Origin of the sequence: Arsenicicoccus sp. UBA7492 (assembly GCF_002479615.1) — a bacterium.
GTDB classification, from domain to species: Bacteria; Actinomycetota; Actinomycetes; order Actinomycetales; family Dermatophilaceae; genus Arsenicicoccus; species Arsenicicoccus bolidensis.
In genome coordinates this window covers 109,948-163,330 of record NZ_DLOE01000057.1, presented here as the reverse complement: position 1 = coordinate 163,330, position 53,383 = coordinate 109,948, and the positions used below count along the sequence as shown (strand labels likewise).

The 53,383-nt window shown below is 71.9% G+C and carries 45 protein-coding genes and 1 riboswitch; of the genes, 28 read left to right on the top strand and 17 right to left on the bottom strand.

Going from position 1 to position 53,383, the window contains the following annotated elements; all coding sequences use genetic code 11:
* Positions 1 to 56: 56 nt before the first annotated feature.
* Both B4E97_RS17300 and B4E97_RS17295 read right to left on the bottom strand, forming a co-directional pair.
* A complete protein-coding gene (locus tag B4E97_RS17300) occupies positions 57 to 596 on the bottom strand; it encodes a DUF4916 domain-containing protein (protein WP_029211180.1) in 540 nt (179 codons plus the stop codon).
* Entirely contained in the window at positions 593 to 2,041 is a 1,449-nt protein-coding gene (locus tag B4E97_RS17295) for an FAD-binding oxidoreductase (protein WP_286960951.1), read from the bottom strand. The genes B4E97_RS17300 and B4E97_RS17295 overlap by 4 nt, the downstream gene beginning before the upstream one ends.
* Positions 2,042 to 2,103: 62 nt before the next feature.
* Between B4E97_RS17295 and B4E97_RS17290 the strand changes: the two genes are divergently transcribed.
* From B4E97_RS17290 to B4E97_RS17280, 3 genes are all read left to right on the top strand, one after another.
* Positions 2,104 to 3,333, top strand: coding sequence for an acetyl-CoA hydrolase/transferase family protein (locus B4E97_RS17290; RefSeq protein WP_286960950.1), 1,230 nt, complete (start codon positions 2,104 to 2,106; stop codon positions 3,331 to 3,333).
* A gap of 140 nt (positions 3,334 to 3,473) precedes the next feature.
* Positions 3,474 to 4,832 (top strand): FAD-binding oxidoreductase, encoded by a 1,359-nt coding sequence (locus tag B4E97_RS17285; protein ID WP_286960949.1) that lies wholly within the window; start codon positions 3,474 to 3,476, stop codon positions 4,830 to 4,832.
* A gap of 5 nt (positions 4,833 to 4,837) precedes the next feature.
* Positions 4,838 to 6,118, top strand: a complete 1,281-nt coding sequence (locus tag B4E97_RS17280) for an SAM-dependent methyltransferase (protein ID WP_286960948.1) — start codon at positions 4,838 to 4,840, stop codon at positions 6,116 to 6,118.
* A gap of 216 nt (positions 6,119 to 6,334) precedes the next feature.
* Here the strand turns inward: B4E97_RS17280 and B4E97_RS17275 are convergent, their stop codons facing one another.
* On the bottom strand, positions 6,335 to 6,469 hold the full coding sequence (locus B4E97_RS17275) for a hypothetical protein (protein WP_286960947.1): 135 nt from the start codon (positions 6,467 to 6,469) through the stop codon (positions 6,335 to 6,337).
* Between the two features lie 418 nt (positions 6,470 to 6,887).
* On the opposite strand from B4E97_RS17275, the gene ileS reads away from it, so the two are divergent.
* From ileS to ndk, 4 genes are all read left to right on the top strand, one after another.
* Positions 6,888 to 10,217 carry an isoleucine--tRNA ligase gene (gene ileS, locus B4E97_RS17270; protein ID WP_286960945.1) on the top strand — a complete coding sequence of 1,110 codons (3,330 nt, stop codon included), beginning with the start codon at positions 6,888 to 6,890 and terminating at the stop codon, positions 10,215 to 10,217.
* Between the two features lie 92 nt (positions 10,218 to 10,309).
* On the top strand, positions 10,310 to 11,752 hold the full coding sequence (locus tag B4E97_RS17265) for a bifunctional folylpolyglutamate synthase/dihydrofolate synthase (protein ID WP_051274061.1): 1,443 nt from the start codon (positions 10,310 to 10,312) through the stop codon (positions 11,750 to 11,752).
* Positions 11,749 to 12,162, top strand: a complete 414-nt coding sequence (locus B4E97_RS17260) for a DUF4233 domain-containing protein (RefSeq protein WP_029211185.1) — start codon at positions 11,749 to 11,751, stop codon at positions 12,160 to 12,162. The genes B4E97_RS17265 and B4E97_RS17260 overlap by 4 nt, the downstream gene beginning before the upstream one ends.
* A gap of 286 nt (positions 12,163 to 12,448) precedes the next feature.
* Positions 12,449 to 12,886: a nucleoside-diphosphate kinase gene (gene ndk / locus B4E97_RS17255; RefSeq protein ID WP_286956347.1), complete on the top strand. Its 438-nt coding sequence runs from the start codon at positions 12,449 to 12,451 to the stop codon at positions 12,884 to 12,886.
* A gap of 7 nt (positions 12,887 to 12,893) precedes the next feature.
* On the opposite strand, the gene B4E97_RS17250 is transcribed toward ndk, so the two are convergent.
* The 3 genes from B4E97_RS17250 to B4E97_RS17240 all read right to left on the bottom strand — a co-directional run bounded on the left by B4E97_RS17250 (position 12,894) and on the right by B4E97_RS17240 (position 16,003).
* Positions 12,894 to 13,469, bottom strand: coding sequence for a MarR family winged helix-turn-helix transcriptional regulator (locus B4E97_RS17250; protein WP_286956344.1), 576 nt, complete (start codon positions 13,467 to 13,469; stop codon positions 12,894 to 12,896).
* A gap of 64 nt (positions 13,470 to 13,533) precedes the next feature.
* A complete protein-coding gene (locus B4E97_RS17245) occupies positions 13,534 to 13,725 on the bottom strand; it encodes a YbdD/YjiX family protein (protein ID WP_019284212.1) in 192 nt (63 codons plus the stop codon).
* 13 nt (positions 13,726 to 13,738) lie between these two features.
* A complete protein-coding gene (locus B4E97_RS17240; protein WP_029211188.1) occupies positions 13,739 to 16,003 on the bottom strand; it encodes a carbon starvation CstA family protein in 2,265 nt (754 codons plus the stop codon).
* A gap of 206 nt (positions 16,004 to 16,209) precedes the next feature.
* Between B4E97_RS17240 and lpdA the strand changes: the two genes are divergently transcribed.
* Positions 16,210 to 17,607 carry a dihydrolipoyl dehydrogenase gene (gene lpdA / locus B4E97_RS17235; protein WP_286960944.1) on the top strand — a complete coding sequence of 466 codons (1,398 nt, stop codon included), beginning with the start codon at positions 16,210 to 16,212 and terminating at the stop codon, positions 17,605 to 17,607.
* A 100-nt stretch (positions 17,608 to 17,707) separates the two neighbouring features.
* On the opposite strand, the gene B4E97_RS17230 is transcribed toward lpdA, so the two are convergent.
* On the bottom strand, positions 17,708 to 20,098 hold the full coding sequence (locus tag B4E97_RS17230; RefSeq protein WP_286956335.1) for a putative bifunctional diguanylate cyclase/phosphodiesterase: 2,391 nt from the start codon (positions 20,096 to 20,098) through the stop codon (positions 17,708 to 17,710).
* A 318-nt stretch (positions 20,099 to 20,416) separates the two neighbouring features.
* On the opposite strand from B4E97_RS17230, the gene rpsO reads away from it, so the two are divergent.
* The 4 genes from rpsO to B4E97_RS17210 all read left to right on the top strand — a co-directional run bounded on the left by rpsO (position 20,417) and on the right by B4E97_RS17210 (position 25,028).
* Positions 20,417 to 20,686, top strand: coding sequence for a 30S ribosomal protein S15 (gene rpsO, locus B4E97_RS17225; protein ID WP_019284216.1), 270 nt, complete (start codon positions 20,417 to 20,419; stop codon positions 20,684 to 20,686).
* Between the two features lie 192 nt (positions 20,687 to 20,878).
* The gene (locus B4E97_RS17220) at positions 20,879 to 23,410 is read left to right on the top strand and encodes a polyribonucleotide nucleotidyltransferase (protein ID WP_286960943.1); all 2,532 of its coding nucleotides are present in this window, start codon (positions 20,879 to 20,881) and stop codon (positions 23,408 to 23,410) included.
* 134 nt (positions 23,411 to 23,544) lie between these two features.
* The gene (locus B4E97_RS19210) at positions 23,545 to 23,937 is read left to right on the top strand and encodes a DUF3072 domain-containing protein (RefSeq protein WP_084412607.1); all 393 of its coding nucleotides are present in this window, start codon (positions 23,545 to 23,547) and stop codon (positions 23,935 to 23,937) included.
* A gap of 86 nt (positions 23,938 to 24,023) precedes the next feature.
* Positions 24,024 to 25,028 carry a YihY/virulence factor BrkB family protein gene (locus B4E97_RS17210; protein WP_286955855.1) on the top strand — a complete coding sequence of 335 codons (1,005 nt, stop codon included), beginning with the start codon at positions 24,024 to 24,026 and terminating at the stop codon, positions 25,026 to 25,028.
* Positions 25,029 to 25,152: 124 nt separating this feature from the next.
* On the opposite strand, the gene B4E97_RS17205 is transcribed toward B4E97_RS17210, so the two are convergent.
* Positions 25,153 to 27,963, bottom strand: a complete 2,811-nt coding sequence (locus B4E97_RS17205; RefSeq protein WP_029211194.1) for an FAD-binding and (Fe-S)-binding domain-containing protein — start codon at positions 27,961 to 27,963, stop codon at positions 25,153 to 25,155.
* 141 nt (positions 27,964 to 28,104) lie between these two features.
* Here B4E97_RS17205 and dapB point away from each other — a divergent pair, with 141 nt between their 5' ends.
* Positions 28,105 to 28,854: a 4-hydroxy-tetrahydrodipicolinate reductase gene (gene dapB, locus B4E97_RS17200; protein ID WP_029211195.1), complete on the top strand. Its 750-nt coding sequence runs from the start codon at positions 28,105 to 28,107 to the stop codon at positions 28,852 to 28,854.
* A gap of 169 nt (positions 28,855 to 29,023) precedes the next feature.
* On the opposite strand, the gene B4E97_RS17195 is transcribed toward dapB, so the two are convergent.
* The 5 genes from B4E97_RS17195 to B4E97_RS17175 form a co-directional block, all read right to left on the bottom strand.
* Positions 29,024 to 30,508: a M20/M25/M40 family metallo-hydrolase gene (locus B4E97_RS17195; RefSeq protein WP_286955857.1), complete on the bottom strand. Its 1,485-nt coding sequence runs from the start codon at positions 30,506 to 30,508 to the stop codon at positions 29,024 to 29,026.
* Positions 30,509 to 30,727: 219 nt separating this feature from the next.
* On the bottom strand, positions 30,728 to 31,372 hold the full coding sequence (locus tag B4E97_RS17190) for a LutC/YkgG family protein (RefSeq protein ID WP_029211197.1): 645 nt from the start codon (positions 31,370 to 31,372) through the stop codon (positions 30,728 to 30,730).
* Entirely contained in the window at positions 31,369 to 33,012 is a 1,644-nt protein-coding gene (locus B4E97_RS17185; RefSeq protein WP_029211198.1) for a lactate utilization protein B, read from the bottom strand. The genes B4E97_RS17190 and B4E97_RS17185 overlap by 4 nt, the downstream gene beginning before the upstream one ends.
* Positions 33,009 to 33,782, bottom strand: a complete 774-nt coding sequence (locus B4E97_RS17180; protein WP_239261743.1) for a (Fe-S)-binding protein — start codon at positions 33,780 to 33,782, stop codon at positions 33,009 to 33,011. The genes B4E97_RS17185 and B4E97_RS17180 overlap by 4 nt, the downstream gene beginning before the upstream one ends.
* 83 nt (positions 33,783 to 33,865) lie before the next feature.
* A complete protein-coding gene (locus tag B4E97_RS17175) occupies positions 33,866 to 35,551 on the bottom strand; it encodes an L-lactate permease (RefSeq protein WP_286960942.1) in 1,686 nt (561 codons plus the stop codon).
* A gap of 143 nt (positions 35,552 to 35,694) precedes the next feature.
* On the opposite strand from B4E97_RS17175, the gene B4E97_RS17170 reads away from it, so the two are divergent.
* Positions 35,695 to 36,429, top strand: coding sequence for a FadR/GntR family transcriptional regulator (locus B4E97_RS17170; RefSeq protein WP_239261745.1), 735 nt, complete (start codon positions 35,695 to 35,697; stop codon positions 36,427 to 36,429).
* Positions 36,430 to 36,512: 83 nt separating this feature from the next.
* Here the strand turns inward: B4E97_RS17170 and B4E97_RS17165 are convergent, their stop codons facing one another.
* Positions 36,513 to 37,166, bottom strand: a complete 654-nt coding sequence (locus B4E97_RS17165) for a GNAT family N-acetyltransferase (protein ID WP_286955861.1) — start codon at positions 37,164 to 37,166, stop codon at positions 36,513 to 36,515.
* Between the two features lie 115 nt (positions 37,167 to 37,281).
* Here B4E97_RS17165 and paaA point away from each other — a divergent pair, with 115 nt between their 5' ends.
* Genes paaA through B4E97_RS17135 form a run of 6 tightly spaced genes read left to right on the top strand, consistent with a single transcriptional unit; the run spans position 37,282 to position 41,902 of the window.
* Positions 37,282 to 38,334 carry a 1,2-phenylacetyl-CoA epoxidase subunit PaaA gene (paaA, locus tag B4E97_RS17160; protein WP_286955862.1) on the top strand — a complete coding sequence of 351 codons (1,053 nt, stop codon included), beginning with the start codon at positions 37,282 to 37,284 and terminating at the stop codon, positions 38,332 to 38,334.
* Positions 38,331 to 38,618 (top strand): 1,2-phenylacetyl-CoA epoxidase subunit PaaB, encoded by a 288-nt coding sequence (paaB, locus tag B4E97_RS17155; RefSeq protein ID WP_286955864.1) that lies wholly within the window; start codon positions 38,331 to 38,333, stop codon positions 38,616 to 38,618. The genes paaA and paaB overlap by 4 nt, the downstream gene beginning before the upstream one ends.
* Positions 38,615 to 39,418, top strand: a complete 804-nt coding sequence (gene paaC, locus B4E97_RS17150; RefSeq protein ID WP_286955866.1) for a 1,2-phenylacetyl-CoA epoxidase subunit PaaC — start codon at positions 38,615 to 38,617, stop codon at positions 39,416 to 39,418. Before paaB ends, paaC begins: the two co-directional genes overlap by 4 nt.
* Positions 39,419 to 39,423: 5 nt before the next feature.
* A complete protein-coding gene (paaD, locus tag B4E97_RS17145; protein ID WP_286960957.1) occupies positions 39,424 to 39,948 on the top strand; it encodes a 1,2-phenylacetyl-CoA epoxidase subunit PaaD in 525 nt (174 codons plus the stop codon).
* A complete protein-coding gene (paaE, locus tag B4E97_RS17140) occupies positions 39,948 to 41,069 on the top strand; it encodes a 1,2-phenylacetyl-CoA epoxidase subunit PaaE (RefSeq protein ID WP_019284234.1) in 1,122 nt (373 codons plus the stop codon). The genes paaD and paaE overlap by 1 nt, the downstream gene beginning before the upstream one ends.
* On the top strand, positions 41,066 to 41,902 hold the full coding sequence (locus B4E97_RS17135) for a hypothetical protein (protein ID WP_286960940.1): 837 nt from the start codon (positions 41,066 to 41,068) through the stop codon (positions 41,900 to 41,902). Before paaE ends, B4E97_RS17135 begins: the two co-directional genes overlap by 4 nt.
* A gap of 7 nt (positions 41,903 to 41,909) precedes the next feature.
* Here B4E97_RS17135 and B4E97_RS17130 read toward each other — a convergent pair whose 3' ends face one another.
* Entirely contained in the window at positions 41,910 to 42,584 is a 675-nt protein-coding gene (locus B4E97_RS17130) for a GNAT family N-acetyltransferase (RefSeq protein ID WP_029211207.1), read from the bottom strand.
* 92 nt (positions 42,585 to 42,676) lie between these two features.
* A riboswitch (cobalamin riboswitch) is annotated at positions 42,677 to 42,753 on the top strand.
* Positions 42,754 to 42,809: 56 nt separating this feature from the next.
* Between B4E97_RS17130 and B4E97_RS17125 the strand changes: the two genes are divergently transcribed.
* From B4E97_RS17125 to B4E97_RS17110, 4 genes are read left to right on the top strand one after another with little or no spacing between them, the layout of a single operon-like run.
* A complete protein-coding gene (locus tag B4E97_RS17125) occupies positions 42,810 to 43,571 on the top strand; it encodes an energy-coupling factor ABC transporter permease (RefSeq protein ID WP_019284238.1) in 762 nt (253 codons plus the stop codon).
* A gap of 2 nt (positions 43,572 to 43,573) precedes the next feature.
* Positions 43,574 to 43,888: an energy-coupling factor ABC transporter substrate-binding protein gene (locus B4E97_RS17120; protein WP_029211209.1), complete on the top strand. Its 315-nt coding sequence runs from the start codon at positions 43,574 to 43,576 to the stop codon at positions 43,886 to 43,888.
* 1 nt (position 43,889) lies between these two features.
* Positions 43,890 to 44,693 (top strand): cobalt ECF transporter T component CbiQ, encoded by an 804-nt coding sequence (gene cbiQ, locus B4E97_RS17115; protein WP_029211210.1) that lies wholly within the window; start codon positions 43,890 to 43,892, stop codon positions 44,691 to 44,693.
* Positions 44,690 to 45,574: an energy-coupling factor ABC transporter ATP-binding protein gene (locus B4E97_RS17110; protein ID WP_286960938.1), complete on the top strand. Its 885-nt coding sequence runs from the start codon at positions 44,690 to 44,692 to the stop codon at positions 45,572 to 45,574. Before cbiQ ends, B4E97_RS17110 begins: the two co-directional genes overlap by 4 nt.
* A gap of 216 nt (positions 45,575 to 45,790) precedes the next feature.
* On the opposite strand, the gene B4E97_RS17105 is transcribed toward B4E97_RS17110, so the two are convergent.
* Both B4E97_RS17105 and B4E97_RS17100 read right to left on the bottom strand, forming a co-directional pair.
* On the bottom strand, positions 45,791 to 46,747 hold the full coding sequence (locus tag B4E97_RS17105; protein WP_286960936.1) for an aminoglycoside phosphotransferase family protein: 957 nt from the start codon (positions 46,745 to 46,747) through the stop codon (positions 45,791 to 45,793).
* On the bottom strand, positions 46,744 to 47,871 hold the full coding sequence (locus B4E97_RS17100) for a DUF4439 domain-containing protein (RefSeq protein ID WP_286960935.1): 1,128 nt from the start codon (positions 47,869 to 47,871) through the stop codon (positions 46,744 to 46,746). Before B4E97_RS17100 ends, B4E97_RS17105 begins: the two co-directional genes overlap by 4 nt.
* Positions 47,872 to 48,067: 196 nt before the next feature.
* On the opposite strand from B4E97_RS17100, the gene rimP reads away from it, so the two are divergent.
* The 4 genes from rimP to infB all read left to right on the top strand — a co-directional run bounded on the left by rimP (position 48,068) and on the right by infB (position 53,251).
* Positions 48,068 to 48,592, top strand: a complete 525-nt coding sequence (gene rimP, locus B4E97_RS17095) for a ribosome maturation factor RimP (protein WP_019284245.1) — start codon at positions 48,068 to 48,070, stop codon at positions 48,590 to 48,592.
* Positions 48,592 to 49,635 (top strand): transcription termination factor NusA, encoded by a 1,044-nt coding sequence (gene nusA, locus B4E97_RS17090; protein WP_029211215.1) that lies wholly within the window; start codon positions 48,592 to 48,594, stop codon positions 49,633 to 49,635. The genes rimP and nusA overlap by 1 nt, the downstream gene beginning before the upstream one ends.
* A 73-nt stretch (positions 49,636 to 49,708) precedes the next feature.
* Positions 49,709 to 50,026 carry a YlxR family protein gene (locus B4E97_RS17085; protein WP_286960933.1) on the top strand — a complete coding sequence of 106 codons (318 nt, stop codon included), beginning with the start codon at positions 49,709 to 49,711 and terminating at the stop codon, positions 50,024 to 50,026.
* 168 nt (positions 50,027 to 50,194) lie between these two features.
* The gene (infB, locus tag B4E97_RS17080; protein ID WP_029211217.1) at positions 50,195 to 53,251 is read left to right on the top strand and encodes a translation initiation factor IF-2; all 3,057 of its coding nucleotides are present in this window, start codon (positions 50,195 to 50,197) and stop codon (positions 53,249 to 53,251) included.
* Positions 53,252 to 53,383: the final 132 nt, after the last annotated feature.

The window sequence follows — 53,383 nt, the reverse complement described above, 5'->3', positions numbered from 1 at the left end:
AGACGAGGCTGGCAGCCAACGAACGAAGGCCGGTCGATGCCTTTACCGGGGGCGGGTCAGACGGCGAAACCGAGGTGGGCGAGGGCCTGCCGCAGCAGGGTCGCGTGGCCCCGACCCATCTCCTCGCCCACGGCGCGGCTGCACGCCTCGCGCGGGGTCAGCCAGGCCAGGTCCAGGGCATCCTGGGACGGCGCGCAGTCACCGGCCACGGGCACGACGTAGCCCAGCGCCACGGCGTGCTGCCGCGGGTCGTGGAACGGCGTGACCCCCGGGGTGGGGAAGTACTCCGAGACCGTGAACGGCTGGGGGCTGACCGGGATCCGCGGCATCGCGAGGGGCCCGAGGTCCTTCTCGATGTGCCGGATCAGCGCGTCGCGCAGCCGCTCGTGGTAGAGCACGCGTCCGCTCACCAGCTCGCGCGCCATCTCGCCGTTGCCGGACACCCGCAGCAGGGTGCCGACGTGGGTGACCTCGCCCCGGTCGTCGACGCGCACGGGCACGACGTCGACATAGAGGATGGGCAGCCGCTCCCGCGCCTGCTCGAGGGACTCGTGGCTGAGCCAGGCGGCCGAGGCGTCGACGTCCATGGGGTTCATGCCGACATTCCATCACGCGAGGGACGGTGCGGCGCGGGAGCGTTCATCGGCGTCGCGGGCCACAGGACGCGCCCGGGGTTCATGATCCCCAGCGGGTCGAAGAAGGCCTTGAGGCCACGCTGACGCTCGATCTCGGCGGTCCCGAGCTCGCGCTCCAGCCAGTCGCTCTTGAGGATGCCGACGCCGTGCTCGCCGGTGATGGTGCCGCCCAGGCGCAGGGCCTCGTCGACGAGGTCGGTGACCGCGTCGTGGGCGCGGCGCACCGCGTCGAGGTCGGCCGGGTCGAAGTAGACCGTCGGGTGCAGGTTGCCGTCGCCGCCGTGCCCCGCGGTGACGATGCGGGTGCCGTGGCGCTCGCCCACGGCATACCCCCGCTCGATGAACTCAGCGAGGTGCCGGACTGGCACGCACATGTCCTCCGTGAGGTTGTGGCCCAGGCCGTCCAGCGCGGGGGAGATGACCCGGCGCCCGGCCATCAGGGTGTCGGACTCCTCGCGTGATCCCGACACCGACACGGACGTGGCCCCGGCGTCCGCGCACACCGAGGCATAGCGGGCCGCGTCCTCGGCGGCGTGGCCCGGGCGGTCGGACTGGACGAGCAGCGCTGCCTGCACCCCCGCCGGGAAGCCGTAGTCGCCGCTGCCGACGTGCTCGCCATACGCCCGGATGGCCCCCACCGTGGGGCCGTCCATGATCTCGAGGAGGTTGGGTCGGTGGCGCTCGCGGCGCAGCGCCACGATGGCCTCGCACCCCTCCCGCAGCGTCGGGAAGGTCGCCAGCACGGTGGTCGGGTCGTCCGGCCGCGGGACGAGGCGCGCCCACACCCGGGTCACCACGCCGAGGCAGCCCTCGGACCCCACGAACAGCCCGGTCAGGTCCAGACCCGCCACCCCCTTGGCGGTCCGGTGGCCGGTGCGTATCACCTCGCCCCCGGGCAGGACCACCTCGAGAGCTCGTATGGCGTCGCTGGTGGCGCCGTACTTGAGGCAGCACAGCCCACCGGCGTTGGTCGCGACGTTGCCCCCGATCGTCGAGATCGCCACCGAGGCCGGGTCAGGGCCGTAGTGCAGGCCCACGCCCGACGCCGCGGCCTTGAGGTCGGAGGTGATGACGCCCGCCTGCACGAGCGCCAGTCCCTCCACCTCGTCGACGTCCTCGATGGTCGCCATCGCCTCGAGGTTGAGGGCCAGACCGCCCTCGAGCGGGACCGCTCCGCCCGCCAGTCCCGTGCGGGCGCCCTGCGGCACCACGGGGATCCGCTCGGCCGCCGCCCAGCGCAGCGCCTCGACCACGTCGCCGGTGTCGCGGGCCCGGACGAGCGTGAAGTCCCGCGGCTCGGGGATGCCCAGCGCCGCGTCGAGCGCGTGCGCCGACAGCGTGGCGGGATCGGTGAGGGCCGCCGCCTGCAGGGCGGGTGGGACGAGACGGTGGGCGGTAATCGTCATACGAGTGATCGTAGGCGGAGCCCGGGTGCCGACGTCCACAGGGGCTCGGGCAGGCTAGGACCATGAACGTCATCAGCACCGCTCAGATGAAGTCCCTGCTGGAGCGCGCACCGGAGAACCCCCGCGTCGTCGCCACCGGCAACCACGTGCCGCCCTGGGCGCTGCTGGGGGTCGTCGACGAGGCCCTGCCGACCTACCGCCTCAACATGCTCAACGCGCCGGCGGGCATCTCCACCCGCGAGGGCGTCCAGCACGAGTCCTGCTTCGTCGGGGTGGGGATGCGCAAGCTGCCGACCCTGCACTACACGCCGACGCGACTGTCCCTGGTGCCCATGCTGTTTCGCACGACCCTGGCGCCGGACATCGTCGCCGTGCACGTGAGCGCCCCCATCGGGGGCAAGGTCTCGCTCGGCGTCGAGGTCAACGTCATGGTGGCCGCGATCGAGGCGGTCAAGGAGCGTGGCGGCATCCTGGTCGCCCAGATCAACAAGCACATGCCCTACACCTACGGCGACGGCGAGTTCCCCGTCGAGATCTTCGACGCCTTCATCGAGGCCGACGCGTCGATCGCCGCGGTCCAGGCGCAGGCCAAGCCCGACGACGCGACCGCCCTCATCGGCGAGCTCGTGTCCGGGCGCGTCGGCAACGGCGCCACCCTCCAGCTCGGCATCGGCGCGGTGCCCGACGCGACCCTTCCGGGCCTCGCCCGCCGGCACGACCTCGGCATCTGGACCGAGATGTTCTCCGACGGCGTGCTGCTGCTCGACCGCGTGGGGGCGCTGGACGAGATGCGGCCCATCGTCGCGTCGTTCGCGTTCGGCAGCGAGGCGCTCTACCAGTGGTGCCACCTCAACAACCGGATCATCATGCGCCGCACCGAGATCACCAACGACCCGGGACAGATCGCCAAGCAGCCGCAGATGACCTCGATCAACACGGCGCTGCAGGTCGACCTGCTCTCGCAGGCCAACGCCTCGCGCATCAAGGCCCGGATCCACTCGGGCTTCGGCGGGCAGACGGACTTCATCGTGGGGGCGCTGCACGCCAAGGGCGGCCAGGCGATGATGGCGCTCCGCTCGTGGCACCCCAAGGCCGACGTGTCGACGATCGTGCCCATGCTGACCGAGCCGACCACGTCCTTCCAGCACTCCGCGGTGATCACCGAGCAGGGCGTGGCCGAGGTCTTCGGTCACCCGGAGAAGGTCCAGGCCCGCAACATCATCGAGCAGGCCGCGCACCCGCGGGTGCGTGATTCCCTGTGGGAGGCGGCGCAGGGGCTCGGCCTGGCCTGACCCCTGGACCGCCGGCGTCCGCGTCCGTGTCCGTGAACGAGTGTTCACCATGTGGTTAGGGCACCGTTTGTCGGCTACGAAGTCGTAACGTGCTGGGCATGGGGTCGTTGAACCACGTTCCGTCTCACCACCGTGTCGCGGTGGCCGGGCTGCAAGCCTCCCTGGCCGCCATGCCTCCGGGTGAGCAGGTCCGGCTGGCCAAGTCCACGTCCAACCTCTTCCGCCCCCGGGGCCGGGCCTCGCAGGGGCTCGACGTCTCGGGGCTGACCGAGGTCCTGCACGTCGACCCGGTGGCGCGCACGGCCGAGGTCCAGGGCATGTGCACCTACGAGCACCTCGTCGAGGCCACCGCCCCGCACGGGCTGATGCCGCTGGTGGTGCCGCAGCTGCGGACGATCACGGTCGGCGGAGCCGTCAGCGGGCTGGGCATCGAGGCCACGTCCTTCCGCAACGGGCTCCCGCACGAGTCCGTGCTCGAGCTGGACGTGCTGACCGGGACCGGCGAGGTCGTGACGGCTCGCCCGGACGGCGAGCACGCCGACCTCTTCGCGACCTTCCCCAACTCCTACGGCAGCCTCGGCTACGCCACGCGCCTCGTCATCGAGCTCCAGCCGCTCGGTCGTCAGGTGGCGCTGCGCCACGTGCACCTGGGTGGGGTGAGTGAGCTGACCCGGCTCGTGGAGCAGGTCACCGAGGCCCGGTCGTATGCCGGAGAGCCCGTCGACGCGATGGACGGCGTGGTGTTCGGGCCGGACGAGGCCGTGCTGACGCTCGCGCGCTTCGACGACGAGCGGACGGGCCCCACGAGCGACTACACCGGTCAGGACGTCTACTACCGCTCGGTGCAGCGCTACGACGAGGACCGGCTGACGGGCGTGGACTACCTCTGGCGCTGGGACACCGACTGGTTCTGGTGCTCAGGGGCCTTCGGGGCGCAGCACCCGCTGGTCCGTCGGGTGTGGCCGCGCCGGTGGCGACGCAGCGACGTCTACCACCGCATCGTCGGGCTGGAGAACCGCTATGGCGTCGCAGCGGCCCTCGACCGGCGGCGCGGTCTGCCCGACCGGGAGCGCGTCGTGCAGGACGTCGAGGTGCCCCTCGAGCGTCTCGAGGACTTCGTCTCGTGGTTCCTCGAGCACGTGCCCATGGTGCCGATCTGGGTGTGTCCCCTGCGGCTACGGGAGTCGGAGGGCCCCGGTGGCATCCGGACCGCTCGGACCTGGCCCCTCTATCCGCTCGAGCCTGGGCGCACCTACGTCAACGTCGGCTTCTGGGGCACGGTGCCCATCGAGCCGGGCCGCCGCGACGGCGACGTCAACCGGATGATCGAGGAGCGGGTCGGAGAGCTCGGCGGTCACAAGTCCCTGTACTCCGACGTCTACTACGACCGACAGACCTTCGACCGCCTGTACGACGGGGCGGCCTGGCGCGCGGTCCGCGACCGGTACGACCCGTCCGGCCGATTCCCGACGATGTACGACAAGGTGGGTGGTCGATGATGTCCATGACTGCACAGACTCCGCGGGTGGCTGACCTGGTGACGGTGGTGACCGAGGGGCCGCTGCCGTTCCGCCTGACGGCCTATGACGGGACCGACCTCGGTCCCCAGGACAGCGACCTCGCGGTGCACGTCGCCAGCGAGGAGGGGCTCCGCTACATCCTCTCGGCGCCCGGCGACCTCGGCCTCGCCCGCGCCTACCTCACCGACAACCTGGTGGTCCGGGGCGTCCAGGAGGGCGATCCCTACGAGATCTTCCGCCGGCTCAAGCGCGAGGTGCGGACGCGTCGGCCGGCGCCGAGCGAGCTGGCTGCGCTGCTGCGAGGATTCGGCCCGCGCATGGTCCTCCCTCCGCCGGCACCGCCGATGGAGGCGTTGCCGCGCTGGCGCCGGGCGGTCCGCTCGATCGACCCCCGTCGGCGCGCGGCTGCCTCCATCTCCTCGCACTACGACGTGTCCAACGCCTTCTACGAGCGGGTCCTCGGCCCGTCCATGGTCTACACGTGCGCGGTGTTCGACACCCCCGAGACGACGCTGGAGCAGGCGCAGGAGCGCAAGTTCGCCCTCGTCGCCGACAAGCTGGCGCTGCGGCCCGGCCAGCGGCTGCTCGACGTCGGCTGCGGCTGGGGAGGGATGGCGATGCACGCCGCCCGTGAGCACGGGGTGTCGGTGCTGGGGGTGACCCTGTCGCGCGAGCAGGCCACGTGGGGGCAGGAGGCCGTCGAGCGTGCGGGTCTGTCGGGGCAGGTCGAGATCCGGCACGCCGACTACCGCGACGTGACCGAGGGCGGCTTCGACGCGATCAGCTCGATCGGCCTGACCGAGCACGTGGGGGTGCGCAACTACGGGAAGTACTTCGCCTTCCTGCACGACCACCTCCGCGAGGGCGGGCGCCTGCTCAACCACTGCATCACCCGCGCCGACGGACGGGCGGACTTCCGGCCGGAGCCCTTCACGGACCGCTACGTCTTCCCGGACGGGGAGCTGGCCGCACCCGGGCGTCTCGTGAGCGAGTGCCACGACGCGGGGTTCGAGGTCCAGCACGACGAGAACCTCCGCATGCACTACGCCCTCACGCTGCAGCACTGGTGCGAGAACCTCGTCGACTCGTGGGACTTCTGCGTCGAGGATGCCGGGCTGGCGACGGCGCGCATCTGGGGCCTCTACATGGCCGGCTCGCGGATGGCGTTCGAGGCCAACTGGCTGCAGCTGCACCAGATCCTGGCGACCAAGGTCGGCGAGGACGGGGCCACGACCTACCCCCTGCGACCCGACTGGCGTCCCTGAGCCGTATGCCGTCCCCGCGTGCGGGCGGACTCGCACGCACCACCAGACGAAGGCCCAGGACGCCACGCCGCTGCTGGGCGTTGTGCAGGTGAGTCCGCCGCACCCTGACGTCACGCGTCGGTCGTCGCTCAGGACGGCGGGTGGAGAGGCGGTGGTTGCCGTCGGTGCGGCGGCGGCGTGAGCTCCAGCCGTCGTGCCCAGTCCGGCCACGCGAGGTCAGCACGCGCCGAGAGCGGGAGCTGCCACCCCGGACTGGGCCTGCGCGACGGCATACGCCTCGGAGACGGTCGCGAGGAGGTCCTCGATCGCGGCGGTCACCGCGGGCGTGCGCCAGAGCTCCTCCAGATCCATCTGCCACCACCTCCGGCCGCCCGCCACGTCCTCGTCGACGGACCAATCCTATTGCCACGCAACACGATCCGGTAGGTGCAGCCGGGTGACAGGGCTCGCACACAGTAGCGAAAAGGATGGATTCGAGGTGTGTCTGCGGTCTCCGATAGACTGGTCTCACAGACGTCTGAGCCGCTATCACCGGCGAGTCTCCGGAAGAACGGCGCCCCGCCACCAGCAGAGCGCCTACTAGACCCGGACGGGCGGGCCCGTCACAGCCTTCGACCAGAGCGGTCGGCCGCGTTCGTCATACGAGCCCGTATGACGAGATCCCGCGACCGGCAAGCGAGGTGGCACCGCGGGAGCGCCGCACGGCGCGATCGTCCTCGTGATCAGCACCGTCCAGATCACCGTGACTCGTCCCCAGGGAGCCCCACCCATGACCTATCCCCAGGTCTCCACCGATCCGCAGCTGCCCGCCGCACCGTCCGGCGTGGTCTCGAGCCCGCGCTTCCCGGAGATCGAGGAGCGCATCCTGCGCTACTGGGACCAGGACGGCACCTTCCAGGCGTCGGTGGCCAACCGCCCGGTGGGTGAGGACGGTGCCAACGAGTTCGTCTTCTACGACGGGCCGCCGTTCGCCAACGGCCTGCCGCACTACGGCCACCTGCTGACGGGCTACGTCAAGGACATCGTCCCGCGCTACCAGACGATGCGCGGCCGGCACGTCGAGCGGCGCTTCGGCTGGGACACGCACGGCCTGCCCGCCGAGCTCGAGGCCATGCGCCAGCTCGGCATCAAGACCAAGGAAGAGATCGTCGAGCTCGGCATCGACGCGTTCAACGCCAAGTGCCGCGAGTCTGTGCTCACCTTCACCGACGAGTGGCAGGACTACGTCACCCGCCAGGCCCGCTGGGTCGACTTCGACAACGACTACAAGACGCTCAACCCGGAGTACATGGAGAGCGTCATCTGGGCGTTCAAGACGCTCTTCGACAAGGGGCTCGTCTACGAGGGCTTCCGCGTCCTGCCCTACTGCTGGAACGACCAGACCCCGCTGTCCAACCACGAGCTGCGCATGGACGACGACGTCTACCAGGTGCGCCAGGACCCGGCCGTGACGGTGGGCCTGCGGATCGAGGGCGACGGCCCGGACGACGACCTCGACGGGGCGCTCGCGGTCGTCTGGACCACCACGCCGTGGACCCTGCCGTCCAACCTCGCGATCATGGTCGGCGGCGACATCGACTACGTCGTGGTCGAGTCGGACGTGCCGACCGGGCGCAGCGAGCGCTACGTCTTCGCCGAGGCCCGGCTGGCGTCATACGCCCGGGAGCTGACCGGCGACCCCAAGGGAGACGTCGCGTCGCTGGTCGTCAAGCGGCTCAAGGGGTCCGAGCTCGCCGGCCACCGCTACCAGCCGCCGTTCTCCTACTACCTCGGGCACGCCAACGCCTTCCGCATCGTCGAGGCGGAGTTCGTCACGACCACCGACGGCTCGGGGCTCGTGCACACCGCCGGCGCGTTCGGCGAGGACGACAAGGTCGTCACCGACCGCGAGGGCATCGAGGCGGTCATGCCCGTCGGCCCCGACGGCCAGTTCACCCACCCCGTCGTCGACTACGCCGGGATGCTCGTCTTCGACGCCAACCCGCACGTCATCGACCACCTCAAGGCCGCGACGCGCGGCGAGGGCGAGACCGGCTCGGTCACCGAGGGCACCGTCCTCGTGCGCCGCGAGACCTACGACCACTCCTACCCGCACTGCTGGCGCTGCCGGCAGCCCCTGATCTACAAGGGCGTGTCGAGCTGGTTCGTCGAGGTCACGAAGTTCAAGGACCGCATGCTCGAGCTCAACGAGCAGATCTCGTGGACCCCCGAGCACATCAAGCACGGTCAGTTCGGCAAGTGGCTGGAGAACGCCCGCGACTGGTCGATCACGCGTAACCGCTTCTGGGGCAGCCCCGTTCCCGTGTGGCGCTCCGACAACCCGGAGTACCCGCGCATCGACGTCTACGGGTCCTTCGAGGAGATCGAGCGCGACTTCGGGCGCGTCCCGCGCAACCACGAGGGCGACCCCGACCTGCACCGTCCCTTCGTGGACGAGCTGACCCGGCCCAACCCCGACGACCCCACGGGCCGCAGCACGATGCGCCGGGTCGAGGACGTCCTCGACGTGTGGTTCGACTCCGGGTCGATGAGCTTCGCCCAGGTGCACTATCCCTTCGAGAACGCCGAGTGGTTCGAGCACCACTTCCCGGGCGACTTCATCGTCGAGTACATCGGTCAGACCCGCGGCTGGTTCTACACGCTGCACGTACTGGCGACGGCGCTGTTCGACCGACCGGCGTTCTCCTCCTGCGTGTCCCACGGCATCGTGCTCGGCTCCGACGGCGCCAAGATGAGCAAGTCGCTGCGCAACTACCCCGACGTGTCGGAGGTGTTCGACCGGGACGGCGCCGACGCGATGCGCTGGTTCCTGATGTCCAGCCCGATCCTGCGCGGCGGCAACCTCATCGTCACCGAGAAGGGCATCCGCGACGGGGTCCGCCAGGTCCTCATCCCGCTGTGGAACACGTGGTACTTCTTCACGCTCTACGCCAACGCCTTCGACGGCGGGCGCGGCTACGAGGCGCGCTGGTCCACCGGCTCCACGGACCTGCTCGACCGCTACCTGCTGGCCAAGCTGCGGGAGTTCGTGGAGGCGATGCAACAGCAGATGGACGCGTATGACGTCGCGTCCGCCTGCGAGACCATGCGCGGCTTCCTGGACGTGCTGACGAACTGGTACGTCCGCCGCTCGCGGGAGCGCTTCTGGGACACCGGCGGGGCCGACCGCGAGGCGACCACGCAGGCGTTCGACACGCTCTACACCTGCCTCGAGGTCGTCACCCGCACCTGCGCGCCGCTGCTGCCGCTGGTCACCGAGGAGATCTGGCGCGGCCTCACCGGCGGCCGCTCGGTGCACCTGGCCGACTGGCCGGACGCCACGCAGCTGCCGAGCGACCACGAGCTGGTCGCGCGCATGGACCGCGCCCGGGACATCTGCTCGGTGGCGTCCTCGCTGCGCAAGGCCCAGAACCTCCGCGTCCGCCTGCCCCTCGCCGACCTCACCGTGGTCACCGAGGACGCCGCCGGTCTCGCCGCCTTCGCCGACATCGTCAAGGACGAGGTCAACGTCCGCGCGGTCACGCTGCGGGACGTGGGTGAGGTCAGCGAGGAGGACTTCGGCATCTCGCAGCGCCTCACGGTCAACGCGCGCGCGGCCGGTCCCCGGCTCGGCAAGGACGTGCAGCGCGCCATCAAGGGCTCGAAGTCCGGCGACTGGTCGGTCGTCGCCGACGGCGTCGTCACCGCCGGTGGGCTCGAGCTGCACGAGGGCGAGTTCACCCTCGAGACGGTGAGCGCCGGCGACGGCCCGGACCACCACGCGACCGCCATGCTGCCCGGCGGCGGCTTCGTGGTCCTCGACACCGAGGTCACCCCCGAGCTCGCCCGCGAGGGCGTGGCCCGCGACCTCGTCCGCGCCGTCCAGCAGGCCCGTCGCGACGCCGGCTTCGAGGTGTCCGACCGGATCTCGTTGACGGTCACCGGCGCCCAGGAGGTCTACGACGCGACGGTCCACCACCAGGACCTGCTCGTCGAGGAGACCCTGGCCAGCCAGTTCGGCTCCGCGCCCAACCTGCTCGCGATCGACGGTGACGGCGTCACCGAGGTCGAGGTCGGCGACGGCTACCACGCACGCATCCTGGTGAAGAGGCTCTCGTGAACAACCACCGCCATGACGATCACGACGACGCCGAGGGGATGGACGGCCACGACGCCGTCGACCTCTCGGGCAACGAGGACCTCAACGAGCTGATGGGTCTGGACCCGCTGGGCCCGGGCGAGCGCGCCGTGGCCCGCAGCGGTCGCCCCGACGCCGCGCAGCGCGACGCCGCCGAGCGGCTCGCGACGGCCAAGCGGATGCGCGAGATCGAGCGGGACATCCTCGGGCGCATCCCCGAGAACGACGTCACCCCCTCGCTCGACCGCATCCAGGCGGTCATGGAGCTGCTCGGCGACCCGCAGCGGACGTTCCCGGTGATCCACCTGACGGGCACCAACGGCAAGACGAGCACCACCCGGCTGATCGAGACGCTGCTGACCGAGCACGGCCTGACGACAGGGCGATTCACGTCGCCGCACCTGCACGACATACGGGAGCGGATCGCCATCGGCGGTCAGCCGATCAGCCCGGAGCGCTTCGTCGCGGCCTACGACGACGTCCTGCCGTTCGTCGAGATGGTCGACGGGCGCAGCGTCGCCGAGGGCGGCCGGCCCATGGGCTACTTCGAGGTCATCGTGGCCGTCGCGTATGCCGCCTTCGCCGACGCACCCGTGGATGTCGCGGTCGTCGAGGTGGGGCTCGGCGGCAGCTGGGACGCCACCAACGTCGCCGACGGTCAGGTCAGCGTCATCACCCCGATCGGCATCGACCACCAGAAGTTCCTCGGCGACACCCTGGAGGACATCGCCTCCGAGAAGTCCGGGATCATCAAGGCGGGCGCCATCACCATCAGCGCCGAGCAGGAGCCCGAGGTCGTCGAGGTCCTGGTCGAGCGGGCCGAGCAGGTCGGCGCCCAGATCGCCTGGGCCGGGCAGGAGCTCGAGGTCGTCGCTCGCGACCAGGCGGTCGGGGGCCAGCTCCTCACGATCAAGGGGCTGGCGGGGGAGTACCCCGACATCCTCCTTCCCCTCTACGGCGAGCACATGGCGGGCAACGCCGCGCTGGCGGTGGCGGCGGTCGAGGCCTTCATCGGTGGGGGCGAGCAGGCGCTGGACCCCGAGGTCGTCCGCGCGGCCTTCGCCCGGGCCAGCTCGCCCGGGCGCCTGGAGATCGTGCGTCGCAGCCCCACCGTCATCGTGGACGCCGCGCACAACCCCCAGGGGGCCCGGTCGTTGCGCCTCGCGCTCAGCGACTCGTTCGCCTTCACCCGCCTCGTCGGGGTCCTCGCGATCCTCGAGGACAAGGACGTGCTCGGCATCCTCGAGGAGCTGGAGCCGGCCTTCGACGAGGTCGTCGTCACGCGCTCGACGTCACCACGGGCCCTCTCGCCGAGGGCCCTCGGACGCCTGGCCCGCGAGATCTTCGGCGACGACCGGGTCACGGTCGTCGAGTCCCTGCCGGACGCGCTCGAGCAGGCCGCGGCGCTCGCCGAGGCCGACGCCATGGCCGGCGGAGCCGGAGCCGGGGTCGTGGTCACCGGCTCGGTGACCACTGCCGCCGAGACCCGCATGCTCCTGGGGGTGACGAGCGCATGAAGGGTCTGATGCTCCACGGCGTCCCGCGTGCCCTCACCCGACGTCTGCTCTCCGCGGTCATCGCGTCCGAGTCGGTCGTCGTCTTCTTCGGCGCGCTGGTCGCGATGTCGCTGGACCGCGCCGAGGGAGGATCGGGCACGACCTGGCTGGTCGCCGGCTCGATCCTGGCGGTGCTGTGCATCGTCGACGCCGGGATGCTGCGTCGCCCCTGGGGCGTGACCCTCGGCTGGTTCCTGCACCTGGCCACGCTCGTGTCGGCGCTCGTGGTCCCGATGATGTTCTGGGTGTTCGTGATCTTCTGCGGCCTGTGGGTCGTCGCCCTGGTGCAGGGCCGCAAGATCGACGACCTCGCGGACGAGGCACGTCTCCGGCACGACGCCGAGCGCAGCACCGGCACCTCCGCCACCTGAGCCCGTCCGCACGCGTGCGCGGCGATCTCCCGCGTGCATGGCGGGTTCTGGCGCGCGTGGGTGCCCCCAGCCTGTGTGGCGTGCTGCAGCGCGCCACCGACGCCGGACGCCGCCACCGACGCCGGATGCCGCCACCGACGCCGGACGCCGCCACCGAGCGCAGATCGCCGCCACCGATCGCAGATCGACCGGCCTTCGTCACACCCGCCTGGGGGACGAAGGCCGGTCGATGCCTCGGCCGCCGGCGGGGCGGACGGCGGGCTCGGGCGGTCGATAGGGTGTGGCCATGACTGAGACCACCACCGAGCGCACCCTCGTCCTCGTCAAGCCGGACGGGTTCGAGCGCGGACTCACCGGCGAGGTGCTGCGCCGCATCGAGGCCAAGGGCTACACGCTGGCCCAGCTGCAGATCCTCACGCCCGACCGCGAGCGCCTGGCGCAGCACTACGCCGAGCACGAGGGCAAGCCGTTCTACGAGCCGCTGCTGGAGTTCATGTCCTCCGGCTCCGTCACCGCTGCCGTCGTCGAGGGCGACCGCTGCATCGAGGGCTTCCGGTCGCTGGCCGGCGCCACCGACCCCACCAAGGCCGCGCCCGGCACGATCCGCGGCGACCTCGGGCGCGACTGGGGCCCGGGCGTGCAGAAGAACATCGTCCACGGCTCGGACTCCCCGGAGTCGGCCGAGCGCGAGATCGGCATCTGGTTCGCGGGGCAGGGCACCTGAGCGCGCTCTAGCCGGTCGACGACTCCGGGGCCATCGGGTCGCCCAGGTCGTCGATCCCCGCCATGAGCAGGTCGAGCAGCGCCGCCAGCTGGTGGCGCTGCTCCTGCGTGAGGACGGCGAGCACGTCAGACTCGACCAGGTCGGCGGCCTGGATGGTCTCGCGGAACTTCTCCCACCCGGCGCGGGACAGCGTGATCAGCACGCGCGAGCGGTTGTCCGGGTCGGGGTCGCGCGACACCAGCCCCTTGTCGACCATCTTGTCCAGGCGGTGGGTCATCGACGAGGGCGCCACCGACGTCTGCTCGGCGAGCTGGCTAGGCGTCAGCGTCTCGCCGCGCGCGGTGGCGAGACGGGTCAGGACGGCCCACTCGCCGGTCGTCAGGTCCACGTCGACGAGCTGGGCGTCATACCACCGGTCCAGCTGCTTGGCGAGGCGGTTGACCGCCGTGATGACCCGCTGGACCAGCTCGTCGCCACCGGCAGCGACATAGGCCTCGACGTCCGCGGTGTACTGCTCCGCGACCCGGCGCCGGCGCATGGCGGTGCGCCGGCCGGACGCGGACTCTCGTGCGCTCCCAGGCATCGGGCCAGTATGCCGGACGGCCCGCCACCCTCGCGGGTGACGGGCCGTCGGCCGGGGCCGCTGCTCAGCAGCAACGGCTGGTGGGGTTGCGCTCCTGGTCGGCGTACTTCTGCCGCCAGAAGTCCCGCTCCGTGGGGATCGGGGCACCGGGGTGGGTCCGACGCAGGTGGTCGACGTAGCGCTCGTAGGCGTCCGCGCCGGTCACGCCACGCCAGTACCACCGGGCGGTGCTGAGAGTCTTGCCGAGCGTCTGCACGTGATGCCCTCCGTCAGTGGTGGACACCCTGGGGTGAGGGGTCGAGGCCAGCGGCCTTCCACTCAGCGTAGACCGCCTTCTCCGCGGGGGTCGGCAGGAAGCCCTTGGGGGCGAAGATACGGGACGGGACGTCCTCCTCCTCGCTCGTGGGGAGACCGCCGGCGCGGAACGCCTTGATCGCGGTCCAGATGGTCGCGACGACGACCATGATCACGAGGACCGCGAATAGGACCGAGAGCACCTCCTGGACGACCGTGTTGCGGATGACGGCCTCCATGTCGCCGGCCGACTTCGCGGGGGCGACGACCTTGCCCGCCTCGTGGGCCTTGACGTACTTGTCGTGGTTGGCCCAGTAGCCGATGGCGGGGTTGCTGCTGAAGATCTTCTGGTACGACGCCGAGAGCGTCACCGTCAGCAGCCACACGAGCGGCAGGCCCGGGATCCAGGCCCAGCGGAACAGCCCCATCTTCATCACGACGGTGAAGACCAGGCACAGGGCGATGCAGGCGAGCAGCTGGTTGGCGATGCCGAAGAGCGGGAACAGCGTGTTGATGCCGCCGAGCGGGTCGGTGACGCCCATGACCAGGATCGAGCCCCAGCCGATGACGACGATCGCCGAGCAGACCCAGGCACCGACGCGCCAGGACGGGTCCTTGAACTTCCCCAGGCCGGGGATGTTGCCGATCGCGTCGGAGAACATGAAGCGGGCGACACGGGTGCCGGCGTCGATGGTCGTGAGGATGAACAGCGCCTCGAACATCACGGCGAAGTGGTACCAGAAGGCCTTCATGCCGGCGCCGCCGAAGAAGGACATGACCTGCGACATCCCGAAGGCCAGCGTCGGAGCGCCGCCCGTGCGAGAGACGATGGACTTCTCCTGGACGTCCGCCGCCGCCTGGGCGATCTTGCCGGCGGTGGCGGGCTCGAGCGCCCCGCCGCCGGGGGAGTGCAGCGGCAGGGTGTTGGCCCACGCCGCCGCGGTCTCGGGGGTGCCGCCGGTGACGCCCTTGGGCGCATTCATGACGAAGTACAGGTGCTGGTCGAGGATGCAGGCGGTGATGAGCGCCATGATCGCGACGAACGACTCGGTCAGCATGCCGCCGTAGCCGATGATCCGGGCCTGCGACTCCTTCTCGATCAGCTTGGGCGTCGTGCCGGAGCTGATGAGCGCGTGGAAGCCCGAGATGGACCCGCAGGCGATGGTGATGAACAGGAACGGGAACAGGTTGCCGGCGAAGGCCGGTCCGGTCCCGGTGTGGGCGAACTGCGTCACCGCGGGCATCTGGATCTGCGGGGCGGTGAAGACGATGCCGAGGGCGAGGACCCCGATGGTGCCGACCTTCATGAAGGTCGAGAGGTAGTCACGCGGCGCGAGGAGCAGCCACACCGGCAGCACGGAGGCCGCGAAGCCGTAGACGCAGAGCCACAGCGCGAGCGCCCGCGGGGACAGGGTGAACAGCGAGGCGCCCCAGGCGGAGTCGGCGACCCAGGACCCGGAGACGACGGCGAGCAGGAGCAGGGCCACGCCGATGACCGAGACCTCGTTGACCTTGCCAGGTCGCAGGAACCGCAGGTAGACGCCCATGAGGAGCGCGATCGGGATGGTCATGGCGATGGAGAACACGCCCCACGGCGACTCGGCGAGGGCACCGATGACCACGATGCCGAGGACGGCGATGAGGATGATCATGATGGAGAGCACGCCGAGGATGGCGGCCCAGCCGCCGATCGGGCCGAGCTCGTCGCGGGCCATCTGGCCGAGCGAGCGCCCCCGGCGACGGATGGAGATGTGCAGGACCATGTAGTCCTGGACGGCGCCGGCGAAGACGACGCCGAGGATGATCCACAGCGTGCCGGGCAGGTAGCCCATCTGCGAGGCCAGGACCGGCCCGACGAGCGGGCCGGCGCCGGCGATCGCGGCGAAGTGGTGGCCGAACAGCACCCGACGGTCGGTCGGCATGAAGTCCTTGCCGTTGCTCAGCTCCTCGGCCGGGGTGGCGCGGGTGTCGCGCGGCCGCAGGACCTTGTACTCGATCAGCCGGGCGTAGAACGTGAGGGCGATGACATAGCTGCCGACGGCCGCGAGCACGAACCAGACGGCGTTGACGTGCTCGCCGCGCACCAGGGCCAGCATGACCCAGCCGATGGCGGCAGCCAGGGCGATGAGGGCGAGGACGCCCTTCTTGACGGGCGACGGGCTGAACGGCTCCTCGACGGCCACGGGGGGCAGGTCGGGATCGTTCCGCACGGCGCGGACGCGGTCGTCGGTGACGGTCATCCGGGTTTCCTGTCTTTCTCGATGTGCTCCGGCTGCCCTGGAGGGTGGTCGGGGGAGTGATGGGCGGCGGACGCCCGCTCGTGACGCTAGCGACCTGGCACCCCGCAGAGGTAGGACCACGCGGGTCATCGAGCCCCAATGGTGGTGGATCGTTATGCACCGCGAGGCACGACGACGCCCTGCGCGGAATGGGTAGGGTAGGACCCATGGCTGACTTCGATGTGGTGGTCCTGGGTGCAGGCCCCGGTGGTTATGTCGCGGCGATCCGAGCGGCTCAGCTCGGCAAGAAGGTCGCGGTCGTCGAGAAGAAGTACTGGGGCGGTGTGTGCCTCAACGTCGGGTGCATCCCGTCCAAGGCGCTGCTCAAGAACGCCGAGCTGGCGCACACCCTGCAGCACGACAAGAAGAAGTACGGCATCGAGGGCGACGCCACGATGTCCTACGGCCCCACCCACGCGCGCAGCCGCCAGGTGTCCGCGGGCATCGTCAAGGGTGTCCACTTCCTGATGAAGAAGAACAAGATCACCGAGATCGACGGCTGGGGCACCCTGACCGGGCCGAGGTCGATGGACGTCAAGGCCGAGGACGGCTCCAGCAAGAGCATCAGCTTCGACAACCTGATCATCGCGGCCGGCGCGGTGACCCGCATGCTCCCCGGCGTCGAGGTCTCCAAGAACGTCGTGACCTACGAGGAGCAGATCCTCACCGACGAGCTCCCCGGCTCGATCATCATCGCCGGGTCCGGCGCCATCGGCGTCGAGTTCGCCTATGTCATGAAGAACTTCGGCGTCGACGTGACGATCGTGGAGTTCCTGGACCGCATGGTCCCGACCGAGGACGCGGACGTGTCCAAGGAGCTGCTCAAGCACTACAAGAAGCTCGGCGTCAAGGTCATGCTCGGCACCAAGGTCGAGTCCGTGGAGGACACCGGCTCCGGCGTCAAGGTCACGGTCAGCCCGGCCAAGGGCGGCGACCAGCAGGTCCTCGAGGCCGACAAGCTCCTGTCCGCCATCGGCTTCGCCCCGCGCACCGAGGGCTACGGCCTGGACGCCGTGGGCGTCACGCTCACCGAGCGCGGCGCGATCGAGGTCGACGACTACCTGCGCACCAACGTCGACGGCGTCTACGCCATCGGTGACGTCACCGCCAAGCTGATGCTCGCCCACGTCGCCGAGGCCCAGGGCATCGTCGCCGCCGAGACCATCGCCGGCGCCGAGACGATGCCGATCGACTACCGCTTCATCCCGCGAGCCACCTACTGCCACCCGCAGATCGGCTCCATGGGCCTGTCGGAGCAGCAGGCCAAGGACGCCGGCCACGAGGTCAAGACCGCGTCCTTCCCGTTCTCCGCCAACGGCAAGGCCATGGGCCTCGGCGACGCGGTCGGCTTCGTCAAGATCGTCGCCGACGCCAAGTACAACGAGATCCTCGGCGCCCACCTGATCGGCCCGGACGTCACCGAGCTCCTCCCGGCGCTCAACGTCGCCCAGACCTGGGACCTCACCGCCGACGAGGCATCGCGCGTGGTCTTCGCCCACCCGACGCTGGGCGAGGCGGTCAAGGAGGCCCTGCACGGCATCGCGGGTCACATGATCAACCTCTGACGGGTCGGCCCTCACGGGCCGGATGCCGTATGCCGGGAGGCGGGTCGCCCCATCGCGGGGACCCGCCTCCCGGCATACGGGCTGGGGCTCAGGCCCAGGCTCAGGCGCTGCGGCCGCCGCCGGCGTCGCGGGAGTGCTGGCCGGACGGCCGGACGGCGTCGACGAGGTGCTCGATGGGGACGGGACGGGCGAACAGGTAGCCCTGCATCGCCGAGCAGCCCAGGTCGAGCAGGACCTTGCGCTGCTGCTCCTGCTCCACCCCCTCGGCGAGGGGCTCGCGCCCGATCGAGCGGCAGAGCTGCACGATCGAGGCGATGAAGCGCCGGGCGCTCGCGTCGCTGCTGATGTCCGTGAGGAAGGACCGGTCCAGCTTGACGACCTCCACGGGGAGCTGGCGGAGGTACTCCAGGGAGGAGTAGCCCGTCCCGAAGTCGTCGAGCCAGAGCGAGACGCCCACCTCGCTCAGCGCGTTGCCGATGCACACGGAGGCCGCGAGGTCGAGGGTCGCGAAGGTCTCGGTCACCTCGAGGATGAGCAGCTCGGGCGGGAACCCGGTCTCCTCGAGGATCTGCCGGACGTCGTCGACGAAGGTGGGCTGGGCGATGTGGACCGTCGAGATGTTGACGGTCACCCGCAGCGGCCGGTCCGGGCGGTTCGCGCGGTTCCAGGCGTTGACCTGCAGGCAGGCGCGGCGCATCACCCACAGGCCGATCGTCGAGATGAGCCCGGACTCCTCGGCGTAGGGCACGAAGTCCCCGGGGCTCATCTGCATGACGCCGTCGCGCTCCCAGCGGAGCAGGGCCTCGACCGCGAAGGTCTCGCCGCTGGCCGCCTCCACGATCGGCTGGTAGTGCAGGGTGAACTCGCCGTGGTGCATGGCGGCGCGCAGCTCGGCGTCGAGGCGCAGCAGGCGGCGCGCCTCGAGCACGATCTCCTGGGTGGCCATGGTGACGGTGCCGCGGCCGGACTTCTTGGCGCGGGTCAGCGCCGCGTCGGCCGCGGACAGGGCGTTGGCGCGCGTGGTGGGCTGCGAGACGTGGTGCACCCCGATGGAGCAGGTCACGTTGAGCACGTTCTGGTCGAGGGTGAACGGCTCGGAGATGGCGTGCTGCAGCCCGTGGGCACGGCGCACGGCCTCGCCCGGCTCAGGGGCGTCGCACAGGATGACGAACTCGTCGCCGGCCATGCGGGCGAGGACGTCGTCGGGTCCGCAGTGCTCGGTGAGTCGTTGCGCCACGGCGCTGAGCAGGTGGTCCCCGACGACGTGACCGTAGGTGTCGTTGATGGCCTTGAAGGTGTCCAGGTCGAGCGACATGAGCGCCAGGGGGGCGCCCCGGCCTGCGGCCGGCAGGCGCTCGTCGAGCGCGTCCCACAACCGGTGACGGTTGCCCAGCCCGGTCAGGGCGTCCCGGGTGGCGCGCCTGCGCAGCTCACGCTCGAACTCGAGCGAGCGCATGACGTCCGCAGCCGTCTCCACGAGCGCGGCCGACGCCTGCCGGGTGGGTCCGGGCAGGACGGCGCGTCCCGGCGCGAGGGCGATGTACCGGTCGCCCGTGATGCGATAGGCCTCCTGTCCCCGGCTGGGCTGCTCGGTGACGGTCCACTCGTGGGTCTGCCACAGCGCCGCGAGCTCGTCGGCGAGGACCTGCGGGACGTCGTCCACCTCGCTCTGGCCGCGGAGCCGCTCGCTGGCGGTGTAGAGCTGCTCGGCGATCCAGCGCTGGTTGGCCGACCGCCCCTGGACGGACAGGTGCACGAGGACGATGGCGAGCAGGGCGTGGCCGAGCAGCGCCCCCAGCAAGGTGCCCTGGGCGCCGAGCGCGACAGAGCACGACGCGAGCCCGATGGCCATGAGCTGCGGCACGACCCGCGTGACGGAGCTGGTGAGCGTCGGGGCGTGCTCGCGCTTGCCGTCGAGGACGCAGCCGATCCAGACGGCGACCTCGCTGAGGACGTACTGCGCGAGGACGCCGGCCAGCGCGGCGAGCAGCACGTGCCAGGTCATCGCGAACGGTGCGGCGCCGCCGGCGAGGTGGTAGACGCCGGTCGCGGTGCCGCTGGAGACCGCGGCGATGCCGACGTTGAAGGTGGTGTCGAGCGCGGTGATGCGCCAGCGCAGGCAGGTCCACAGCGTGACCGCGCAGGTGGCGGAGACGTACCCCCAGTGCGGGGCGACCACGAGCAGGGGGGTGGTGAGCAGTGCCTCCGGCAGGTCCCCGACGAGCGTCCCGGGCACGCGGACGCCGCGCAGGATGAGCGTGACCACCACCACGAGGACGATCACGCACCCTGCGACGTAGGCGGTGGACGTGGGGAGCACCTGGCCGGGGAATCGCAGGGTGAGTGCGAAGGACGCCACCCCGAGGGCCGCCGCCACCACGGTGTAGGCGCGATAGGCCGGGGTGTTCGCCCAGGGGGGCGGCGGTGCGTGCCCGGTCGCCGAGCGGTCACCGACGGCGGTGTTCATCACCTCGGGGATCGCGCTGGTCATGGGTGGCCTGTCGGTGCGGGTCGGAACCGGACTGGTGGGGCTGGTGGGACACGTGCGGGGTCTTCCCGGCACATCCCGTTTCATCCCCCTGCGGGTCGAAAGTAACTATAGTCATCACCGAGCGTGCGCGGTGTGCTACACGCTGCAGGGAGACGGGCCCGTCCAGGGCGCCCGGGAGCGTCATACGGGACGACCGCCCGATTAGGGCCGCATGAGCACGGCTGGTAACGTGGGTCTCTGCCGTGGACCGGCCGCGGATCAAGAGCGCCCTCGGAATGAGCCCGGGGGCACCGCGCTGCTAGGAGAAGGAGTCGCTCCATGCCGTTGGAAGCAGACGTCAAGAAGACCATCATGACCGAGTACGCCACGCACGAGGGCGACACCGGCTCCCCCGAGGTGCAGATCGCGATGCTGACGCAGCGCATCAAGGACCTCACCGAGCACTCGCGGGCGCACAAGCACGACCACCACTCCCGTCGTGGTCTGCTGCTGCTCGTCGGCCGTCGCAAGCGCATGCTGCGCTACCTCGAGGCGACCGACATCGAGCGCTACCGTGCGCTGATCAAGCGTCTGGGTCTGCGTCGATAACTCTCGTCGTGCACCGGAGGGAGCGGCTCCTGAGTGATCAGGGGACCGCTCCCTCCGGCGTACCTGCGAGATGACAACTTCATAAGCCCGTATCGTGAGTGGCGGCGTCAGACGCCGCGCACGCACCGATCGAAGACACGCTGCCGCACAACGACGATGTGGTCAGCGACGAAGCGAAGACAAGGAGGACCCATGGAGGGTCCAGACATCACGTTCACCGAGGCCACGATCGACAACGGTCGGTTCGGTACCCGCACGATCCGGTTCGAGACCGGCCGCCTCGCCAAGCAGGCCGGCGGCTCCGTGACCGCCTACCTCGACGACGAGACCACCCTGCTGTCGACCACGGTCGCCGGCAAGTCCCCCAAGGACCAGTTCGACTTCTTCCCCCTCACGGTCGACGTCGAGGAGCGCATGTATGCCGCGGGCCGCATCCCCGGCTCGTTCTTCCGTCGCGAGGGCCGCCCCGGCACCGACGCGATCCTCACCTGCCGCCTGATCGACCGCCCCCTGCGCCCGACCTTCAAGAAGGGTCTGCGCAACGAGGTCCAGGTCGTCATCACGGTCCTGTCGATGCACCCCGACCACCAGTACGACGTGCTCGCCATCAACGCGGCGTCCGCGTCCACGCAGATCTCCGGCCTGCCCTTCTCCGGCCCGATCGGTGGCGTCCGCGTCTCGCTGATCGACGGCCAGTGGGTCGCGTTCCCCAACTTCTCCGACATCGAGCGCTCGGTGTTCGACATGGTCGTGGCCGGTCGCAAGGTCACCACCAAGGACGGCCAGGACGACGTCGCCATCATGATGGTCGAGGCCGAGTCCACCGACAACACCTGGGACCTCGTCAAGACCGAGGGCAAGCAGGCGCCGACCGAGGAGGTCGTCGCCGAGGGCCTCGAGGCCGCCAAGAAGTTCATCGACGTGCTGTGCACCGCGCAGGCCGAGCTGGCCGCGCAGGCCGCCAAGCCGGTCCAGGACTTCCCGATCTTCCTCGACTACGAGGACGACGCCTACTCGGCCGTCGCCGAGGCCGCCGAGGCCGAGCTCAAGGACCTGCTGGCCATCGCCGGCAAGCAGGAGCGCGAGGACAAGCTCGACGCGCTCAAGGACCGCCTCAAGGGCGAGCTGGGTGCCGAGCACCAGCCGCTGCACGGGCGTGAGAAGGAGATCTCCGCGGCCTACCGCGCCGTGCAGAAGAAGCTCGTCCGCGAGCGCATCCTGCGCGACAAGGTCCGCATCGACGGCCGTGGGCTCGCGGACATCCGCGCCCTGTCCGCCGAGGTCGAGGTCCTGCCCCGCGTGCACGGCTCCGCGATCTTCGAGCGCGGCGAGACCCAGATCATGGGCGTGACCACGCTCAACATGCTCCGCATGGAGCAGCAGATCGACTCGCTGTCGCCCGTCTCGCGCAAGCGCTACATGCACAACTACAACTTCCCGCCGTTCTCCACCGGCGAGACCGGCCGCGTGGGCTCGCCCAAGCGTCGCGAGATCGGCCACGGCGCCCTCGCCGAGCGCGCGCTCATGCCGGTGCTGCCGACCCGCGAGGAGTTCCCCTACGCGATCCGTCAGGTGTCCGAGGCCCTCGGCTCCAACGGCTCGACCTCGATGGGCTCGGTCTGCGCGTCCACCCTGTCGCTGCTCAACGCCGGTGTGCCGTTGCGCGCCGCCGTCGCGGGCATCGCGATGGGCCTGGTCTCCGCCGAGATCGACGGCGAGACGCAGTACGCCGCGCTCACCGACATCCTCGGTGCCGAGGACGCCTTCGGCGACATGGACTTCAAGGTCGCCGGCACCAAGGAGTTCGTCACGGCCATCCAGCTCGACACCAAGCTCGACGGCATCCCCGCCTCGGTGCTCGGTGGCGCGCTCACCCAGGCCCGCGACGCTCGCCTGCACATCCTGGACGTCATGGCCGAGGCCATCGACGTGCCGGACGAGATGAGCCCCTACGCCCCGCGCGTCATCGCCGTGCAGGTCCCCGTCGACAAGATCGGCGAGGTCATCGGGCCCAAGGGCAAGATGATCAACCAGATCCAGGAGGAGACCGGCGCCGACATCTCCATCGAGGACGACGGCACGGTCTACATCGGCGCGACCGACGGTCCGTCGGCCGAGGCGGCCCGCGCGGCCGTCAACGCCATCGCCAACCCGCAGATGCCCGAGGTGGGCGAGCGCTTCCTGGGGACGGTCGTCAAGACCACGACCTTCGGCGCGTTCGTGTCGCTGCTGCCGGGCAAGGACGGCCTGCTGCACATCTCCGAGGTGCGCAAGCTCGTCGGCGGCAAGCGCATCGACGCGGTCGAGGACGTCCTCGCCGTGGGCCAGAAGGTCCAGGTCGAGCTCAAGGAGGTCGACCCGCGCGGCAAGCTCTCGCTGGGTGCCGTCCTCACCGAGGAGCAGGAGGCCGCCAACGCCGCCGCTGCCGAGGAGTCCAAGTCGTCCCGCCCGGAGCGGAGCGACCGTGGTGGCGAGCGTAGCGACCGCGGTGGAGACCGTGGTGACCGCAACGGCGACCGTGGTGGCGAGCGCAACGGTGACCGCGGTCCCCGTCGCGAGCGGTCCGACGAGCGTGGCGAGGGCGACGGCGACCGCCGCCCCCGCTCGCGCACCCGTCGCCGCCGCAGCGACGTCGAGGAGGGCCAGGGCACGCCCGAGTCCGACCAGCTCGCCGCGGCCAGCGAGTCTCACGGCGAGGCCCCGGCCTCGTCCGAGGACGCCTGAGCCACGGCCTGAGCGCCTCTGCTGTGCACCGGAGGGCCGGTCACCCCGCACGGGGTGACCGGCCCTCCGGCATACCTGCCCACCAGGTGAGCAGACGGTTTGGTGAGGCGACCTCGGTGGGTATGCCGCCCGCCATGAGCGCACAGGACCCCACCAACCAGATCCCGCCCCTGCAGGAGCCGCCGCTGGACGAGGCCCCTCCCGCCGCCGAGGAGGTGCCCACGGACGCCGAGCGCGGCCAGCGCGGCCCGGCCTCGGACCAGACCGGGGCCGAGCAGACCGGCGTCGACGGCGGCGAGATGCTCGGAGCCGGGACCGGACCCACGGACGGCCCGGTCAAGGACCCCGACGACTGGGTGACCGGCGACCAGCCGGCGACCGACGCCCAGAAGTCCTACCTCGACTCGCTGGCGCGGCAGGCGGGGGAGCAGATCCCCGCCGACCTCACCAAGGCCGAGGCGTCCGAGCACATCGACCGCCTCCAGGCCGCCACCGGACGCGACCAGCAGGGCCGTCAGCAGCCCTGACCGGCACCACGGGTCGAGACAGGGGGCCCTCGGCAGGAGGACCAGCGCGTTCCGGGGCAGAATGTCCTCCGACGGAGGGAGCGCGGATGTCGTTCGTGGACAGGGTCGATCGGTTCCAGCGGCGGCATCGCGGCATCGGTTTCCCGCTGGCGGTGATCTACAAGTTCTTCGACGACCAGGGCCCCTACCTCGGGGCGCTGATCACCTACTACGGCTTCCTATCGTTCTTCCCGCTCCTGCTGCTGCTGTCCTCGGTCCTCGGCTTCGTCCTGCAGGACCGGCCCGAGCTCGAGCAGCGGCTGCTCGAGTCGGCGCTGAGCCAGTTCCCGGTCATCGGCACCCAGCTGAGCACCCAAGGGCTGCAAGGGGACTGGAAGGCCATCGCCATCGGTCTGCTGGTCGCGCTGTATGGCGCCCTCGGGGTCGGCCAGGCGCTGCAGAACGCCCTCAACGTGTGCTGGGCGGTGCCCCGTAACCAGCGGCCCAACCCCTTCGTGTCGCGGGGGCGGTCGGTCCTGCTGATCGTCACCGCGGGACTGTTCCTCCTCGTCACGACCGTCATCTCGGGCATCGGCAGCTCGGCGTCGGCCTACGGCCTCGACCTGGGGTCGGCCGGGGCCTACCTGCTGACCGGGCTCGCCGTGGCGCTCAACGGCGGGATCTTCCTGCTGATCTTTCGCATCGCCACGGCCCACCCGATGCGGTGGCGCCGCTCCATCCCCGGGGCGCTGGCCGCGGCCGCGTGGTGGCAGACGCTGCAGACCGTCGGTACGGCCTACGTGTCCTTCGTGGTCAAGGGGTCCAGCGACGCCTATGGCGTGTTCGCGCTGGTCCTCGGCCTGATGGGCTGGGGCTTCCTGGCGGCGTGCGGCGTCGTCATGGCGATCGAGCTCAACGTGGTCCTGGCCAAGCGGCTGTGGCCCCGGGCGCTGCTCACGGTCTTCACCGACGACGTGGACCTGACCGAGGCCGACAAGAAGTACTACGAGGGCCTGGTCAACGCCAACCGGCTCAAGGGGTTCCAGCAGGTCGACGTGTCCTTCGAGAGGTCGCTCAAGGACATGGAGGACGAGTACTACGGCTCCGAGTAGCCGAGCCTGGGTAGCCGACCGGTCCAGAGCTGGGATCGGGGCTACTTCTGGTGGCCCTGACCACCAGGAGTAGCCCCGATGTCTCGACGCGGTCGCAGGCTCGGCGCCGCCGGAGACTCAGACGTCAGCGGCAGCCCGGGACGTGCTCGGCCAGCACCTCCAGGACGTGGCGGTAGGTGTGCCCGGTGGCGCGGGACATCCCGAGCTCGCAGGCGCGGTTGGCCGAGACGTAGGCGTCGAAGGACCGCCCCTCCAGCTCGTGCGCCTCGACGCGGGTGGCCGATGCCGTGAGCTCGGGGTGCAGCATCCCGCGGTCACCGGCGAAGCCGCAGCACCCCCAGTCGACGGGGACCACGACCTCCCGCGCGGCGGCCTGGGCGCACGTGACCAGGTCGTCGACCACGCCGAGGTGCACGGTCGAGCAGGTCGGGTGGACGGCGACGGTGCCCAGCGGGTCCGCGACCTCCACGCGAGGCAGGACCTCTTGGGCGACATACGACACGGCGTCGATCACCCGCACCCGACCCCACCGCTCGGCGTCCTCGGCCGGGAGGTGGTGGGCGAGGTCCACGAGGCCGTGGGTGCACGACGCGGCGTCGCAGACGACGGGCAGGCGGCCCTCGTCCGTGGCGCGCCACAGAGCGCGAAAGACCTTGCGGGACATGGCGTCCGCTCCCTCGGTGAGGCCCTTGGAGACCCACGGCGTGCCGCAGCACAGGCCCTGCAGCTCGTCGGGCACGACGGCGTCCAGCCCGGCCCGGCGGGTCAGGGCGAAGAACGCGTCGACGACCCCCGCGTCGGTCGACTCGTCCGAGGGCGCGAACAGCGAGCCGAGGCACGAGGAGAAGTAGACGAACGCCGCGCCCGTCGGGTGCTGGGGAGCGGGCCGGCGTGGCCCGCGGCCGGGCAGGTCGCTGCCGACCAGCGGCACGAGGTCCGGGTCGAGGACACGTCGCGCGGCGCCCGACAGGGCGGCCTTGACCGGTCCGGGCACCGTGTCGGCCACGGCGAGGGCGGCCCGCAGGGTCGTCATCGTGGTGCCCCAGCCCTCGGCCAGCCGGATGCCGCCCCGCTGGGTCCTCGGCGCGTGACGCTCGGCGCGGAAGGACTTCATGAACAGGCCGGTGTCGATGCCGACCGGGCAGGCCTTGACGCACAGCGAGTCGACGGCGCACGTGTCGACCGCCTCGTAGTCGTAGGCCTCACGGAGCTCGGCCGCCTGGTCGGCCGGCAGCCGCCCGAGGTCGCGCAGCAGCGTGATGCGCCGACGCGGCGTGGTGGTGAGATCCCGTGAGGGGCAGACCGGCTCGCAGTAGCCGCACTCCACGCAGCGGTCGACGGCCGGGTCGACCGCGGGCATGGTCTTGAGGTGGCGCAGGTGGGCGCCAGGGTCGTCGTCGAGCAGCGTGCCGGGGTTGAGCAGGCCCGTCGGGTCGGCGAGACGCTTGACCTCCTGCATGACGGCATAGAGCTCGTCGCCGAACTGCCGACGGACGTAGGGCGCCATGATCCGTCCGGTGCCGTGCTCGGCCTTGAGCGTGCCCTCGTGCCCGAGGACCAGGGACACCATCTCCTCCGTGAACGCCTCGTAGGTCTCGAGCGCGGCCGGGTCGTCCAGGCGTGGGTTGATCATGAAGTGCAGGTTGCCGTCCTTGGCGTGCCCGAAGGTGACGGCGTCGCCGTAGCCGTGGCGGCGGAAGGACTCGGTCAGGTCCGCGACCGTGGCGCTCAGCGACGCCAGCGGGACCGCGATGTCCTCCAGCAGGTTGGTCGTGCCCTGCGGGCGGGCGCCCGCGACCGAGGTGTAGAGCCCCTTGCGCAGGTGCCACAGGGCGGCGCGCTCGCGGGCGTCGCGGGTGAAGCTGGCCCGGTGGGGGAGCCCCAGGTCGGCCACCACCGCGTCGAGGTCGGTGATGCGACGGTCGAGCTCGGCGCTGTCGTCGGTCGTGGCCTCGACCAGCAGGGCGGCGTGCCGGTCCACGTCCAGACCCGAGAGCTCCGGACCTGCCTCGGGGTACTGCTGGACCACCCGCAGCGAAGCGGCGTCCAGCAGCTCCAGGGCCTTGGCGCCGGCCCCGACGAGGTCGCCGAGCGCGTCGGTGGCCTGGCCGATCTCGTCGACCACGAGCAGGGCGGTGGCGGCATACGGGCTGATGGGCACGGTCCGGAAGGTCGCCTCCGCCACCCAGCCGAGGGTGCCCTCGGACCCGACGACGAGGTGCTCGAGGATCCGCACCGGCTCGTCGTGGTCGACGAAGGAGTTGAGGCCGTAGCCCATGGTGTTCTTCATGGAGTACTGGTGGGCGATGCGGGCGAGCGACTCGGGGTTGCCGCGGACCCGGTCGCGCAGGGCGAGCAGGCCCTCCCACAGCGCCGGCTCGTCGCGGCGCAGCCGGTCGTCCGCGCCAGGCGCGCTCGTGTCGACGATCGTGCCGCTGGGCAGGACGAGGACCAGCGAGTCGAGGGTGCGGTAGGTGTTGAGCTCGGTGCCGCACTGCATGCCCGAGGAGTTGTTGGCGACGACCCCGCCCACGGTGCAGGCGATCTCGCTGGCCGGGTCCGGACCCAGGCGGCGTCGGTGCCGCGCCAGGTGACCGTTGACGGAGCGCAGGGTCGCGCCTGGCTGGCAGCGGACGCGCTCGCCGCCGTCGAGCACCTCGACGCCGCGGAAGTGGGTGCGGGTGTCGAGCAGGATGCCGTCCGAGAGGGCCTGCCCGGACAGGCTCGTCCCGCCGGAGCGGAAGGTCACGGGCACGCCGTCGGCGCGGGCGGCCGCGAGGGTGCGGGCGACGTCGTCGACGCTGCGGGCGGTCACCACGGCCTGCGGCGTCAGCAGGTAGTGCGACGCGTCGTGCGCCTTGGACACCCGGTCGACGAGGCGTCGCGAGGTGATCGGGCCGAGGGTGCTGTCCAGGGTGCTGGTCGTGACGGTCATCGGGGCCGACCTCCTCGTCGTTGTGGTCCTACTACTCTAGGCCGCGTATGACGTCCGCCCCGGCCCGAGGCGTCGGTTCGGCGCGCGGGCGGGCGTGGGCGCACCCGGCGCGCCACGCCACCGGCGCCTAGGGTGGACGCCGTGAGCGACAACATCCTGGTCTCTGTCATCGGCGCCTCCGGGCGCATGGGTTCCACCGTCTGCGACGCGGTCGAGGCCGCCGAGGGGCTCGAGCTGGTCGGCCGCTTCGACGTGGGGGACGACCTGGGAGATCTCGCCGGCGCGGACGTGGTCGTGGAGTTCTCGCTGCCGGACGCCTCGCCCGCCAACGTCGCGCACTGCGTCGCGCAGGGGGTCCACGTCGTCGTGGGCACGACGGGCTGGAGCGAGTCCCGCCTGGAGGCGCTGCGCGGCCAGGTGGCCGCGGCCCCGGACGGGACCGGCGTGCTCATCGCCCCCAACTTCGCCATCGGCGCCATCCTCATGATGGCCTTCGTCGAGCGGGCGGCCCGCTTCTACGAGTCCGTCGAGGTGATCGAGCTGCACCACCCACGCAAGGTCGACGCCCCGTCGGGCACGGCCGCGCGGACGGCCGACCTGATCGGCGCCGCGCGCTCCGAGGCGGGGCTCGGAGAGGTGCCCGACGCGACGGAGCAGGACCCCGACGGCGCTCGCGGGGCGCGCGTGCACGGCGTGCCGGTCCACTCCGTGCGGCTGCGCGGCCTGGTCGCGCACCAGGAGGTGCTCTTCGGCGCCGAGGGGGAGCAGCTGACGATCCGCCACGACTCGTTCGACCGCGTGTCGTTCATGCCGGGCGTGGTCGAGGGCGTGCGCCAGGTCGGTTCCCACCCGGGCGTGACGGTCGGGCTCGAGCACTACCTCGGTCTCTGACAGCGGGTCCGCCGCCGCGGCGCCGAGTCCTGCGGCGGGCGGGGCGGCATACGGCACAGGACCCGCACCCCCGATCACCGGAGGCGCGGGCAATGCTGGCTCGGATCCCTGCTGGCTCTGATCCCTGCTGGCTCTGATCCCTGCTGGCTCGGATCCCTGCCGGCTCGGATCAGCGACGCGCGACCGTGGTGGTCGGGGTCGCCGAGGTGCGGAGGTGCTTCTTGCCGTTCTTGCCCTTCTTGGCGGAGCCGGGCTCGCCCAGCGCCAGCGTGCCCACGGCGTGCGCCACGGCCTTGACGTTGATCGCGAGGGCCGCCTTGTTGGCGTTGCGCAGGGTGTCCTGCGCGGTGTGGTAGCCGGGGTCGTAGGCGACGCCGGCGGTCCCGCCGAAGAGCGTGGCCTCCTGCGCAGTCTTGAGACCGCCCGCACCGGTGAAGAGGCCGCCGACGGGCACTCCCGCCTCGAGGAACGGCAGCTGGTCGGAGCCGCCCTGCATCGGCGCCGCGACGTAGGGCTGGCCGCGGTCGTCGAAGTAGCCGGTGAACGCCCGCTGCAGACGGGCGGACCCCTGCGGCATCCACGCCTGCGTCGAGTCGTAGACGCCGATGATGTAGTTGGGCGACGCCAGCATGTCGAAGTTGAGGTAGCCGTTGATCTTGACCAGGGAGTCCACGTCGTTGTCCTGCAGGTCCTTGACGTAGTGCTCGGACCCGAGCAGCCCGAGCTCCTCGGCGCCCCACCAGGCGAAGCGGATCTTGTGCGCGGGCTTCTTGAGCTGGTTGGCCTGCTTGGCCACCTCGAGGACCGTGGCCGAGCCGCTGGCGTTGTCGTTGATGCCGGGCCCCTGCTGGACGCCGTCGAGGTGGGCCCCGACCATCAGCACGTCGTCGGCCGATCCGCCCTTGGTCTCGGCGAGGACGTTGAAGGTCCGGCGCTTCTCGATGATCTTGTCCAGGACGAAGCTCATCTGGACCGGCCCCTTGACCATGTCGGCCAGCAGCGCGTCGCCGTCCGCCTTGGTGATGCCGGTGGCCGGGGCGTAGTCGTCGGACGGCCCGCCGAGGGTGCCGTTGAGCGGACCGGGGGCGTTGTTGTAGATGAGGATGGCGGCGGCGCCCGCGGCCTTGGCGGCCTTGGCCTTCTCGCCGAAGGTGCACGTGCCCCGGGAGACGAGCGCGATCTTGGCGGTTGCGACGACCCCGTCCCACTCGGCGGCGGAGCAGCCGGTGGCGGTGCTGGGCGTCACGAGCTGGGCCTGCACCCCGGCCTTGGGGGTGCTCGGGCTGTAGGAGAAGGGGGTGTGGGTGACCGCCCGAGCGGTCGGTGAGAGCTCGTTGAGCGAGGTGGAGACGACCGAGTCGTAGGTGAACTCGAAGTACTGGCGGCGAGGCGTGAAGCCCGCGCCGCGCAGCTGCTTCTCGACATACTGCGCGGACAGCTCGTAGCCGCGCTCGCCGGCGGCGCGACGGCCCTGCGAGGCCATGGCGATGCGCTCGAAGGCGCTGAGGTGGGAGACCACGGCGCCGGGGTCGACCCGCGCGGCGAGGTCCGAGGGGGTGCGGGGCTTGGGGTCGGCGTGGGCCGCGGGTGCTGCGACGGTGGCGACAGCGGTGGCTGTCGCCAGGCTCAGGGTGAGGGCTCGGCGGGTGTGCATAGGTCCTCCAGAGGCGGGGAGCCACGCCGTCGTGGCCCCGGTCCGCCCGACCCTAGGGGGCTACTCGTGAGTCGGGGAGGCCTCCTGCACCTGGGATTCCCCTGGGAACACGCGCTGCTCGCGTCGCGGCGCCGTGCCAACCCGGGCGGATGTTCCTACCTCAGGCGGGCACATCGACCTGGCGTGCGAAGCCGGGCGGATGTGCCTACCTGAGGTAGGTCAGGAGGTGAGGAGGACGTGCAGGGTCCGCGGGCCGTGGACGCCCTCGACGCGGGACAGCTCGATGTCGCTGGTGGCGCTCGGCCCGCTGATCCAGGTGAGCGGGCGACCGGCGTGGGCCGCCTCGGTGAGCCGGGCCACCGCCTCGGGCACGTCCGACACGACCTGGTCCGCTCGCACGACGCAGACGTGCACGTCCGGCACAAGCGACAGGGCTCGGCGACCCTGGTCGGGACCGTGGTCAAGCATGATCGTGCCCGTCTCGGCCACACCCACGGACGCACCCGTCACCACCGCGTCGACGGCGTTGAGCTGGGCAGCCGTCAGGTCGGCGTCCTCGAGCAGCGACAGACCGGCGGACGCGATCGCGGCCCGCCACCCCTCGTCGAGCCCGTCGGGGAGCACGACCGTGTCGACGCCGTGGCGCTGCAGGGCTGCGGTCACGCGGGCCCCGACCTCGTCCGCGGCGCACCGCTCCACGACGGCCTTGTAGTCCTCGACCCGCTCCACGAACCGGCCGAGCAGGTCGTCCACCGGCGTCGGACGGGCGTACTCCCACGCCACCGGGACGTCGGCCTCGGGCGTCGAGCGCGGCACGTCCGCCAGCGCCGCCCGCACCCGCTCCAGGATCTGCTCCCTGCTCATCGCTGCTCTCCCTCGGGCTGCTCGGTGCTGCCGTGGGCACGCTGGTCGGACGCCCGGTGGGCATCGGTGGACGGGTCGCGCCCACGGTCGGCGGGGTCCCCGGCCGGCTGGTCGCCGTCACCGCGCTCGCGGGCCCACCAGTCGCGGAAGGACTCCGTCGGCAGCATCTGCACGTCCCGCGCGTTGGTCCACTTCGACGCCGGCCACGGCAGCGTCCCGAAGTGGTCGAACCGCGACCCCAGCACGCGCCCCGCCAGGCCGGAGCCCTTCATGGCGGCGCCCCAGCGGCGGTGGTCGGCCATCATCCACGACGCCGTCCGCATCACGCCGGCCTCGGAGTGCGGCATCCGGTCGGCCTTCTTGGCCTCGACGACCTTGCCGCGCATGTGGACCAGCATCTTCGGTATGTCGATGCGCACCGGGCACACGTCGAAACAGGCGCCGCACAGCGAGGAGGCGTACGGCAGCGACCGGTCGACGGCGGAGGCCGTGCCGCGGAGCTGCGGCGTCAGCACGGCGCCGATCGGCCCGGGATAGACCGAGCCGTAGGCGTGGCCGCCGACCTTCTCGTAGACGGGGCACACGTTGAGGCAGGCCGAGCAGCGGATGCAGCGCAGCGCGGTGCGCCCGAAGTCGTCGGCCAGCACCGTGGTGCGCCCATTGTCGAGCAGGACGACGTGCATCTGCTGCGGTCCGTCGCCGGGCGTCGGCCCCGTCCACAGCGAGGTGTAGGGGTTCATCCGCTCGGCCGTCGAGGACCGGGGGAGCAGCTGCAGGAAGACCTCGAGGTCGGCGAAGGTCGGCACGACCTTCTCGATCCCGACGACCGAGATCAGCGTCTCGGGGAGGGTGAGGCACATGCGGCCGTTGCCCTCGGACTCGACCACGCACAGCGTGCCCGTCTCGGCCACGGCGAAGTTCGCGCCGGAGATCGCGACCTTGGCCCGCAGGAACTTCTCCCGCAGGTGCAGGCGGGCGGCACCCGCGAGGTGGGCTGGCTCGGTGTCCAGGTCGTCCGGAGCCGGTCGCCCGTAGTCCGCCATCTCGTCGAGGAAGATCTCGCGGACCTCGGCGCGGTTGCGGTGGATGGCGGGGACGAGGAAGTGCGAGGGGCGGTCGTGCCCCAGCTGCACGATGAGCTCGGCCAGGTCGGTCTCCCAGGCGGCGATGCCCGCGGCCTCGAGGGCCTCGTTCATCTCGATCTCCTGGGTGGCCATGGACTTGACCTTGACCACCTCCGGGGGGACCTGACGCCCCTCGGGGTCCACCTGGGGCGGCTCGTCGCGCAGGGCGTCGCGCACCAGGCCGACGATGATCCGGTTGGCCTCCTCGGCGTCGCTCGCCCAGTGGACGGTCGTGCCGGCGCGGGTGAGGGACTCCTCGAGCTGCAGCAGGTAGTGGTCGAGGTGCCGCAGGGTGCGGTCCTTGATCTCCTCGCCGGCCACCCGCATCTGCTCCCAGTCGGGGCGCTCGGCGACGACGCGGGCGCGCTTGTCGCGGATGGTGGTCATCGCGTGGTGGAGGTTCTTGCGCTGCACGGGGTTCGCGAGCTCTCGGCGCGCCGCGGCCGGGAAGGGCGGTGAGTCGACGAGCTCGCCCGTGGGCGGCGCGGGGGTGAGGCGGTGGGCGGGCTTCGTCATACGAGCTCCTCCATGGACTCCTCGGTGCTGGCGAGCACCTCGGCCAGATGGATGGTGCGGATGCCGGTGCGCTGGCGGGCGAGCACGCCGCCGATGCTCATGAGGCAGCTGTTGTCGCCGGCGATGACGTACTCGGCGTCGGTGTCGGCGATGTGGCGGGCCTTGTCGGCGGTCATCGCGACCGAGACGTCGGAGTTCTTGAGCGCGAAGGTGCCGCCGAAGCCGCAGCAGCGGTCGGCGTCCGGCAGCTCGACCAGGTCGATGCCCCGGACCGCGCGCAGCAGCTGGTAGGGGCGGTCCCCGACCTTGGTGATGCGCAGGGAGTGGCAGGTCGGGTGGTAGGTGACCCGGTGCGGGAAGTAGGCGCCCACGTCGGTGACCCCGAGGACGTCGACGAGCAGCTCGGGCAGGTCGTAGGTCTTGGCCACGACGTCGGCCACGCGGCGCTGCAGCTCGGTGCTGCCCTCCCGCTCCGCCAGCATCGGGTGCTGCTCGCGGACGGACCCGATGCACGAGCCCGACGGGCCCACGACGTAGTCGTAGCGCTCGAACGCCGCGAGGAAGGTGTGGACCGTCGGCAGCGCCTCGTCGAGGTAGCCGGTGTTGGTGAACATCTGCCCGCAGCAGGTCTGCTCGCGCGGGAAGACGACCTCGCACCCCAGCCGCTCCAGCAGCCGGACCACGGCCTTGGGCGTGCTGGGATACATGGTGTCGTTGACGCAGGTGGCGAACAGCGCGACGGTCTTGCCCTCGCCCGGTCTGGTGGTCATCGTGCCTCCCTCGGTGGGTTCTTCGACGGTATGACGGACCCCGCCCGCCCGCTCGCCGGGGGACGTCTCGGGCGCGGCCGAGGTCACGGGAGCATCCAGGACAGGACCGGCGTGGACTGCAGGCCGACGAGCAGGCACAGCACGACGAGCAGGCCCAGGCTCCACCAGATGACGCGGCGCAGGATCTCGGACTCGCGGCCGAGCAGGCCGACCGCGGTGGCCGCGATGGTGAGGTTCTGGGGGCTGACCATCTTGCCGACCACGCCGCCGGAGGTGTTGGCGGCGACGAGCAGGGTCGGGTCGATCCCGGCGTGCTTGCCGGCCGTCTGCTGCAGCGTCGCGAAGAGCGCGTTGGCGCTGGTGTCCGAGCCGGTGACGGCGGTGCCGAGCCAGCCGAGGACGGGGGAGAAGAACGCGAACGCGGCGCCGGTGCCCGCGATCCAGGTGCCGATCGTGATCGTCTGGCCCGACAGGTTCATGACATAGGCGAGGGACAGCACCGAGGCGATGGTGAGCATCGAGAAGCGCAGCTTGTGGGCGGTCTCGGTGAGCTGACGGACGGTGTCGCGGGCGCTGACCTTGTAGACGAGGGCGATGATCACCGTGCTGATCAGGAGCATCGTGCCGGGGCTGGACAGCCACTGGAAGGTGTAGACGGTGGAGCCGTTGACCTTGCCCGCCGCGTTGAGGACGTGCCCGTCGAGACCGGGCCAGGGGATCTTGACGTCCGTGCCGGCGAGCCAGGTCTTGACCGGGCCGACCAGCTTGGACAGGGAGAACACGGCGATCACGAGGAGGTAGGGGAACAGCGCCATCACGATGCGCGAGGCGGGCAGGTGGCTCGCGGCGGGCAGGTCGGAGGAGCTGGGCAGCTGGGCGCGCTGCTCGTCGGTCATGTCGGCGCGCTCCTGCTGCTTCTCGGCGCTCATGCGCTCGAGGGCGGCGTCGCGGCCCTCGGGCTGCCAGAAGCGGAGCATCACGACGGCGGCGGCGAGGCCGACCAGCGACGCGATGATGTCGGTGAGCTCGACCGAGACCCAGGTGGCGGAGATCCACTGCGTGACGGCGAACGCGACGCCGGTGACCAGGGCGATCGGCCAGGTCTGGCGCAGACCTCGGCGCCCGTCGGCCAGGAAGACGAGGAACAGCGGCACGAACAGCGCCAGCACCGGGGTCTGGTGACCGACGTAGGCGCCGATCTCCGTGTAGGGGATCTTGGTGAGGTTGCCGGCCGTGATGATGGGGATCGCGATGGCGCCGAACGCGACCGGGGCGGTGTTGGCCAGCAGGACCACGGTGGCGGCGCGCAGGGCCGAGAAGCCGACGGCCATGAGCATCACGCCGGTGATGGCGACCGGGGCGCCGAAGCCGGCGAGCGCCTCGAGCAGCCCGCCGAAGCAGAAGGCGATGAGGATCGCCTGGATGCGCGGGTCGTCGCTGATGATGTTGAACACCGCACGCAGGTCCTCGAACCGTCCGCTCACCACGGTGACCTGGTAGAGGACGATGGCGGTGAAGACGATCCAGACGATGGGGAAGAGCCCGAAGATCGCGCCCTCGGTCGCGGACAGCAGGGCCAGGCCGACGGGCATCTTGAAGGCCAGCACCGCGACGACCAGGGCGACGGCGAGGGCGGTCAGGCCGGCCACGTGGGCCTTCCACCGCAGGGCGCCGAGGGTCACGAAGATCGTGGCGAGGGGGAGGAGGGCCACGAGGGCCGACAGCAGGAGGCTGCCTCCGACGGGATCCAGGTCGGGGCGGAAGGTCATGGGAACTCCATCGTTCTCAGGTCGGGCGAGGGCTCGGCCGACACCTGTGGTCAGACCATTACCGCTCACTATGAGGTGTGGTCGGACCATTTGCAAGGGCTGCAACGCCATGAACGATCCACGCGACTGCGACAATGACCGACATGAAGGCCTACGAGTCCGTCGTGCACCACGTCGAGTCCGGCATCCTCGCCGGCTCGTTGCGGGTCGGTGCGCACCTCCCGCCCGAGCGCGACCTGGCCGTGGAGCTGGGCGTGAGCCGGTCGGCGGTCCGGGAGGGGATCCGCGCGCTGGAGGCCCAGGGGCTCGTCTCGTCCGCGGTCGGTGCCGGCAACGACGCGGGCACCCGCATCACCGACCAGCGCAGCGAGGCCCTCAGCAGGCTGCTGCGCCTGCACGTCGCGCTCGCGAAGTACCCCGTCGACGAGGTCGTCGAGGCCCGCGTGGCCCTGGAGCGGTCCAGCCTGGCGCTCGCCGCCCAGCGGCTCGACGAGGAGTCGCGGCTGCGGCTGCGGGGACTGCTGGACCGTATGGCGGAGCCCGACACCACCCAGGACGAGTTCAACGCGCTGGACACGGACTTCCACGTCGTCCTCGCGGAGGTGGGGCGCAACCGGCTGATGACCGACATGACGGTGGCCGTCCGCGAGTCGCTGCGCAGGCCGATCCTCGACGCCGAGCGCTCGCTGGGGGACTGGGACGGGTTCCGCGGCGAGCTGCAGGAGCACCACGAGGCGATCTACGCGGCCGTCGTCGACGGTGACCAGCGGCGTGCGGCCGACCTGGTCGAGGCCCACATCCGCGCGGCATACGCGATCCTGCCCATCGTGCTCGACGGCGCCCCGGGGTCCACGCCTCCCGCCATTGGTCACCAATGACGTTCTCGGGGCTGTTTGGATCGTTCATATCCGCCACTGGTGACCAATGGCGCCGGGGCTTGGGGTGAGCTGCGTCCGCCGCGTCAGGCGAGGGCGGCGGCGAGGCGGATCTCGCGCAGCAGCTGCTCGTCCGTGTCGCCCTCGACGACGACGCGGTCGCGGTACGCGCTGTCGGGCGCGAAGCCCCCCGCCTCGAGGAAGCCTCGGGTGCCGGCGTCCTCGGCCGGGACCCAGGCGTAGGCGTGGGTGAATCCCGCGTCGCGCAGGAGGTCCACCACGGCGTTGAGCAGGCGTGAGCCGTGGCCCTGGTGTCGGGCGTCCGGGTGCACACCGAGCGTGAGGATCTCGCCGTCACCGTCCTCGGCGTCCGGGTCCTCGCACGGACCGAGCGCCGCGTAGCCCACCACCTGCGGCCCGGCGCACGACACGACGAGCACGTGCCGCGGCGACGGCGGCTGCTCCAGCGACGCCCGCCAGGCGCGGGCGAAGGGGAGGGGCTCGAAGCGCTCCAGCGTCTCCGCCGGCACCAGCCCCGCGAAGGCCTCCCGCCACACGGCCGACTGGACCGTGCCCACCGCCGGGGCGTCGTTGACGCGGGCCTGACGGACGCTGGCGTCGGCCGCGACGCCGGCCGACCCCTCGAGGGGGTGGTCATGCCCGTGCTCGTGCTGGTGCCCGTGCTGGTGGTCGTGCCCGTGCTGGTGGTCATGCTGGTGGTCGTGCCCGTGGTCGCTCACCGACCGATCCTCTCAGACCGACATGCGAGCTACTGACCGGTATCGTGACGCAGCACACCTCGACCGGGCCCCCAGCCCTTTGCGGGTGCCGTCGCGGGCGAGGATACTGAGGCCCATGTATGGCAACGACGTCATCGACCCGGACGAGCCGCTGAACGCGGCCGAGACCGACGACTACACCCAGGCCCGCGTGGCCTCGGCCGACGCGGACCGGGCCCCGGGTGACTCTGCGGCGTTCGACGAGCTCATCGCCCGGGACCTGCGGATCGAGCCCCGGGACGACATGCCGGACGGCTACCGGCAGACGCTCATCCGCCAGATCGCGCAGCACGCGCACTCCGAGATCATCGGGATGCAGCCCGAGGGCAACTGGATCACCCGGGCCCCCAGCCTGCGTCGCAAGGCCATCCTCATCGCCAAGGTGCAGGACGAGGCCGGGCACGGGCTCTACCTCTACTCCGCCGCGGAGACCCTCGGCGTCGACAAGTCCGAGCTGCTCGACAAGCTGCACGCCGGCAAGCAGAAGTACTCCTCCATCTTCAACTACCCGACGCTCACCTGGGCCGACGTGGGCGCCATCGGCTGGCTGGTCGACGGCGCGGCGATCATGAACCAGGTGCCGCTGTGCCGGTGCTCCTACGGCCCCTACAGCCGCGCGATGATCCGCGTCTGCAAGGAGGAGTCCTTCCACCAGCGGCAGGGCTTCGAGATCCTGTGGGTGCTCGCTCGTGGCACCGACGAGCAGAAGGCCATGGCCCAGGACGCCGCCAACCGGTGGTGGTGGCCGGCCCTGATGATGTTCGGCCCCGAGGACTCCGGCGAGGCGGCCCAGCAGGGCCACACCGCGCAGAACATGGCGTGGGGGATCAAGCGGTTCAGCAACGACGACCTGCGCCAGAAGTTCGTCGACATGACGGTCCCGCAGGCGCAGAAGCTCGGCATCACCCTCCCCGACCCCGACCTGCGCTGGAACGACGAGCGCGGCCACTGGGACTTCGGCCGGATCGACTGGGAGGAGTTCTGGCGGGTGCTCAAGGGCGACGGGCCGTGCAACGCCGAGCGAATGAGCAACCGGATCAAGGCTCACGAGGACGGGGCGTGGGTGCGAGAGGCCGCCAACGCGTATGCCGCCAAGCAGGCCTCCCGCTCGAAGAAGAGTGCCGCATGAGCGAGGCCACCTGGCCCCTGTTCGAGGTCTTCGTCCGCGCCAAGCGTGGTCTGTCCCACGTCCACGTGGGGTCCCTGCACGCGCCCGACGCGACGATGGCGCTCCACAACGCCCGCGACCTCTACACCCGTCGTCAGGAGGGCGTGTCGATCTGGGTCGTGGAGGCCGACAGCATCATGGCGTCCAGCCCGGACGAGCGCGGCTCCTTCTTCGACCCGAGCGCCGACAAGGTCTACCGCCACCCGACGTTCTACGACGTGCCGGAGGACGTGGAGTACCTATGAGCGCCAGCACCGTCGCGGGACCCTCGTCCCCGCCCCCTCCCGGCACGTCCGGGACTCTCGCCGACTACGTCCTCGGCCTCGCGGACGACGCCCTCGTCTACACCCAGCGCCTGGGGGAGTGGGTCGCCGACGCCCCCGCCATCGAGGAGGACATGGCGCTCGGCAACATCGCGCTCGACCTGCTCGGCCAGGCCCGCAGCCTGCTGACCTACGCCGGCTCGCTCGACGGGACCGGACGCTCCGAGGACGACCTCGCCTACCTGCGCGACGAGCGTGAGTTCCGCAGCGTCCACCTCGTCGAGATGGAGCGCGGCGACTTCGGCGTCGAGATGGCGCGGCTGCTGTGGTTCTCCACCACCCGCCTCGCGATCATGCAGCGGCTCGCGCGCTGCGAGGACGAGACCCTGCGCGGCGTCGCCGGCAAGGCCGTCAAGGAGCTGGCCTACCACCGCGACCACGCCCGCAACTGGGTCGTCCGCCTCGGCGACGGCACCGAGGAGTCGCACCGGCGGATGCAGAAGGCGCTCGCGGTCGTCGAGCCCTATGTCACCGAGCTGTTCGTCGACGACGACGCTGCCGTCGCGGCGGCGGGGTCCGGCGCCGGCGTGCGGCCGAGCGAGGTCGAGGACGAGGTGCGCTCGTATGTCGAGGGCGTGCTCGCCGAGGCGACGCTGCGTCCGGCCGACCCGTCCCGCTGGACGGCGCGGGACGGGCGCCGCGGCATCCACTCCCGGCCGATGGGCTACCTGCTCGCCGAGATGCAGCACATCGCGCGCTCGCACCCCGGCGCCACCTGGTGACGGCGATGCAGGCGGCGACGCGGCCCGGCAGCTCCGCGTCCACGCAGGTCGCGGACGCCATACGGGCCATCCCCGACCCCGAGATCCCGGTCATCTCCATCGACGACCTCGGCATCGTGCGGTCGGTCGAGGTCGACGAGGAGCGGCGCCTGGTGCGCGTCGTCATGAGCCCGACCTACTCCGGCTGCCCCGCCATGGGCCTGATCGAGGACCTCGTGCGCCACGAGGCGACGCGCGCCGGCCTGTCGGCGGAGGTCGTCACCCAGCTCTCGCCGGCGTGGAGCACCGACTGGATGAGCGAGCGCGGTCGGGAGCGGCTGCGCGAGTTCGGGATCGCCCCGCCCACCGCCGGCGCGGCCGGGGGCACCGACGGACCGGTGCCCGTGCAGCTGACCCGGCACCAGGTGCGCTGCCCCCGTTGTGGCAGCGACCAGACCACGGAGGTGGCCCGGTTCGGGTCCACCGCCTGCAAGGCGTTGCGCCGGTGCGACGCCTGTCGTGAGCCCTTCGACGAGTTCAAGGTGATCTGATGGCCCTGCTCAACAAGCCCGCGCGACACCGCCCCCAGTTCCACCCCCTCACGGTGGCCGACGTCGAGCCGCTCACCGATGACGCCGCGGCGATCACCTTCATCGTGCCGGACGACCTGCGCGACGAGTTCACCTTCGCGCCCGGCCAGCACCTCACGCTGCGCCTCGTCCGCGACGGTCAGGAGCAGCGCCGGTCCTACTCGATCTGCCTGTCCCGCAAGGCCGCTGCCGAGCGTGGCGTCCTGCGGGTCGCTGCCGGGCGGGTGGCCGGTGGCGCCGTCTCACCCTGGCTCATCGACGACGTGCGCCCCGGCGACACCATCGAGGTCATGCCGCCGCTGGGCTCCTTCGTCGTGCCGACGGACGCCGACCGGGCGCGCCACCACGTCGCGATCGCCGCCGGGTCGGGCATCACGCCGGTCCTGTCGCTGCTCACGACCGTCCTCGAGGAGGAGCCCGCGAGCCGGGTGACCCTGCTCTTCGGCAACCGGGCCACGAGCTCGATCATGTTCCTCGAGGAGCTCGAGGACCTCAAGAACCGCTACCGCAGCCGGTTCCAGCTCATGCACGTCCTGTCCCGCGAGGCCCGGGACGTCGACCTGTTCAGCGGACGGCTCGACGAGGAGCGGCTCCGCCGGATCTTCGACTCCCTCGTCCCCGTCGACACGGTCGACGAGTGGTACCTCTGCGGGCCCTTCTCCCTGGTCGAGAACGCCCGCGAGGTGCTGGCCACCGAAGGGGTCGACAAGGACCACGTGCACTTCGAGGTCTTCCACGTCGACGACGAGCCGCGGGCCGAGACCGACCCCGGGGTCGGGGCCGCGGGCGACCACACCGGCGTCCTCGCCCGGGTCACCGTCAACCTCGACGGACGCACGACCGAGATCGCCATGACCGACCCCGGCGAGACGATCCTGGCCGCGACCCTGCGGGCCCGTCCGGACGCGCCCTACTCCTGCACCGGTGGCGTGTGCGGCACCTGTCGCGCCCGCCTGGTCGAGGGCGAGGTCCGCATGGACCGCAACTACGCCCTCGAGGAGGACGAGGTCGCCGACGGCATCGTCCTCGCCTGCCAGTCGCACCCGGTCACCGACCACGTGCGGCTCGACTACGACGCGTGACCCGGCCCTTCCGCGCACCGCTCGCGCCGGGCTCGGTCGCCTCGTCGGTCGCGCTCGCCGCTGCCGCGGGCCTGGCGATCGCGGGGTGCCAGGGTGCGCCAAACCGTCCGCTGCCGACCACGGCGACCACCAGCGACGCCGGTGCCGGGTCCCCGACCGCGGCACCCACGACCAGCATCCCCGACCTCGGGGCGCCGAGCCTCGGTGACGTGGCGCCGGGCACGTCAGCGACCGGAGCACCCTCCGCGCCAGGGGGTGCGGTGGCGGGCGAGGCAGGGCGACTGGCCGCTGCCGCAGCGGGATTCGTCGCCGTGGCGAGCAGCGTGCGGGCGGTCGGCACGCTCAACGTCCAAGGGGCACCCATGACCTTCGACCTGCGCGGCACGAGGGACGGGCTGAGCGTCCGGGGCACCGTCTCCATGGGCGTGTCGGCGCCGTTCGAGCTCCTGCGCAGCGAGGGGCGCACGTTCGTGCGGTCCACGGCCCTGACGGGGGGAGCCCAGGGACGCTACGTGCAGCTGTCCGGGGCTGCGGCCAACCAACTCGCCGTCCTCAGCATCAGCGACATGCTGGACGCCTTCGAGGGGGCCGTGCGCGCCGCGACCGGTCGCACCTCGGTGGGCCGCACGTCCTACGAGGGCACCCAGGCCTACGAGCTGCGCTCCGGCGGCGCGACGACGGCGATCGTCGCCGCCGACGGGTCCGGGCGGCTGCTTCGGCTCAGCTCCTCCGCCCCGCGCACGGCCGGCACGGTCACCTTCAGCGAGTGGGACGCCGTGCCCCGCATCGTGCCGCCGGCGATCCGCGACGTGGCTCCGGTCCCGGGCGCCTGACCGCCCGTCAGTCGCCGACGGGCCCCGGGCCCACCGGCACGACCTGGTCGTCCGGACCGCCCGAGTGGTCGTCGTCCCTGCTGATGCGATAGAGGACGTGGTGGCACAGCTCGTTCGCGGGGTCGATCAGCGGGTGGTCGAAGTCGTCGGCGAGGGCGTGCCGCATGCCGATGCGCTGCATGACGGCACGCGAGCGCAGGTTGACCGACGGCGTGAAGGACACGATCTCCTGCAGCCCCAGCTCGTTGAAGCCCACGTCCAGGGCGGCGATGGCGGCCTCCGTCGCGTAGCCCTGACCCCAGGCCGACCGGACCAGGCGCCAGCCGATCTCGACGCACGGCGTGAACGCGGCCTCGAAGCTCGGCTGCGACAGTCCCGTCAGGCCGATGAACGCCCCGGTGCTCCGCTCCTCCAACGCCCAGAACCCCCAGCCGTGATCGTCGACGTGGGTGCGGGCCCGGCCGAGGAGCTCGTCGCTCGCGGCCCGGTCCAGCGGTGCGGGGAAGTAGGTCATGACCTCCGGGTCGGCGTTGAGCGACCCGAACGCCTCGGCGTCCTCGTCCCGCCAGGGCCGCAGGACCAGTCGCTCCGTCGTCCGTGACCGGCCGGGCTGCAGGTCGGGGATCCGGGTCGGTCGGGCGGCGGTCCGGTCGGGCTGGGATGGCGGTGGCGCGGTCGGCATACCGCCGAGACTAGCCATGCCGCGTCACCGAACTGATAAGAGTTCTCACCTGCATCTGGTGTGGCATACTCCGAGAACCAGCCCGACGGTGCCAGGAAGCCGGTGAGAGACCGGCGCGGTCGCGCCACTGTGACCTGGGTCCGCGAGGGACCCCGGGAGCCAGGAACTGCCTGTCGGGTCCACTGCGAGGGGGACGCGTGATCCCCGATCTCAAGGAGTGCGCAGATGCACATCGCCGAGGGCTATCTCCCCCCGTGGCACGCCGCCGCGTGGACCGCCGTCGCCACCCCGTTCGTCGTCCACGGAGCCCGCCAGGTCGTGCGCGAGGTCCGTGAGCATCCCGAGAGCCGCCTGCTGCTGGGGGCCGCCGGGGCGTTCACCTTCGTCCTGTCCGCGATCAAGCTCCCGTCGGTGACGGGCAGCTCCAGCCATCCCACCGGCACCGGGCTCGGCGCCGTCCTCTTCCGCCCGCCGGTCATGGCTCTCCTCGGCGGCATCGTCCTCGCCTTCCAGGCGCTGCTGCTCGCCCACGGGGGCATCACCACCTGGGGCGCCAACGTCATGAGCATGGCCGTCATCGGCCCCTGGGTCGGCTACGGGCTCTATGCCGTATGCCGTCGCGCCCGGCTGCCACTGCTGGTCGGCGTGTTCGCGGCGATGGCCGCGGCCGACCTGGCGACCTACCTGACGACCGCCTTCCAGCTCGCGCTGGCCCACCCCGATCCCGCGAGCGGGTTCCCCGGGGCGCTCGCGAAGTTCCTCGGCATCTTCGCCGTCACCCAGATCCCGCTGGCCCTGGCTGAGGGCTTCCTCGGGGTCCTGGCCTTCCGCGTCCTGCGGGACGTCGCGGCCCCCGAGCTGCGGCGCCTGGGCGTGCTGCCGCGCGAGGACACCGGATCGGTCGACGCTGACCGGCCGTCGTCGGGCTCGTCGGGCTCGTCGGGCTCGTCGGGCTCGTCCGCTGCGGCCGTCACGACGGAGGCCTGAGCATGCGAGCGCGCCGACACCTGCTGACCGCCGCGTGCCTGCTGGCCCTCGTGGCGTTGTTCGCCGTCCCGCTGTGGCTGGACTCCCGGCGCACCGGGCCGGACGAGCGCTTCGTCGGGACGGACTCCGCCGCGACCAGCGCGATCGAGCAGACCCACCCGGACTACCAGCCGTGGTTCCGCAACCTCTTCGAGCCGAGCGGCGAGGTCGAGTCGGGCCTCTTCGCGCTGCAGGCCGCCGCCGGTGCGGGCGTCCTCGGTTATGCCGTCGGCTACCTGCGAGGACGCAAGAACCCCCGCCCGCAAGGCTCCGCCTGAGGTGGCCGGCCTGGCGATCGACGACGCCGCGTGGGCCGGCGCGTGGCGGACGCGAGCCGTCGGTGACAAGGCGCTGCTGAGCCTCGGGCTGGTGCTCGTCGCGCTGGTCCTGCCGCCGTGGCCCGCGTCGCCCCTGGTGGCCCTGACCAGCGTGATCGTCATGGTCGGGCCAGCGCGGGTGCCGCCGTCCCTGGTCCTGCGTGCCCTGCGCGCGCCGATGGCCTTCATCGTCGCCAGCGGGCTCTCGGTGGCGGTCAGCGTCGGCGCCCAGGCACCGGGCGAGGGAGGGGCCGGGCCGTCGGCATACGGCCGATGGGGTCCGCTCGCGGTCACCCCCGAGAGCCTCGAGGCAGCCGTCGGGCTGACCGCGCACGCCGTGGCCGGCACGCTCGCGGTGCTCGTCCTCGCCAGCACCACACCCATGGTCGACCTGCTCGCCGCGCTGCGCCGGCTGCGCGTCCCGGACGCGTGCGTGGAGGTGGCGTCGCTGACCTACCGCCTGCTGTTCGTCCTCATGGACGCCGTGCGCTCGATCCGCGAGGCCCAGGCCGGACGGCTCGGCTATCACGGGCATCGCGCCTCGCTCCGCTCGGCCGGGATGCTCACCGCCGCCGTGCTGACCCGGTCGTGGGACCGGGCCCGCCGGATGGAGGAGGGGCTCGCGGGTCGCGGCTACGAGTCCGCGCTGGTGACCCTGCCCCGCGAGCAGCAGCGGTCCGGTGGTTTCGTCGCCGTGAGCCTGGTCGTGCTGGCGCTCCTCGTCGCGTCCTCGATGGCGGTCTCCACGCTGGGGGGCGGGTCGTGAGCCACCGCGACGACTGCCGGCACCCTCCGCTCGCCGGGTCGGCCGAGCGGCTCGTGGCACGTGGGCTGCACGCCGCCTATCCCGGCGGACCTCCCGTGCTCGTCGGGGCGGACCTGCTGGTCAGGGCGGGGCGTCGCACGGCGCTGCTCGGCGCCAACGGCTCCGGCAAGACGACGCTGCTGCGCTGCCTGGCCGGTGGCCACCAGCCGTCGGGCGGTGAGGTGGCGGTCGACGGGGCACGGGTCGACTACTCCCGCAAGGGGCTTCGGTCCCATCGGCAGCGCGTGCAGCTCGTGCTGCAGGACCCTGACGACCAGCTGTTCAGCGCCGACGTCACCCAGGACGTGTCCTTCGGGCCGATGAACCTCGGGCTGCCCGTGGGTGAGGTGCGCGAGCGGGTGGCCGAGGCGCTCGCCCTGCTCGGCATCGAGCACCTGGCGGACCGGCCGACGCACCAGCTGTCCTACGGCGAGCGCAAGCGGGCCGCCACGGCGGGGGCCGTCGCCATGCGCCCGGCGGTGCTGCTGCTCGACGAGCCCACGGCGGGCCTGGACCCGGCCGGCGTCGAGGAGATGCTCGGCGCGCTGGCCCGGCTCGAGGAGCACGGCACCACCGTCGTGCTCGCCACCCACGAGGTCGACCTCGCGCTCGCGTGGGCCGACGAGGCCGCGGTCGTCGTGGACGGCGCGGTGACGCAGGGCCCGGTCGAGGACGTCCTCGGCGACGACCTGCTCGTCGGCCGGGCCAGGCTGCGCCGACCGTGGGCGCTGGAGCTCGCCGACCGGCTCTCGGGGTCGGGCCTGCTCGACCCGGGCGTGCGGCCGCGCGACGTGGACGGGCTGGTCGCCGCGCTCGCGGGACGGACCGCGACCACGGCCTGAGGCCCGCACGTCTCCCGCCTCCCGGAACCGACGGGGCTGGTGCGTCGAGGGGACTCAGCTGGCTGGTGCGTCGAGGGGACGCAGCCGGCTGGTGCGTCGAGGGGACACAGATGTCGGGGACACGCCGTGCAGCGCGACGTTCGCGACCCCTCGCCACCCGCCGATGCTGCCCGAGCGCCCCAGCCCGTGCAGAGGGCGCCCGGTCAGCGCGGCCGGTCAGTCGCGCATGGCCTTGATGATCGCGACGGCCTGGGTGATCCGGTCGTGGCCACCCGGCTCGCGGGCGGCCCACCACGCGTTGTCCAGCTCGCGCAGGATCGTCCACGCGCGGGCCCGGGCGGGGTCGATGCCCGCCGCGTCGCACGCGTAGTCCACGCGGAACCGCAGGTGGTTGCGCAGGTTGTGCGCGCGGGCCGCCTCGTCCCAGCGGTTCCACAGCAGCGGGGCGACGGTGAGGGCGAGCTCGCCGGCGACGGGCTTGGGGTCGATCGCCAGCCAGCCGTCGACCGTCCCGGCACGCGTCGTGCCCGGGTCGGGCACGCGCAGGACGTTGGCGTCGTGCAGGTCGCCGTGCACCAGCCGGGCGTCGACGCCGGGGTCGGCCGCGAGCTCGGCGGCCAGGTGGAGGCCCTGGTCCACGACGCGGGGCGGGACCGGTGGGGGTGAGGTCGTCAGTCGTTCGCGGATGCGCCCGCACCAGGCGCTGGCCGTGCCGAGACGCGCGATGGCGGGTCGGTCGAGGAGGGCGTGCAGGCGTCCCACCGTCTCGCAGGCGTCGAGGACGGGCTCGCGCCCCAGGTCTCGCTCCGGGTCGAGCCGTTCGAGCAGCAGGGCCCAGCGCGCGGGGTCGGCCGCCAGCAGCCGCACCGCGCCGGACCCGTCCCACGCGCGCAGGGCCAGGTGCTCGTGCGCGGCCTCCGCGTGCGGCCAGCTCACCTTGAGGGCGGCCGGTGCTCCCCGGCGCAGGACGGGTATGACGACCGCGCACTGCCCGTGGCGGGGTCGCCCGTCCACGGCGAGGTCCTGCTCCGCGAGCAGCTCGTCGAGGACGCCGGGCAGGCGTCGCAGCCAGGTGTCGCCGTCGACCGCGTCCCGGACCGACTCGTCCGCCGGGCGGCCGGCCATCAGGGCGGTCAGCGAGGGAGGGACGAGGTCGCGGGTCGTGTTGCTCACGAGGACAGCCCCGGGAAGGCCCGCAGCGGCACCCCCCACGCAGCCCCGGCCGTCACGGTGTCGACGACCAGCCGGGTCGTGGTGGTCACCGCCTCGGACGACCCCGATCCCGCGGACCACGTCGTCCCGCACGCCGTCTCGAGCGTGGTGAGGGCGTGGGTGACGAGCCGACGGGCGGCCGCCGCGTCGCGCACGGGGAAGGGCAGGGGATAGCCGGCCGGCGGCGCCCCGGTCGAGGCGCCCCGCGACTTGAGGCGCACCACGACGCCCGCCACCCGGTCCAGCTCTGTCGCGAAGGGGGCGCGGGCCTCGGCCGGCGTGCGGGCGGCGGCCACCTCCAGGTGGTAGCGCGCCCGCCGGTGCGCCGCCAGCAACCCGGCGTCCGCGGGCGAGGCGGTCTCGCCCCAGGCCGGCCAGGACGGGGGCGCCCCCAGGACGGCGGCCAGGCGCGCCCGGCACGCCGCGAACGACGCCAGCAGCGGCAGCTGGCCGGCGTGGGCCGTCGCGAGCTCGGCCAGGGCCGCCGGTGACACGGCGCCGGCCTCGGCCCGGGCGACGGCAGTCCGGTCGGGCGGGGCGGTCGGCGTCGACCCGTTCGGTGTCGACCCGTTCGGTGTCGACACGGCGGAGGCCGACGCCGACGCCGACGACGCGGCCGACACCGTCGACCCCGCCGACGATGCAGCCGACGCCGACGACCCTGTCGCCGCAGCCGACACCGTCGACCCCGCCGACGATGCAGCCGTGGAGGAGGCCGTGGAGGAGGCCGCGGGGGAGGTGCGTTGCGCGTCCGGCACCCGGCGGTCGCGCAGCACCTGGTCGAAGGTGCGGGCCTGGACGGCGTGCAGGCGCGATGCCGTCACCCCGTCACCGGCCAGGCCGGTCGTCATACGGCCGAGGTCGGTCGACGCGCGCCAGGCGGCGAGCAGCAGCGCCTCGTCCTCGGTCGGCTCGCGGGTGGGGATCAGCGGCACGCGAGGGGCGTCGTCCTCCAGCCGGACCCGGCAGGCGGTCAGCAGCGCGAGCGGGGCGAGGGAGGCGGCCGTCAGCAGCGCGCGCCGCGAGGGCACCCCGGCGACGTCGCGCGGGGTGAGCGGGGCGGGCGGGGACGACCGGTCGACCATGGCTGCGATCCTGCCACCCGGGCACGGGGCGCGGACGACGTGACACAGCCCGAGAGCACCCGGACGCGTGCTGTCATCCCGCTCGCCCGCTCGATAGAGTTCCAGCAGGGCCGATGGCATAGGGTGTGGACTTTGCCGGGCCCCGCGCACAGACGTGCCGCGGCGCAGGCGCACATCACCGAAAGCGGAGGCAACGATGGTCACCCGGAGCACCGAGCAGGACGTCCGCACGCTGCTGGACCCCGCGCTCGCCGAGCTGGGGCTCATGGTCGAGCAGCTCACCGTGCAGCAGGTGGGCAAGCGCCGCCTCGTGCGACTGACCGTCGACACCGACCTGGTGACCACGCCACCCGCCGACGAGACCACGGCCGTCGAGCCGCTCGACCTGGACCTGGTGGCCGACGCCACCCGACGCGTGAGCGAGCTCCTCGACGAGTCCGAGGTCATGGGCGAGCAGCCCTACGTCCTCGAGGTCGGCTCGCCCGGCGTCGACCGGCTGCTGACCGAGCCGCGACACTTCCGGCGCAACGTCGGTCGGCTCGTCAAGGCCTCGACCCCCGACGGCCAGGTCACCGGGCGCGTCGTCGCCGCCGGCCCCGAGCAGGTCACCCTCGAGGTCACCACCAAGGGTTCGTCGTCGACCCGGCAGCTCGCCTATCCCGACATCGCCCGCGCCCAGGTGCAGGTCGAGTTCACCCGCGCGACCGAGGAGAAGAACTGATGGACATCGACATGGCGGTCCTGCGGATGCTCGCCACCGAGCGCGAGATCCCGCTCGAGGTGCTCGTCAAGACCATGGAGGACGCGATGCTCCTCGCGTACTCCAAGACGGAGGGGGCGGCCCGCCGTGCCCGCGTCGAGCTCGACCGCAAGTCCGGCAAGGTGACGGTCTGGGCCCTCGAGGACCTCGAGCCCGTGGCCGAGGGCGAGCCGCGCCCCGAGCCCAGGGAGTATGACGACACCCCCGCCGACTTCGGGCGGGTCGCCGCCTCGACGGCGCGCCAGGTCATCCACCAGCGCATGCGTGACCTCGAGGACGAGTCCGTGCTCGGCGACTTCCGCGGCAAGGAGGGCGACATCCTGTCCGGCGTCGTCCAGCAGAGCTCCAACCCGCGGGTCGTCCAGGTGGCCCTCGGTGGGGGCGTGGAGGGCGAGCTGCACGTCTCCGAGCAGGTGCCGGGTGAGCGCTACGTCCACGGCGACCGCATCCGCTGCTACTGCGTGAGCGTCAAGCGGGGCAACCGCGGCCCGCAGATCATGTTGTCGCGCACCCACCCCAACCTCGTCCGCAAGCTCTTCGCCCTGGAGGTGCCCGAGATCGCCGACGGCACCGTCGAGATCGCGGCGCTGGCGCGCGAGGCCGGGCACCGCACCAAGATCGCCGTCATCGCCAAGGCCCCCGGCGTCAACGCCAAGGGCGCCTGCATCGGGCCGATGGGAGCCCGCGTCCGCGCGGTCATGACCGAGCTGCACGGCGAGAAGATTGACATCGTCGACTACTCCGACCAGCCCACCGAGTTCGTGGCGTCCGCCCTGTCGCCGTCCCGGGTGCTGTCCGTCGAGGTCGTGGACCCCAAGCTGCGCGCCGCCAAGGTCGTCGTGCCCGACTACCAGCTGTCGCTCGCCATCGGCAAGGAGGGGCAGAACGCCCGCCTCGCCGCCAAGCTGACGGGCTGGCGGATCGACATCCATCCCGACACCCCCGTGGGTGGCCGGCAGGCACCGGCCGACCCGGGCCCCGCCGACGCCGAACCGGGTGCCTGAGGCTCCCGGCCCGCCCGGCGAGCAGGGCTCCCCGCACGGCACGGTGCGACGACACGCCCGGGGACACGGTAGGATGGATCAGTCCGGTCGCACGACCACCACGACCTCGCCCGCCCCGGGTCCCGCCCGAACGTGCGTGGGCTGCCGTGGTGTCGGTGACCGGGCGGCTCTCCTGCGAGTGGTGGCGGAGCCGGACGAGCGTGGATCCCTCCACGTCGTCCCGGACGCGCTGCGACGCAGGCCCGGACGTGGAGCCTGGCTCCACCCGCACCCGGCCTGCCTGGAGCTCGCCGTGCGCCGCAAGGCGTTCGGGCGTGCCCTCCGTGCGGACGTCATGACCGACGTCGCCGCGCTGCGGGCGTGGGTGGAGAGCGAGCACGACCGGCCCTGACGGCACCCGTCGCCGAGGCCGTGACAGCACCGTCCGAGAACCGAAAGCGGGTTTGACGCTATGAGCACCCGATGAGTACTCAGCGATGAGCATGCCCCAGCACTAACGACGGTCCGTGACCGGCGGAGGACCTCTCCGCGCCCGCCCGGACCGAGATCAAGGAGAATTGTGGCTAAGGTCCGGGTCTACGAGCTCGCCAAGGAGCTCGGAGTCGAGAGCAAGGTTCTGCTCGAGCACCTGAAGAACCAGGGAGAGTTCGTCCGCGCGGCGTCCTCCACCATCGAGGCGCCGGTCGTGCGCCGCATCCGGGAGTCCTTCCCGGCCGAGCTCGCCGGCGGTTCCGGCGGCTCCCCCAAGACTGCCGCGGCGGCCCCCAAGCCTGCTGCTGGCACCCCGTCCCGTCCGACGCCGGGACCGGCCAGGAAGGCCGCCGCCCCCGCCGAGGAGAAGCCGGCGGCTCCGGCTGCTCCGGCTGCCCCGTCGTCCGCGCAGGAGACGCCGGCAGCCCCGGAGGCTCCCGCCGCCGACACCCCCGCTCCGGCCAAGGCCGCCCCGAAGGCGCCCGCAGCCGAGGCACCGGCGCCCGCCGCCGCCCCTGCTCCGGCAGCCGCTGGCGCAGCCCCCGGCCCGCGGCCGGCACAGCCTGGTCCCCGACCGGCTGCTCCCGGCCCGCGCCAGCCGCAGACCTCCGGCCGCTCCGGCGGCCAGGGTGGTCAGGGCGGTCGTCCCGGAGCTCCTCGCCCCGGCAACAACCCGTTCGCGTCCTCGCAGGGCATGGGTCAGCGTCCCGAGCGCACCGAGCGTCCGGAGCGCACCGACCGCCCTGAGCGCACCGACCGCCCCGAGCGGACCGACCGTCCCGAGCGGACCGACCGCCCCGAGCGGACCGACCGTCCCGCTCGTGACGGCGGCGCACCTCGTCCCGGCGGGGCTCCGCGCCCCGGTGGTGGTCAGGGCTCGGCCCGTCCCGGCAACAACCCCTTCGCGCCCTCGCAGGGCATGCCTCGCCCCCAGGCGCCGCGTCCCGGTGGCCAGGCCGGCGCTGCCGGTCCTCGTCCGGGTGGCCCGCGTCCCGCGGCGCCTCGTCCCGGCGGCGCCCGTCCCACGCCCGGCGCCATGCCGAGCCGTTCGTCCGTGCCGCGTCCCGGTGAGCGTCCCGCCCGTGGTGGCGGCGGCGGTCGTCCCGGTGCGCCCGGTGGTGGCGGCGGCGGCTTCGGCGCGCGTCCCGGTGGTGGCGGCGGCTTCGCCGGCCGTCCCGGTGGCGGTGGTCGTCCCGGCGGTGGCGCCGGTCGCGGCGGCACCCAGGGTGCCTTCGGTCGCGGCGGCAAGCCCGCCCGCGGACGCAAGAGCAAGCGCGCGAAGCGTCAGGAGTTCGAGCAGATGCAGGCGCCGTCCATCGGTGGCGTCTCGGTGCCCCGTGGCGACGGCTCGACCGTCGTGCGCGTGCGCCGCGGCTCGTCGCTGACGGACTTCGCCGACCGCATCAACGCCAACCCGGCGTCGCTGGTCACCGTGCTGTTCCACCTCGGTGAGATGGCGACGGCGACGCAGTCGCTCGACGAGGACACCTTCAAGGTGCTCGGCTCCGAGCTCGGCTACGACATCCAGGTCGTCTCGCCGGAGGAGGAGGAGCAGGAGCTCTTCGCGTCCTTCAACATCGACCTCGAGGGCGAGGAGTACTCCGACGAGGAGCTCCAGGCCCGTCCGCCGGTCGTGACCGTCATGGGTCACGTCGACCACGGAAAGACCCGCCTGCTGGACGCGATCCGCAACGCCAACGTCATCTCGACCGAGGCCGGCGGCATCACCCAGCACATCGGTGCCTACCAGGTCGCCGTGCAGCACGAGGACCAGGAGCGCAAGCTCACGGTCATCGACACCCCCGGTCACGAGGCCTTCACGGCCATGCGTGCCCGTGGTGCCAAGGTCACCGACATCGCGATCCTCGTCGTGGCCGCGGACGACGGCGTCATGCCGCAGACCATCGAGGCGCTCAACCACGCCCAGGCCGCGGACGTGCCGATCGTGGTCGCCGTCAACAAGATCGACGTCGACGGCGCCAACCCGGCCAAGGTCCGCCAGCAGCTGACCGAGTACAACCTCGTCGCCGAGGAGTACGGCGGCGAGACGATGTTCGTCGACATCTCGGCCAAGCAGGGTCAGAACATCGACCAGCTGCTCGAGGCGGTCCTGCTCACCGCGGACGCCGCCCTCGACCTGCGCGCCAACCCCGAGACCGACGCCCGCGGCGTGGCCATCGAGGCCAACCTCGACCGTGGTCGCGGTGCGACGGCGACCGTCCTCGTCCAGCAGGGCACCCTGCGGGTCGGCGACGCGATCGTCGCCGGATCGGCCCACGGCCGCGTCCGCGCGATGCTCGACGAGCACGGCAAGCAGGTCAAGGAGGCGACCCCGTCGCGTCCCGTCCAGGTGCTCGGACTCGCGTCCGTGCCCCGCGCCGGCGACACCTTCGTCGTCGCGCCGGACGACCGCACCGCCCGCCAGATCGCCGAGAAGCGCGAGGCCGCGGACCGCCAGGCCAGCCTGGCCAAGTCCCGCAAGCGCATCTCCCTCGAGGACCTCAACGAGGCTCTCGCGGCCGGCAAGGTCGAGACGCTCAACCTCATCCTCAAGGGTGACGCGAGCGGTTCGGTCGAGGCGCTGGAGGACGCCCTCCTGCAGATCGACGTGGGCGAGGAGGTCGACCTGCGCATCATCGACCGCGGCGTCGGCGCGATCACGATGAACAACATCAACCTCGCCGTCGCCTCCAACGCGGTCATCATCGGCTTCAACGTCCGCGCCGAGGGCCAGAACGCCGAGTACGCCGACCGCGAGGGCGTCGAGATCCGCTACTACTCGGTCATCTACCAGGCGATCGAGGAGATCGAGGCGGCCCTCAAGGGCATGCTCAAGCCGGAGTTCGAGGAGGTGGAGCTCGGCACCGCCGAGATCCGCGAGATCTTCCGCTCCAGCAAGTTCGGCAACATCGCCGGATCGATCGTCCGCAGCGGCGAGATCAAGCGTGGCGCGAGGGCTCGCATCACGCGCAACGGGGTCGTCGTCTCCGAGAACGTCGAGGTCGCCGGCCTCCGACGCTTCAAGGACGACGTCACCGAGGTGCGCGAGGGCTTCGAGTGCGGTATCAACCTGGGGTCCTACAACGACCTCCAGCTGGGTGACCTCATCGCGACGTACGAGATGCGCGAGAAGCCTCGCGACTAGTGAGCTGGTGAGACTGCGGGGACGAGCGGGCCGGACCTACCATCCGCCGCTCGTCCCTCGCGGCTCCCGGCCTCTGCCTTCATAGTCGGGCGGAGGTTGGGCGGTGGCTGGCGTCGGGCCCTGTCGGGACGG

Bases quoted from the DNA above. Each gene is read 5' to 3' on its own strand.
- B4E97_RS17300 (WP_029211180.1), bottom strand. From the start codon at position 596: ATGAACCCCATGGACGTCGACGCCTCGGCCGCCTGGCTCAGCCACGAG.
- B4E97_RS17295 (WP_286960951.1), bottom strand. From the start codon at position 2,041: ATGACGATTACCGCCCACCGTCTCGTCCCACCCGCCCTGCAGGCGGCG.
- B4E97_RS17290 (WP_286960950.1), top strand. From the start codon at position 2,104: ATGAACGTCATCAGCACCGCTCAGATGAAGTCCCTGCTGGAGCGCGCA.
- B4E97_RS17280 (WP_286960948.1), top strand. From the start codon at position 4,838: ATGACTGCACAGACTCCGCGGGTGGCTGACCTGGTGACGGTGGTGACC.
- B4E97_RS17275 (WP_286960947.1), bottom strand. From the start codon at position 6,469: ATGGATCTGGAGGAGCTCTGGCGCACGCCCGCGGTGACCGCCGCGATC.
- ileS (WP_286960945.1), top strand. From the start codon at position 6,888: ATGACCTATCCCCAGGTCTCCACCGATCCGCAGCTGCCCGCCGCACCG.
- B4E97_RS17265 (WP_051274061.1), top strand. From the start codon at position 10,310: ATGGGTCTGGACCCGCTGGGCCCGGGCGAGCGCGCCGTGGCCCGCAGC.
- B4E97_RS17260 (WP_029211185.1), top strand. From the start codon at position 11,749: ATGAAGGGTCTGATGCTCCACGGCGTCCCGCGTGCCCTCACCCGACGT.
- ndk (WP_286956347.1), top strand. From the start codon at position 12,449: ATGACTGAGACCACCACCGAGCGCACCCTCGTCCTCGTCAAGCCGGAC.
- B4E97_RS17250 (WP_286956344.1), bottom strand. From the start codon at position 13,469: ATGCCTGGGAGCGCACGAGAGTCCGCGTCCGGCCGGCGCACCGCCATG.
- B4E97_RS17240 (WP_029211188.1), bottom strand. From the start codon at position 16,003: ATGACCGTCACCGACGACCGCGTCCGCGCCGTGCGGAACGATCCCGAC.
- lpdA (WP_286960944.1), top strand. From the start codon at position 16,210: ATGGCTGACTTCGATGTGGTGGTCCTGGGTGCAGGCCCCGGTGGTTAT.
- B4E97_RS17230 (WP_286956335.1), bottom strand. From the start codon at position 20,098: ATGACCAGCGCGATCCCCGAGGTGATGAACACCGCCGTCGGTGACCGC.
- rpsO (WP_019284216.1), top strand. From the start codon at position 20,417: ATGCCGTTGGAAGCAGACGTCAAGAAGACCATCATGACCGAGTACGCC.
- B4E97_RS17220 (WP_286960943.1), top strand. From the start codon at position 20,879: ATGGAGGGTCCAGACATCACGTTCACCGAGGCCACGATCGACAACGGT.
- B4E97_RS19210 (WP_084412607.1), top strand. From the start codon at position 23,545: ATGAGCGCACAGGACCCCACCAACCAGATCCCGCCCCTGCAGGAGCCG.
- B4E97_RS17210 (WP_286955855.1), top strand. From the start codon at position 24,024: ATGTCGTTCGTGGACAGGGTCGATCGGTTCCAGCGGCGGCATCGCGGC.
- B4E97_RS17205 (WP_029211194.1), bottom strand. From the start codon at position 27,963: ATGACCGTCACGACCAGCACCCTGGACAGCACCCTCGGCCCGATCACC.
- B4E97_RS17195 (WP_286955857.1), bottom strand. From the start codon at position 30,508: ATGCACACCCGCCGAGCCCTCACCCTGAGCCTGGCGACAGCCACCGCT.
- B4E97_RS17190 (WP_029211197.1), bottom strand. From the start codon at position 31,372: ATGAGCAGGGAGCAGATCCTGGAGCGGGTGCGGGCGGCGCTGGCGGAC.
- B4E97_RS17185 (WP_029211198.1), bottom strand. From the start codon at position 33,012: ATGACGAAGCCCGCCCACCGCCTCACCCCCGCGCCGCCCACGGGCGAG.
- B4E97_RS17180 (WP_239261743.1), bottom strand. From the start codon at position 33,782: ATGACCACCAGACCGGGCGAGGGCAAGACCGTCGCGCTGTTCGCCACC.
- B4E97_RS17175 (WP_286960942.1), bottom strand. From the start codon at position 35,551: ATGACCTTCCGCCCCGACCTGGATCCCGTCGGAGGCAGCCTCCTGCTG.
- B4E97_RS17170 (WP_239261745.1), top strand. From the start codon at position 35,695: ATGAAGGCCTACGAGTCCGTCGTGCACCACGTCGAGTCCGGCATCCTC.
- paaA (WP_286955862.1), top strand. From the start codon at position 37,282: ATGTATGGCAACGACGTCATCGACCCGGACGAGCCGCTGAACGCGGCC.
- paaB (WP_286955864.1), top strand. From the start codon at position 38,331: ATGAGCGAGGCCACCTGGCCCCTGTTCGAGGTCTTCGTCCGCGCCAAG.
- paaC (WP_286955866.1), top strand. From the start codon at position 38,615: ATGAGCGCCAGCACCGTCGCGGGACCCTCGTCCCCGCCCCCTCCCGGC.
- paaD (WP_286960957.1), top strand. From the start codon at position 39,424: ATGCAGGCGGCGACGCGGCCCGGCAGCTCCGCGTCCACGCAGGTCGCG.
- paaE (WP_019284234.1), top strand. From the start codon at position 39,948: ATGGCCCTGCTCAACAAGCCCGCGCGACACCGCCCCCAGTTCCACCCC.
- B4E97_RS17130 (WP_029211207.1), bottom strand. From the start codon at position 42,584: ATGCCGACCGCGCCACCGCCATCCCAGCCCGACCGGACCGCCGCCCGA.
- B4E97_RS17125 (WP_019284238.1), top strand. From the start codon at position 42,810: ATGCACATCGCCGAGGGCTATCTCCCCCCGTGGCACGCCGCCGCGTGG.
- B4E97_RS17120 (WP_029211209.1), top strand. From the start codon at position 43,574: ATGCGAGCGCGCCGACACCTGCTGACCGCCGCGTGCCTGCTGGCCCTC.
- B4E97_RS17100 (WP_286960935.1), bottom strand. From the start codon at position 47,871: ATGGTCGACCGGTCGTCCCCGCCCGCCCCGCTCACCCCGCGCGACGTC.
- rimP (WP_019284245.1), top strand. From the start codon at position 48,068: ATGGTCACCCGGAGCACCGAGCAGGACGTCCGCACGCTGCTGGACCCC.
- nusA (WP_029211215.1), top strand. From the start codon at position 48,592: ATGGACATCGACATGGCGGTCCTGCGGATGCTCGCCACCGAGCGCGAG.
- B4E97_RS17085 (WP_286960933.1), top strand. From the start codon at position 49,709: ATGGATCAGTCCGGTCGCACGACCACCACGACCTCGCCCGCCCCGGGT.